Raw genomic sequence first — 55,122 nt, 5'->3', positions numbered from 1 at the left:
TGATTTTCATTTCGAAAACTTCAAACGCCAAGCAAAAGGGTATTCGGGTGCGCTAAAGTGGGGCAAAAAGAGCGTAAAGTTTAAGACGGAACTGGTGGGTGAGCACAGCCTGCGAATAGTAGCCGCCGCCGCCGCCGTAGCCAAGTTGCTGGGCCTAACCGAAAAACAACTGGCTGAAGGTATTGCTAAAATAACTCCGGTACCTGGCCGCATGCAGCTCTTGCCCGGCAAGCGAGGCTCGGTGATTATTGATGATACCTACAATTCCAGCCCCAAAGCCGTCCTTTGCGCCCTTGAAACCTTAAAGCAATCAAACGGCGGCCGTAAAATCGCCATACTCGGTTCAATGAACGAACTTGGCAGCTACGCTGAAGCCGGCCACCAGGAGGTCGGCAAGGCTTGCAGTAGTATTGATATGCTTTTAACGATTGGCGAAAACGCTAACAAGCATCTAGCATCGGCCGCTAGGGGTGCGGGCTTAGACGAGAGCAAAATCCACCGGTTCAATTCCCCTTATGAAGCCGGCCGCTTCTTAGCCCGTAAGCTTAAAGGTGGCGATACGGTGCTAGCTAAAGGCTCGCAGAACGGTGTGTTTGCCGAGGAGGCAGTTGCACTGCTGCTCTCTGACCAGGCCGACAAGGCCAAGCTAGTTCGCCAAGGTGAAGCTTGGCAGGCTCGAAAGCAAGACCAGTTTCCGCTAAAATAGCCCAATGACAATAGACCCTATTACACTTCAATCTTTGAACGGCCAACTGGGCGAACACCGTGCTATGCGCAGCTGCGCGCCGATCGATTTTTATATGTTGCTGGCCGCCGCCGGTTATTTAGATAAAACCATACAGCCCAGCCAATTTTGCCTGGACTTAGATGGCCGCTTACTGAAAACCCAGGGCCAGGACTGGAAGCGCCCGCTTCTTTCCAAGGTTCTGCGCCACAAATACCATGCGCCGATAGTTTCCTGGCAGATCAACGGGCCGCAGCCAACCGATTTCTCCAAAATGAAAGCGGCCGGCTACATTGAAACCACCGAGGAGGTAGATTTTTACAATAAAAACGTGCTTGGAAAATCTGTGGAGCAAATAGTGCGTCAGGGCTTTCCGGTAATTGTAACCATGAAGCCCGGCTTTGGTAGCCCGGAAAATAAAAACATTCATGCCATTATCATTGCAGAGTGGGAGGACGAGAAGGTAACGGTAATTGACCCTGATGCCCGTAATCCTAAATCGGTATTTAAGCCGGATTATGTTAATTCATTTATCAGCCCCGAGGGTGCTGGCTCTATCATTCCGCCCAAGGTTTGACATACTAGCAAAAAGATACTAAAGTTACCGCAATTACAGCCGCATAAAGTGGCTATTGTTCTTTACAGCTCGATCTGAGGAGAGAGTATGGGCAAACTCAAAGTTTTCGTGGTTATAGCTGTCGTGGTGCTTGGCGGCTGGCAGATCAAGAAGTACATAGACAGCCGTACGGATGTTACCGTACAGGTCAAAGTAAAGCTCGCTCAAAAGCAGGTAACGGCCTACTACCAGATGCAGAGCACGGGCAAGCAGCCAGGTGCCATCAAAAAAAGCATCAGCTTTTACCGCTGCCTGAAAGATGGAGGCTTTCAAAAACGGGGCGAGACCTACTCGCATACCCGTAATCTGCCTCAGGCCGGAGAAAGCAGAAACGCCTATTACAAAAGCTGGTATCGCATCAGGGCGCCCAGGCTCAGCCAGGTGCGCATAAGGGCGGTGCATACAGTGGCTGTCTACGACAAAGATGGCAAGCGCATCGGCAAGCCGCACCAGGCTCGCAGCGAGTGCCGTACGGTCAACCGTTAATAGCCCCGGAGAACACCTCGTTTTCCGGGGTGTTCTTTTTTCAGATGACACTAGGCGGCTATCAGGTTACAATAAGCATTAATGAACAGCTATAATCCAAAAACGGTCGAGTCCAAATGGCAGAAGATTTGGGAAGAAACCGGCTTGTACAAAACCGAAACCGATAAGTCTAGGCATAAATTCTACTGCCTGGTAATGTTCCCATACCCTTCGGGCGATCTGCACTCCGGTCATTGGTACTGCTTCGGCCCGAGCGATACATTTGCCCGCTTTAACCGTATGCAGGGCAAGAAAGTACTGCACCCGATTGGGTTCGACGCCTTCGGGCTGCCGGCCGAAAACGCGGCCATTAAGCGCGATATAGCTCCGGCCAAATGGACCGCCGGGAACGTTAAAACTATGACCGCCCAGCTGAAATCGATGGGTGCTATGTACGATTGGAGTAAGTCCATAGATACATCCAGGCCAGAGTACTACCGCTGGACCCAATGGCTGTTTTTAAAATTATACGAGCAAAAGCTAGCTTACCGCGCCAAGGGCTGGCAGAACTGGTGCCCCTCCTGTCAGACCGTGCTAGCAAACGAGCAGGTTATAGGGCCGAATAATGAGTGTGAGCGCTGCGGCACGCCGGTTACCAAGAAAGAGCTCGAGCAGTGGTTTTTTAAGATTACTGAGTACGCCGACAGGCTATTAGAAGGCTTGGAAGAGATTGAATGGCCCGAGAAGATCAAGCAGATGCAGCGCAACTGGATAGGCCGCAGCGTGGGGGCGGAGCTGGAATTTAAGATTGAAGGTTCCAAATCGGCCATTAAAGTCTTTACCACCCGCGCCGATACGATTTACGGTGCTACCTATATGGTGCTAGCGCCAGAGCACGAGTTGGTGGGTAGAGTTACGACTAGCGAGCATCAGCATGAGGTAGAAAAGTACACCCGCCAAGCGGCTTCAAAATCTGAAGTGGAACGGATGGATACCGAGCGTGCTAAAACCGGCGTGTTTACCGGCGCTTACGCCATTAACCCTGCTACAAAGGAAAAGATTCCAGTATGGGTGGCCGATTACGTACTGGCTGGCTACGGTACAGGCGCTATTATGGCGGTGCCGGCTCATGATGAGCGTGATTATGAGTTTGCCAAAAAATTCGATTTGACCGTTACAGAAGTAATTAAGGCCGGCGAGCTGCCTTACTCAGGTGAGGGGGAAATAACAAACTCGGGGGAGTTTGATGGCCAGAATTCGGCTGAAGCTCGTGAAAAAATGACCAAACAGTTTGGCCGTGAGAAGGTGAACTATAAAATGCGCGACTGGCTGATAAGCCGCCAGCGCTACTGGGGTGCGCCGATCCCGATTGTTTATTGTGACACGTGCGGCACCCAGCCGGTACCAGAGGATCAGCTGCCGGTGGAACTGCCGCTGGAGGTAAAGTTCAAGCCGACTGGTAAATCCCCTCTTTCAGAAAGCCCCGATTTTTACGAGGCTAAGTGCCCTAAATGCAAAGGCCCTGCCCGGCGCGAAACAGACACTATGGATACGTTTGTTGATTCCAGCTGGTACTTTTTGCGCTACCCTGACCCAAATAATAATAAGGCGGCTTTTGATAAAGAAAAAACCAAGCATTGGCTGCCGGTCGATCAGTACATAGGCGGAGTGGAGCATGCTATTCTGCACCTGCTTTACGCCCGGTTCATTACTAAGGTTTTGCACGACGCGAAAGAGATTGAGTTTAATGAGCCTTTTAAGCGCCTGTTTAATCAAGGGCTAATCTTGGGGCCGGACGGGCAGAAAATGAGCAAATCGCGCGGGAACGTGATTAACCCCGATGATTGGGTGGGCGATTACGGCGCCGATACCTTCCGCATTTATCTAATGTTTATGGGTCCATACGAGCAGGGTGGGCCGTTTAACCCCAGTGGCATAGATGGCACTAAGCGCTTTTTGAACCGAGTTTGGGTGCTTACACAGGAGTACTTGTCCTCTAAGGATACACTGGAAGATAAAGGCACAGATCAAGCCCTAGAAGCAGCCCTGGCCAGTGCTACCCATAAGACACTCAAAAAGGTAACCGAAGATTTGCAGGTATTCGGCTTTAATACCGCCATTGCCGCCCAGATGGAGCTGGTGAACGAGATGTATAAGCTCAAGAAAGATTTGCCGCTGAGAGGTGATGTGTGGCAGGAAAGCCTAGAGATATTGCTTAAAATACTGGCACCGTTCGCGCCGCATATTACAGAAGAGCTGTGGCAGCAGTTGGGCCATAAAGAGAGTATTCACATTACCAGCTGGCCGGTTTTTGACGAAAAGCTGACACAAGATGAACTGATAGAGGTGGTGGTACAGATAAATGGCAAGGTGCGGGCTGCGCTTTCGGCTGCTCCGGGCGCAAGTCAGGCAGATATAGTGGAGCTAGCCAAAGCCCATGAGGCGGTGCAGCGTCACACCGAGGACAAGAAAATCATTAAAGAGATTTACGTACCAGATAAGCTGGTGAACTTCGTAGTAAAGGAATGAAATTCAGGGCCAGCGGGGCAATGGCATTACTTTGTATAATGTTTGCCTGAAGGGGCAAAAGCTGTTATAATTTCCCTCAAGAGCGCGCATATGCACGTAGATGTAAGTGACATTTTAGCTTCAGACGAAGGCACAACCGCCGAATTTAATATTGCAGGCGAACAGCCTGAGCTTGAAGATGTCACTCTTGCTTCGCCGGTTAACGGCCAGCTTAAATTTGCCCGAACCAAAACTGGATTGGAGCTGGCTGGCAGGTTGCAAACTAGTGTAGAGCTGGAATGTCATCGCTGTTTGCGTTCTTTTGTCCACGAGCTAGACTTCCCCTTTACGGCGGAATTCAGTTTAGAGCCGGCCGACGATCAGTTTCCCATTACCTCTTCCGGTAGGGTGGATCTAGATGAAGCGGCCCGGCAGGAAATAGTGGTACACTTGCCGCCGAAGCAACTCTGCGCGGCTGATTGTGCCGGAATAAAAATGAAAAAAAGTGAAAGTTAAAAGGAGCACCTAGTGGCAGTACCCAAGAAACGCACATCAAAATCTCGCATCCGTAACCGCCGCAGCCATCACGCGCTGGCAGCGCCGCAGTTGCAGCCGGCCTCAGATGGCAGGAATGTAGCCCGCCGCCTGCATAAGGCGATTAAGCTGGGACTGGTAAAGATTAAGCGGACCTAAATGGCATCAAACCGACATCTTGGCCGAATAGTCGCAATGCAGACTCTTTACGAATATGATTTTCGTGAAGGCGCTGGCATTGATACCGACAAAAAAACGATTATGGCCCGCAATCTGGGCGAGTTCTCAAACGCGATTGAAGATAAAGAGTTTGTGCGCGATTTGATCCAAGGCGTTCAGGAAAATTACGAAAAGATAGACGGCATCATAGGTCCGGCCGCCCCGGAGTGGCCAGTGGAGCAGATTGCAAAAATAGATAAGGTAATTCTTAGGATGGGTGTTTACGAGCTACTAATAAAGCGCGAAGTTCCACCCAAAGTCGTAATTAACGAAGCCGTAGAACTGGCCAAGGCCTTTGGCGGCGAAAACTCCAGCAAATTTGTGAACGGTGTGCTGGGTACAATTTATCGTGAAAGTGATGTATACGAACCAGAAGAAGAAAAAGCGAAAGAGTAACAAGCCCCAGTCCAAACCCAGGACTAGGGCTGTCCGTGAATACACGGCCGGAGGAATGGTGTTTCGCCATAGCCAGTCGGGTAAGGACATCGATATTCTGATGATCCAAGACCGCCTGGGCCGCTGGACGATCCCAAAGGGTCATGTGGAAGCAGGGGAGAACCTGCAACAGACGGCTTTGCGGGAGGTTTCTGAGGAGACCGGCCTAAAAGAGCTGGCGATTCGCGATAAGCTCGATAAAATCCACTTTTTTTACCGGCGCGAAGGGCGGTTGATTTTTATGACTACCCATGTGTTCCTAATAGAAGCCTTAGGTGATACCAATGCTCTGGTTTTAGAGAACAGCGAGGGGATCGTAGATGTTAAGTGGTTCTCGCGCGAGAAGGCGCTGGAACTGATTGAATATAAAGACACAGAACATCTTTTCAGGCTGGGCCTGGCTAAGCTGCAAAAGGTATAATATAGACACATGGAAAAAACCAAAAAATCATTAAGTGAACTGCAGCAAGATTTAAACACCCATTTTAAGGATCAAAGCTTGCTAGAGCGCGCTTTTATACATCGCTCGTATTTAAATGAGCACCCTAAGGCCGGCCTGGAGCATAATGAAAGGCTAGAGTTTCTGGGCGACGCGGTACTAGAGCTGGTGGTTACCGATTATCTGTACCGTAACTACCCCAATCCAGAAGGAGATCTGACTAACTGGCGTAGTGCTTTGGTTAAGACCGAATCACTAAGCGCGGTAGCCGACAAACTAGAACTAGACCAGTACCTTAAGCTCAGCCGGGGTGAATCCAAGGGTAATGCCCGCAGCCGAGCCCTTATACTTGCTAACTGCGTAGAGGCCGTTATTGGAGCGATTTACATAGATCAAGGATATGCCGCCGCCGGGAAGTTTATAGATGAGTGCATTATTAGTACTCTGCCTAGTATTCTTGCGGAAGGCAGTTGGGTGGACCCAAAAAGCAAGTTTCAGGAAATGGCCCAAGACAAAGAAGGTCACACTCCGCGCTATAAGGTGCTAGATGAATCGGGACCGGACCACGATAAGACATTTACGGTTGGCGTCTATGTCGGTAAACGCCTGCTGGGCAAAGGCCAAGGTTCGAGCAAGCAGGCTGCGCAACAGCAAGCCGCCGCTGCCGCTCTCAAAAAGTATTAATAACACTTTATCCTTGTATTTTCATTACGCTTATGCTATTACAGATATAGTTTAGTCCTTCGACATAGCGGGGTGGAACGTGACCGGTCTGACATGGAAAGTCAGCTCCGGTACGGGGGTACTGGGGCATTTTGGACCGCTTCATTTTGAACGATTTGGTCTAGGCCGTGCATATCGTCAGCTTCAGGGCATATTTGGTGAGGCTCCGATGCAATGCATGCAAATGGCCGGCATTCTCCGAATGGAGCACACCTACCAGTGGTTTAAGAGGGAGACAGAGAAGCTCAAGGGGCCTATTGGTTTCGTGGGCCATTCTCAGCCCCCCAGCCATTTCTTGAGGCTGGCATGCAATAACCCAGAAAAGTTCCCGGTAGTGTTTTCGGTAGCAGGAGCTCATTTTGGTTCACAGCTTGCAACCAGGCGTATTCTGAGCCAGTTTCCATGCTCACATGATCTGGCTCCAAATAGCGCTTACTTGCTGGAGGTACAGGCCGAGTTTGCAGAGATGCGGGCCAGTCTGCCGCAGCAAGATCAGCCCAGGGTCGTATGCATTGTGGCTTACCGCGACGGCATAGTACTGCCATGGCATTCGGGCCTTATACCGGGGGCCGAGAACTACGTTTTAGCCCGCCAGCAACCCGACAAGCTGCCGCATGATGCGGTTTGGATCCCAACCCGGCACGAGCTGAATCACTTCAGCATCATCCGTGATTCCGAGGCATTGGGCATTATGTCCCAACTGCTCGAGGGTCCATACCCGCGTCAATTGGAGACCGACCAAGATCTGGCTCTCCAAGCGGCTTAATATAGCCCCCGCCCTTTAAAAGGGGCGGGGGAAAGCTTTTATTACTAACAGAGAATTGACTTTTCAGGTTAAAACAGATAACATTAATCCGTTATTTTTAAGGAAATATGCTAGTTATCCGCTTGGCCCGAACGGGCCGTAAAAATTATGCTACCTACCGTATAGTTGCAGCCGAATCATCCCGGGCTGCGACTGGTAAGTTTGTGGAGATTTTGGGCAACTACAACCCACACACCAAGGAGCTCACAATAAAAAAGGAAGAGACCTTAAAGCGGATCAGCAATGGCGCCCAGCCCTCAAACTCAGTAGTTAGACTGCTGCAGAAAGAAAAGTTTGAACTGCCTGAGTGGGTAGAGCTTAAAACCAAGAATCGTAAGCCAAAAAAGGAACCGGTTGTAAAGGAGCCTGCATCAGAGGCTAAGGCGGAGGCTGCACCAGAAGAGGCTCCAGCCGCGGAAGCAGACGAAACTAAGGACGCTCAACAAGAGGCACCAACCGAAGCTCAGCTAGAAGCTCCGGCCGAAGAGCCAAAAGCCGAAGAGACTCAAGATGCTGAATCTGAGCCAGCTCCTGAAGAAACCGTTGAGGAGCCCGTAGCGGAAGAGGCCAAGCCGGCCGAACCAGAAGCTGAAGGCGAGCGCGTAGCAGTTGCAGCTAGCGAAAACGAGCAGAAGATAGAAGAGAATGCCCCTTCGGAAGAAAAGACCGAAACAGCTGAAGATACCGAAGACGTAATAGAAGACGCCGAAAAAGCAGAAGAAACGGCCGCCGACAATGCGGCTGAAGCAGCCGAAGAAGCTGATTCAAAATAGTAAAAAGGTAGTGCTTAGCTTAAGTTTTGCGTTACAATAAAGGCGTAAAACCATAAAGAGGGCCAAATGGCAGACTTACGGGAACAGTTCATCGATTACGTAGTTAAATCTCTGGTAGCTACTCCAGAGGCGGTGAGAATTGAAAGAAAGCAAGACGACAAAGGGGAGTTTATAGAACTAACCGTGGACGCGGCCGATATGGGTAAGGTCATCGGTAAGGCCGGTGCTACCGCCAAAAGTATTCGCACGTTACTCAGAGTAGTGGGTGCCAAAGACGACCTGCCGCCTCTGCCGCTTAAGATCGTGGAGCCAGATGGTACAACCGATGCTGTAGTACCGGCCGACGAGGCAGAAGAGGTTCAAGAGATTGCAGAACCAAAGCTAGAGGACGACCACAGGGATTTGCATGAGCAGACTAAGAGGGAAGCCCAAGAACTAGCCGACTTAGAACTGTAAATTTTGCACATTGCTTTGTCAAAACCTGCAGTACGCATTCGGCGTAGGCCAACTACGCCTCGTTTGCGGGCTTCGGTTTTTTCGCGCACTGCACTAAAATTTACTAGTTCTAATTAAGCAAATCCGGGCGGTTACGCTTGGTTTTTTCTACTGATTTCTCTTTGCGCCATTTTTTAATTTCACCATGATTACCGGCCTGCAAAATGTCTGGCACCTTATGTCCGCGGAACTCAACCGGCCGCGTGTACTGCGGATACTCAAGCAAACCCTCATTAAAGGTCTCATCGGCCAAGCTGTACTCTCCGCCAAGCACCCCGGGCAGTAGTCTTACAACCGCATCGGTTACTACCATGGCTGGCAACTCGCCGCCGGTTAGAACGTAATCGCCTACAGAAAGCTCTGCATCAGCAAACTCCATAATGCGCTCATCAAAGCCTTCGTACCGGCCGGCTACTAAAATTAAGCCTGTTTCAATTGATAGTTTTTGGGCTTCTGCCTGATCAAACCTCTTGCCTTGCGGGGAGAGAATGATTACTTTGGCCTTAGGATTATCTTTTTTGGCAGCCTCAATCGCATTTACTACCGGCTCCGGTTTAAGCAGCATACCGTCTCCACCGCCATAGGGCGTATCGTCCACTGTTCTGCGTTCACCGATTCCGTACTCGCGCAGATTGTGGATTTTAATTTCGGCTAAGCCGTCTTTTTGAGCTTTCCAGAGCATACTGGTGTCAAACGGCCCTTTGAACATCTCTGGGAATAAAGTAATAATATCGATTTTCATGAAATATAGTTTACAGGGAAGCTATCTGTTAGCCAAACCGTAAACAGTGACTGAGAGCTGGGCAATGCTTGTGGCGGCTTGGCCCATATTCGACCAAGGGCCGCTCATAACGGCAATCACGTAATCGCCTTTGGGTCCGTAAACTATACCGGCATCGTGGCTGAGGCCATCTAGATCGCCGGTTTTGTGAGCCACTACCGTGCCGGCAGGCAAACTGGCAGGCAGGCGGTTGTTAATCTTCTGGGCTTTCAGCAAATCCAAAAAGTGCTGGGTGCTATTGGGGCTAAGCAGCGTGCCATCGTAGAGCCGCTTTAGCAAAAGGGCGGTATCGCCGGCGGTGGTTTTAAGCGGATTGGTGCGGTGGAGGGTAGTACCGGTGTAACCAGCCGCAGCCAGAGTAGTATTTTGCTTTTCCCAGCCGATTACTGAGCCCAGAGCCATAGCACAGGGGTTGTCAGATACGGTTATCATACGGTTTAGGCATTGTTCCACACTCAGCCCTGTACCCTTAACGGCTGAACTCAACGTGAGGCTACCGGAATCTACCATTTTGTAAACGGCTTGGGCCACAAAAAGTTTGTACAGGCTGGCGCTGGTAAACACTTTTTCGGCCCCGGTGCCGGCTTGGGCGCCGGTTTTCAGATCTATCATCATTGCGCTAATTGGTACGGCGCTGCCGGCAGAATACTCATTCAGTGCGTTCTGAATGTCTGTCAGCGGAGCAACCGCGTGTTGGGTCGGCTGAACCGGAGCAGGCTGGGCGGTTAAGACTGGCGGTGCTTCCCGCAATATTATCTTTGGGTAAACCAGGGGCGTAATAGCGGCTGTGGCAGCCAGCAGTGCTAGCGGCAGAACATCAACGGCCGTTCTGGCCCAATCCCTGGGCGGCTTTACTGCAGCAGCGGCACTGGTCGCAGTTTCTGGCTGGAACACCTTTCTATGAACTCCGTCCATCGCCCCTTGCGGCGCCGCAGGTGACATAGCCTCTACCGGCCTGGCAGGCGGCCGGTAGACCGACAGATCCAATACATTCCCACGGCGGCTTATTCCATCCACGTACACGCTCATATCTATATTCTAAACCAGCGTAAGCAGTTTGCAAACGAACCGCGTTTGTAAGTATGCTCAAGCACACGCCTGCCCATGTGATGTACAATATAAAAAAGCCCTTAAGAAAGGATAAATATGTTTGAGTTGCCTAAACTGCCATACGATTACGATGCCCTGGAGCCGCATATAGACGCGCGTACGATGGAAATCCACCACACCAAGCACCATCAGACCTATGTAGATAAGCTGAACGATGCTTTAAAAGGAAATGACGAACTGCTGGCGTTGGATATTAATGAACTCATCCAGAATATTGATGAAGTTCCGGAAGATAAAAGGACGGCAGTACGCAATAATGGTGGCGGCCACGCCAACCACAGCTTTTTCTGGACTATTATGTCGCCTGATGGTGGTGGCGAACCAGGCGGAGAATTGGCGGAGGCTATTAAATCCGCATTCGGCGGCTTTGAGGAGTTTAAGGCTAAGTTTAAGGAGGCCGCCATCGGCCGGTTCGGCAGCGGCTGGGCTTGGCTTTGCAAAGACGCGGATGGCCTACACATTTGCTCCACGGCTAATCAAGACAGCCCGCTAAGTGATGGCCATATACCAATCTTGGGCTTGGATATCTGGGAGCATGCTTACTACCTGAAATATCAGAACAAACGCCCTGATTATACCGATGCCTGGTGGAATGTGGTCAATTGGCCGGAAGTAGAAAGGCGTTATTCAGCATGAATGATTTTTCCGCACGCAAATTAGGAGAAGTACTGGCTTTTGCCGAAACATTTAACGATACGCTTGAGCGGGGCGCCGAAGCTTTTAGTAGCGAAAGTTTGGACACCAAGCAATTTAGTGAGCTAAGCCATAACCACACACAGGCTATAAAAGCCGCGGCCGATGCGGCTGGTAAGCTAGATGTTACTTTGGCGAAAGCCGAGGCCACGAATAAGAAACTGAGAGTAATGCGCGATACCTACATAGGCGACAGCTGGGATGACATTACCGAACTATATGAGTGGATGGGCTTCTTTTGCGGCGCCGCCATTGTGCACTGGGAGCTGATAGAAGGAGTAGCCGAGGGCAGCGACAATGACGGGTTGGGTAAGATAGCAATCGATGCCAAGGGTTTTTATGAGAGTTTTTTTGAGCGCAGCCGCAAGCACTTGCATGCACTCGGCTCCCGCCGCCAGGCAGAATAATAATTAGTAAGGAGTAAAATTATGCAAAAAGTCATACCATGCATCTGGTTCGAAAGTAACGCTGAGGAGGCAATGAACTTTTATACCTCAGCTTTTCCCAACTCTAAAATAATAGAGATCGAACGCTATGCCGGCGATCAGGGCATACCGGGAGAGAAGGAACTAAAGGGTAAGGTGCTAACGGGAATTTTTGAGGTCTATGGCTTAAAGTTGATGTGCCTGGACGGCGGACCGTTGTTTAAGCCTGGCGGCAATATATCATTGTTGGTGGAATTCGACACTCAGGAGGAGATAGACGCTGTCTGGGAGAAGCTGCTAGAAGGCGGCAAGCCTCAGCAGTGCGGCTGGATAGTCGATAAATTCGGTACCACCTGGCAGATTACTCCCCGTGAGTTTGGGGAAATGATGGAGAAGGGCACCCCGGCCCAAAAGAAGGCCTTAATGGCGGCTATGATGCCGATGGTTAAGCTGGATCTGCCCAAGCTCAAAGAGGCATTCGAATCAGCTAAGTAAAAAGAGCTTAATTCGCGTGGTAAAATTAGACCATGAGTAAAAACCCAATTATTAATGCCTTGGCAGCTTTGGCTTATATAACCATTGTAGCCTTGGTAATGTTTTATGGATCAAAGTCGGCCCCGGAAGAAGACAACATTCTTGCCCCGATTGTCTTCATGTCTCTATTCACTTTATCGGCTGCTGTTATGGGCTACCTGTTCGTGTACCAGCCGCTCACCCTCTATCTGGATGGCAAAAAGAAAGTGGCTGCTAGCTTCTTTCTGCGCACAATCGCCGCCTTTGGCGCCATTACCGCAATTCTGCTTTCTGTTCTGTTTTCTAAAACTCTATTCTGACCACGCACAGATTGTAGAAAACTTCCCAAACTGCTAAAATCTCTTGAAGTAGCCTAGCGAAATTGTAAACCAAGGCTTTGCCTGTTTGCGATTTCGGGAGGAGAAACCGCAGTGTAAATTGGAAGACGTTGCAGGCAATGTCTGAAAATTGAAGCTCGGTTTAGACGATGGGATGTGGCCAAATGGTAAGGCGCCTCGCTCTGGACGAGGAGATTCTAGGTTCGAGTCCTAGCATCCCAGCCAAAAGGGTCTGACCACGGTCGGGTCTTTTTTAAATTTTATAGACAAAGTCAGGGTTTAATTTTATAATTACCCGAGTTCTTTAAAAGGCCTACATCGGAGCGAGAAATGAGTGTTTCGGAGGGAATTCAGGCAGAGCCTTGTGAGGTTTCGGTTTCACGCCAAAACGGTTGGGTGGTTTTACGCGTCGTAGAAGAAGAAATCGACCTGTATATGGCCGAGAACTTCAAAGCTGCCATACAGGGCGAAATGAAGGATGCTGTACCGATGGTGATAGATCTCAGCCAGGTGAAATACCTTGATTCTATGACTTTGGGCGCTCTAGTCACTGCGCACAAACAAGTACGGCATCTAGGCGGCTTGCTGCACATTGTATCTTCATACGAAGGTATTGCAAGAATGTTCGAGATCACTGGGCTGCATAGGGTTTTTGAGCTTTTCGACACTCTCGAATCCGCCACAGCCAGTAAGCCCGGGGTTTAACCACCCCGGGCTTTTCATATACATACATCTATACCGGGTCTATAATCAAATTATGAAGAAATGGCTTAAATGGATAGTTGCAGGCTTAATATCAGGCGCGCTGGTGCTTGGCGCCATACAATATTTTGCTTACTACCAAAGACCGCAGCCGAAAACCGACATTCCCCAAAAAGAAAATAAAGCTGCTCCACGCATAGCGGTGCTGGCAGAAAATCTGGAAATCCCTTGGGCCATAGCTTTTCTGCCTGATAAAAGTCTATTGGTAACGGAGCGGCCCGGCAAGGTAAGGCTGGTGGGCGCCGACGGCAAGCTTAAGTCCGAGCCTCTCTTGGTGCTAGATGATGTCTGGGCACAGAGTGAGGGCGGCCTACTAGGTATTGCAGTACACCCGGAATTTTCAAAAAACCGCCTTGTTTACTTGTATTACACATACGGCGGGGTGGGGGAGAATACTTTTAACCGAGTTGTACGGTACAGACTTGAGGGAGATAAACTTACAAGCCGGAGCATGGTGGTAGATGGCATACCGGGCGCGAACAATCATAATGGCGGCCGCATTAAGTTCGGTCCGGACAGGTTCTTATATATTGCAACCGGCGACGCGCAAGAACCTTCCCTGGCCCAAGATAAGAATGCTTTAGCCGGCAAAATATTACGGGTGACCGATGACGGCAAGCCGGCGCCAGGAAATCCCTTCGGCAGCCGCGTCTATTCCTATGGCCACCGTAACCCGCAGGGTTTAGCTTGGGATAGCCGCGGCCAGCTATGGGCAACGGAGCATGGCCAGATTACCCAAGATGAGGTGAATAAAATAACTGCGGGCGGCAATTATGGCTGGCCGACTGTACGGGGTGAGCAACAGAGAGAGGGGATGGCGGCGCCGGTGGTGCAAAGCGGGGCCGATACTTGGGCGCCTTCCGGTACGGCAACGCTTAAGCAGAAGCTGTACTTCGGCGGGCTGCGCGGGCAAGCGCTGTTTATGGTCACTCTAGGCGAACCAACCGCGCCGGTTAAACACTTTGCCGGTGAGCTAGGGCGAGTGCGCGAGGTGGTAGTGGGGCCGGATGGCCTGCTATATATTACCGTCAGCAATCGCGACGGGCGCGGCAACCCCCTAGCCGGCGACGATAAGATTTATGTTGTTAATCCAACCAAGCTATAAATTCTTGGCTTACTCCGCTGATGCCTAAAAAACGGCTTTAATATTTCTCTTAATCTGATAAAGTTGTCTTGAAGTAGCGGTAACGCTCATTTTGTTCCTAGGAGGCAAAAGATGACAGCTGTAGAGATTGTTGACCTGACCCCGCTTATTGGCAAACCTGGCGGGCCAATAAATCATGAGGAGGCTGAAAGGTACGGGCGCCACGAGATGGCAATGAAGGCTTATGACCATCTCGGCGCAAGAAAAGGAGACGATCGGCCTCGGTCAGACGTAAAGCCTGATTGCTTCTGTCGTTACTGTCGGTTCTACCGGGGAGAAGATGGCGTTCGCCTGGTTATGTGTGAGCAAGATTGGGGTGCTCTCTCGCAAAAAAGCCGGATGGAAATCAGCGAATCGTGTGCCGACTGAATAATGTGTGTAGACGGACAGATCGTTGCCGATTGCGATGAGCATTGCAGGGGTGGTATTAATTGCAGGTGGATGCGCAACGCGCGCCGAGCACGGCAGTCCCAACCCGATGAAACCTCGGCCCTTCTGCAGGTGGCAGGTGCGGCTAGAGTGCTTGTGAAAGGACTACTGCCTGAAAAAGATGGCATCGCCAATCTCAAGCAGGCTGTGGAAAACTTGGACGAGGCCCAAGCCATAAAATAAAGCCCCAATCTTATGATTGGGGCTTTAAAGCGCTCATGCTTGCATCGCAAATTAAGCAGGACTAAAATTGTAATTGCCATCGTGAGGTGGCACGGTAGCATTAGCAATAGTGCTACCACTAGAGGAGCCCCTTAAAAGGCTCCTCTTTTTGTTGCTGTCTCTTTCACCTTAATAGATGCTCTGAATTGATGTAGAATATAAGCATAAGAAGCATAGTAATTGGATACACCTCAGAAAATAGAGCCGCAGGAGATTCTGGCTAGCCGCACCAGCTTTTATGAGCAGGCCACGCGCTTTGTACGCTGGCTGGTGATAGCAATTGTAATTCTCACCTACGCCTTTATCGCCCCTAACGAGTTTTGGGAGCTGAGCTGGCTGATCGTTTCGGCTTTGGTCTACAACATCGGCATGCATATCCCGGTGATGCTGAAGCAAAAATGGTTTGTTTCTAAGCCACTGATGATTGGAATAGACAATGTATTTACCCTTTCGCTGCTTTATCTGACAGGCGGCGCCGACAGCCCGTATTACAGTATTCTGGTATTCATGCTGATTTCGGCCGGCTTCTGGTGGGGTACCCCGGCAGTATTTATTGTGAGCGCTGGCCAGACGGCCGGTATCTTGGCGGTTTCGGCACTGCTCGGGCAGTTTAACCCCATACACTTAACCGGTATTGCTCTGAGATGTCTGATCTTTACCTGCGTCGGCCTATATGCTGCCCGGCTTACAAGGGCCGAGCGCAATGAGAGGGTGAATCTCTCTAAGATAAGCGTGCAGATTGATCAGGAGCGTCAAAGACTGTTGGCGCTGATTAATAACATGGTAGACGCTGTGCTAGTGGTAAGTAAGGAGGGACGGATTATCTTGCATAACCAAATGGCTCTGCATATGATGGGCAACCAGAAGATTGCAGACCAAAGCATAAATGAACTCCTGCGGCTGACTGATGCCAAAAACCGGCCGGTAGAGTTCAACCAGATTCAGAAATCTGCCACCGGCAGCGTAAAGCGACGTGATTTGGGGCTGAAAATGCCCGACGGTAGCTTGATTAATATCGAGGTCAACCTTACCCCATACATCGTGGCGCAAGGGGATAAAGAGGATAATAAAGGTTTTGTGATGGTGGTACGGGACATTACCAGAGAAAAAACACTTGAGCAGCAGCAGGAGGAGTTCATTTCCGTGGCCTCACATGAGCTGCGAACTCCGGTTGCGATTGCCGAAGCCAATATTTCTACAGCTTTACTACCGGCTTATGCATCCGACAATAAGGATACCTTGAGGATGATGAACCAAGCCCACCGCAACATTAAATTTTTGGGCGATATCATCACCGATCTCACTACACTCTCCAAGGCTGAGCAGGACATTCTGGATGTGGATCTCGACCCGATAGATGCAGGGGCATTTATTGAGCAGATTAAGAGCGATCATAAAGAAGAAGCGGCAGCTAAGAATTTGGAGATTAAAACAGAATATCCGGCTGTGCTTGCGCCGGTACTTTCAAGCGAGTATCGGGTTAAGGAGATTTTGCACAACTTTGTGACAAACGCCATTAAATACACCAAAAAAGGCTCGGTGACTATTAGCGCGAAGTATGCCGAGAACCCCAAGGATGGCATTATATTCGGCGTAACCGATACCGGCATTGGCATTGCTTCCGCTGACCAGAAGAAGATATTCACCAAATTCTTTCGCTCCGAAGATTTCCGTACCCGGGAAACGGGCGGAACCGGGCTGGGCCTCTACATCGTTAAAAAACTGGCCGACCGTTTGAATGGAGAGGTTTGGTTTGAAAGTGAATTAAACCAGGGATCTACATTTTACCTGCGGGTGCCACCATACAGCCAGCTCAAGAAAGACCATAGCAAAGTGGTCGTGGCCGAGACTAAGAGCTTCTTTGGTTCGTTGTAGTATCCGGAGGGGTAGCAGCAGCAGTGAGTAGCTTTTTTCTGGGCAGAGTGTTAATTATGAGGAACAACAGAAATACGAAAAAGTTAGAAATGGCGCTTTCATGCGTATCACTGCCTTGCTGAAGCAGACTGCTGGAGATCGCAGCGGCACTTACCAGAATAAAAGCCACACCGGTTATAATCGATTTTGCCTTGGCACGGGTTTCAGGGTTAAGAGCGCCCTGATGAATGAAGAAGTACCCGATAGGGAAGCAGATGAGGAGGTAAAGGAGTGATTTTGCATATAGAACAGGCTCAATATCGGTATACAGCGTCAGGTTGTTCCCAAAGGCCGCCTTGGAGGTGCCGAATTCCAGCAGTAAAATCGTTAGGGTCAGCATTATAGTAGGCAATGCAACCCAGGCGTACCGGATACGGTTTTTAAGCCCGATAAACCACATCAGCCGGGATTGGGCTATCATACTGATCATTACAAACATATCGGCTAAGTAGTAGGTCTGTATTACGACGTCGGGGTCCTTCGAGAGCATCGGCGGAATGCCGTATAAAAAGAAAGCCACCGCAATGGGAGCTCCCAATAAAAAATACATCCAGGCTACCGGGTTTTTTGTTTCCTGGTGGTTGCGGTAACTTCTAAGCGCGAAAAAGAATAGGGCAATTCCGCCCATGGTCCAGGCGTAGGCATTCAGGGGAATTTGATCAAAAGCCATTGTGCTTACTGCTTAACATACTGCCCGCCTATCTCGGCGTGCTTTATTATTTTGTCTTTCATGGCTTCCTCTAATTCAGATTTTGAGGCCGAAGGTGGCAGGTTGAGTTTGGTTTTTAAGGCATAGAGCCTAAAGCAGTATCGGTGGGTACCGGAGTGCGGGCAGGGGCCGCCGTAATTCTGTCGGCCAAAGTCGTTACGGCCCTGCACGGCATGTTCGGGTACACTGTTTTCGCCTATTCCAGGAGTAGCCGGGTCTATATCCCATACCAGCCAATGCACAAAATTTCCGCTAGGAGCATCGGGATCATCTACCACCAGCGCCAGGCTTTGGGCATCCTCTGGCACATCTACATAGTTCAAAGGCGGATTAATATTTTCGCCCTGGCAGGTGTACTTGGGGGGTATAGCTGAATTGTTTTCGAAAACTGGACTAATAAGCTTCATTACTAATTATTATACAAAATCTTAGACGTCCGCGCTGTTTAAAACCGCGAGCAGCCATTTGGCATCTTGCTCACTGACTGGCAAAACCTGTTTGCCATAAGTTTCTATAACGGTTTGTTCACTAGTTAAAAGGAAGTGGCGAAATGGCTTACCATCAAGAGTAATTTCGGCCAGCCACTCGAACGGCGGCCGCGCGTAGTCGCGGGTTAAATTGATTTCAATCGGCCCTTCGGGGCTAGTCGCCTTGCATGAATCGTAGATTATCTTGCCATCTAACTCCAAACCGAAATCTTCATTGGCGGCAACCTCTCTGCTGTCTGCTTTTTCTGCAAGGGCCACAACCGTTTGCAGAAGATCGTCGTAAATCATTTGGGTTTGTTTTCCTGTGGGTCGGTTTTGGCTTTGGTTTTCTGCATTGGCTGGGTGATCCTTCTTAATTTCTGCTTGGAGGAATCAAGAGCCGATTTTGCCCATGTGTATTCCAGCCCTAGAATGGCAAAGCCGGCGATCATTAGAAGTAGGCCGGGGCCGGGTATGCCAGGCAGGGCCAAGCCTAGGCCGGCCGCCAGTACCGCAAAGCCGATTAAAGTTATTACGAATTTACGAGTCCAATTTAGTACAACCATAGGTTATTGATTATATCAAAGACTGCTGCTCAGTGGTGTGGCATAATTGAATAGAGTTAATTAGAGGGTAAGTGAAAGATTCAGACCTTAAAAAAACGCCAGATGAGTACTGGCGTCGGAAGCTGACACCCGAGCAGTATCAGATTATTCGCGGCAAGGGCACCGAGCCGGCTTTTAGCGGTGTGTATTTGGATAATAAAGACAACGGGATGTATAAATGTGTGGCCTGCGGGCAGTCGCTGTTTTCATCTAATACCAAGTTCGATTCCAGCACCGGCTGGCCTAGTTTTTACCAGGCTGCTAGCGAAGGCGCGGTAGAGCTGCATTCGGATACCAGCCTCGGTATGGAGCGCACGGAAGTGATTTGTGCCCATTGCGGGGCGCACCTGGGTCATGTTTTTAATGACGGGCCGAAGCCTTCCGGCAAGCGTTACTGCATTAATTCGTTAGCACTGGAATTTGAGTCAGTGAAACCAGGTGGAGACACCAAGTGACGCAGAAGGCGACCTTAGCTGGCGGCTGCTTTTGGTGCTTGGAGGCGGCCTACCAGCAGGTAAAGGGAGTTCACACTGTAACCAACGGATATGTCGGAGGCAGCGTTCCTAATCCGACATACGAGCAAGTATGCGGCGGGTCTACCGGCCACGCCGAGGCTGTTCAAATAGAATTCAACCCGAATATGGTAAGCTTTGGCGAACTACTGGATATCTTTTGGGCGATACACGACCCGACCACCCGAAATAGGCAGGGGAATGACATCGGCTCTCAGTACCGTTCGGTGATTTTCTATCATAATCACGAGCAAAAAGCCTCAGCCAGTGCCTCTATACGCAAGGCGGCTAGTTTATGGAAGGATCCGATTACTACCGAACTTCTGCCGCTTACGGAGTTTTATCCGGCAGAGGAATACCACCGCGATTACTTTGCCCGCCACCCAGAGGAGGCCTACTGCCGGGTAGTCATTAATCCCAAACTACAGAAATTAAAGCACCAGTTTGCCTCCAAGCTTAAAATTTAGTTGATACTGTTTGACAACGTCTAAGTAAGAGGTTTAAAGTTAGGGCAAAGTAAAGGGAGGGTATGATATGCCCGAAGCAGATGTAAATTATGTGGCGGTGGTAGTAGCAGCAATACTTAATATGGCAGCCGGAGCGGCCTGGTATTCCCGGCCGGCGTTTGGCGACGCCTGGGCTAAGGCAGTTGGTAAGAAGATGGAGGATATGGGTGGCGCCACAACCGGCTACGCCCTAACTACTATCGGTTCGCTCATTATGGCGTTCGTATTGGCGGTATTCATCGATTATACCGGAGCGGCTACTTTCTACCAGGGAGCTCAGACCGGCCTGTGGGCCTGGCTTGGCTTTGTACTGCCGACTATGGGCGCCAATGCCGTCTTTGAAGAAAAGGGCAGGAAGCTGTTTGCCATTAATGCCGGCTACCCGCTGCTAGCCCTTATTCTAATGGGCGGCCTGCTCGCCGTTTGGTAGCTTCTTGCAAGGAGCCCCCTTGCAATAGAAGGCGAAGCGAGAACTGCAAGCTGAAAACTGTAATCTGTAAACTTTGGCAACAAACCTGTTGCCAGCCTTAACCATAACCATTATAATAATATTCAGATTTAAGGTTTGTGAGTGAGAGGGAAGTCAGCTGAAACTAAGATTGCTTAATCTTTCTAAATCCATACAACTCCACCCCCGACTAGGAGGGGGTGGTAGTGATTTATTCCCGCTCCGAAACCAATCTGGCCACCTCCTTTTAAATAAACTCTTCTTATTAACTACAGTTGTCATCATCGGAGCTTCGGCTGGCCTTATAGCCGACCGGTTCATTACCTACCCAGGTGAGCGTGGCCAAACCGGAACAGCCGGGATTAACGGTGCTAATGGCATAGATGGGCAAGATGGCACCATAGGTCTAGCAGGCGAGATTGGCCCACAGGGTTTGCAAGGTGCCATTGGCGACCAAGGCCCCGAAGGCCCTAGTGGCAGCATTGGCGACTCCCAATTATCTTCTAACGTCGCCTTACTCGACCGCAACTCCCAGACTTTCACTGGTAATAATCAGCTGTTTAGGAATAATACCGATTCTACTACTGCTTTCGGCGTACAGAATACGGCAGGGGGTACGATTCTAAATGTCGATACCAGCAATGGCTATGTGGGCATTGGCACTGCTACGCCGAGCCGGAACTTGCATGTAATGGGTAGCTTGGGGGTTGGAGCGGGGTTAATTACAGATGGGTTTGTAAATTTCTTTGGCACCCTTAGTAATACTGCGCCTGGTGCTACTGCTGGTGTACATAGTTCAATCATGGTCAACCCAGCTTCAAGCTCCTCGACTGAGTTTCGATCGTTCGTAATGTCAGCGGAAGTTCCAACCACCAATACCCAAACACTTACTGGTAATGTCATGGGCGGACATTTCGAAACCCGATGGCAGGGTAGTGGCAGCGCGACATCACTTATAGGCGGCCGGTTGGCTACCTGGATTCCAGGTGCTGGCCAAAGCTTTGGTACTATTACCAATACATACGGTGCTCAAGTCCAGGGGTTGGCCGAGTTTGCTGCGACAGCCATCACTGGCACTGTTACTAGGGCAACCGGCTTGTTGGTGCAGAATAGTAGCTCAAACAATAACTTACTGCAAAATTCTGTTGGGATTGATGTTGCCGGCCAGACTGCGGGTATTATCTCGGATATCGGAGTCAGGATCGCCAAGGCTGATACCTATACCTTGCAGCTGTCTGATACTGGGGGAACCGCTGCTGGGGGTATAACTTTTGGCACCGACACTAACCTCTATCGCCAAGGAGTAGGAGTATTACAAACTGACGGCTCATTACGATCTCTTAGGGCATCGGCTAGCGATCTTGCATATTTGTCAGCTGTTACTAGCGATAGCATCAATCGCTTTGCCATCAGGGCGGACGGGTCTATGGAATGGGGTCCAGGTGGAGCCAGTGTCCGCGACACCAGTCTTTACAGATCTACCAGTGCGGGGCTCCCGGTGCTTCGTACCGATCAAACTGGCGGTTTTATTGTAGGAGGAACAGGAGTCACGGGTGGGCGAATCGGTTCAATTAACCAGACTACTGCTGGTAATTCTTTCACTACCTTTGTCAGCGGAGAAACACAAAATCGCTTTGTAATTAATGCTACTGGCAAGCATGACTGGAGCGATGGTACCAATGTCGCCGATACCAACCTCTACCGCGGGGCGGCTAATGAACTTAGAACCGATGATGATCTGAGGGTTGGAACTGGTACCACCGGCTGTGTGAAGGATGCCGATGCCACAGTCATAGCCGGCAGCTGTTCCTCAGATGAAAGGTTAAAAAAGAACATTACGAATGTATCAGATATACTCTCTAGCTTCGGCCAGCTAAAGGTCGTGAATTATGATTGGCGCAGTGATGAGTTCCCAGAGTACAACTTTGGCACGGCTACTCAAACCGGTCTAATTGCCCAAGACGTAGAACTACTATTCCCAAGCTTAGTCTCAACCGACAGCAATGGTTATAAAACCCTAGACTACACCGGCCTGGGCATCCTGAACATTAAAGCCACTACAGAACTTGATGCAAAAACCAAAGGCCTTGAACAAAGAATTGCGACTCTAGAGCAAGTGCAGGGTCAGGGCAGTGACTTCGCAAACCTAAACGTATCCGGTACAGCTACCATTAATAACTTAGTAGTAACCGGTACTGCCACCTTCGAAGGGGGCATAACGATTGCCGGCCACATAAAAGGCAACGAAGACACTAGAGGAGAAGTTGTAATTCCAGCGGGGCAGACATCTGTCCATAAAGCTTTCCTAAAACCATACAGCACCAAACCATTCATTGTTGCCAGCCCAGTAGGCACGCCTATAATTTACTCTATAGAAAGCGATAAAATCGGCTTTACCATAAAAATAGCCGAACCGGATACAATCGAGAGAGTCTTCTATTATATGGTTCAAGAATAACTACACTTGCCTTGAAGGTGAACAGATAGCAAACAGTAAGCTATAGCTCCCGGCGGGGGAGTACCACCTCAATACCAGGATCGTACTTAGTTGGTTCCGGATCAATACAAGCCTCAATTTGCGCGAGTGTCTTGGCTTTATCGAACCCTTTGCCTATAAACACCAGAGCAGTCTGGGGCTTTTCCTCGCCCCAGTCTGTCCAGGTAATGTCGGCTCGTTTGCCTACCAACTGAAAGAGATATTTGCGTCGGTGGCCTTTATTACCTAAGTTCACGAAGCCTTTAGCCCGGTAAACTTCATTTGGTATTTGCTTGTTCACGAAGTTCTGGAACTTCAGCGGGTCTAAGGCCTTATCTGTCTCAAAGCTGACACTGGAATAATCATCATGCGCGTGCTTGTGTTTATGCCCTGGTTCCTTGTGCTCAGCCCGCTCCGGTTCCTGACCCAGGAGCAAACGCACATCCACCTGGGCGTGCTTGGCCGTAAAAATGCGCACCCGTTCGTTCATGCCTTTAATCAGTTTGGTTATATCATCGACTTTGCTCTTCGGCACCAGATCGGTCTTATTAATAATCACAAAGTCGCTGTATTCTATCTGACGTATAGCCGAATCGTGTTCTGCGGCATTCTTCTCTAAATTGTAGGCATCAATAATCGCAATGATGCTGTCTAGCCGGGTGTAGCGGCCCATGGCAGCGCGCAGGGTGGCGGCCAGGTCTGAAGGCTCGGCCAGTCCACTTGCTTCTATAATAATGTAATCTATCTGGCTGCCGGGGTGGGCGAACTGGCTAATGGCTTCATCTAGCTCTAGCGAACTCAAACTGCAGCACATACAGCCGTTGGTCAGCTCTAGCGTTTTATCTGTGCGGGCGGCAATCAGCTTGGAATCGATATTAATCTGCCCGTAATCATTCACGACCACGCCGATTTTTAAACCCTGGTTGTTTTCCAGAATATGGTTGAGCAGGGTGGTCTTGCCTGAGCCCAAAAAGCCGGTAATGGCAGTAATCGGAATCTTCTTCATATCACCATTATATAGGAAGCTGGTTCCAATGGGTTTATGCTTTTAAATAACAGATAGAACTTACGTTTTTAATGTTTTTAAAGCCTAATGGTGATATTACTTGATATAATTTAACTATGAGGGTATTAAAAGATTTCAGTGTAGAGAGCGATCAAACTGTTCTATTATCTTTCGGGGATGGTGCAACTAGCCGTGTCTGCCCGACTGAGCTGGAAAAATACTTGAGCGGGCAGGATTTAGAAAAAGTGCGCCGAGCTATTAGGCTCCGCCATAAGTTTTTAAGAGGAATCCTCCCACCAATGCTAATGACTGTCTTAATTGTCGCTAATGCGGCCTTGCTCTTATATGACACCAAACAGTTTACCCGTATCTTAGGCGAGAGACAGAAAACAGCCCCCATTACAGAGTCCGATACTAAGATAATGCGCGGGATATGGAGCCAGGTACCCGGTACTGTGCCCGCTGCGCCTAATGCTGCCCAGAAAATTCCAGGTACCCAGCCGGCATCAATTATTCTTCCGGCTCCTGCTGCACCGACCACGCCAGGCAGGCCAGAGGCTGTACCAGGTAATGGCCTGGGTCTTCAAAAAAACAGCCCGGCTGGCGGCAAACACGAAGATCAAAAAGCCAAGACTAATGAGGTGAAGGCTAGTCCCGGCAATAGAGGCAATCCCAACAACAAACCAAATTAAATTAAACTGCTTGTGCTTAACTGGTATAATGTGTAAGAACAAAGGATGGTTATGCCAAAAGTTAAGATTTACACCACGGCTACCTGTAAATTTTGCGGGGCCGAAAAAGAGTTTCTTGCCGAACACAATATAGCTTTTGAAGAAGTTGCGGTGGATACCGACCAAAAAGCGGCCGAAGAGATGGTAAAAGCCAGCGGTCAGCTGGCAGTGCCTTTTACTGTCATTCAAAAAAACGACGGTAGTGAAGAGCATATTCTGGGATTCGATCAGCAGCGATTAAGCCAAGCACTGGGGATTTAACGTGGAGGAATATGATGTAGTCATAGTCGGTGCTGGTCCCACCGGCCTAGCTGCCGCCATCTACACTACGCGTGAAGATTTAAAGACGATGGTTTTGGAAGCTGAGGTGGTAGGTGGAATGATAGCCACCACCGAGCATGTCGATAACTACCCGGGGTTCCCAGAGGGCATCGGCGGTATTGAGCTGGCCGATAATTTATGTAAGCAGGCTAAGCGCTTCGGCGCCGAGATAAAAACCGGCATTCGGGTGCAATCGATTGCAAGCCATGAAGAAGGTGTAGCAGTTACGACTTCAGGCGGGGAATTTAAAGCCAAGGCCATCTTGCTCGCCATGGGTACGGCATACCGAAAGCTGGGTGTACTGGGAGAGAAGGAGCTGACCGGCAAGGGGGTGCATTACTGTGCTACTTGCGACGGCGCTTTTTACCGCGGTAAGCATTTGCTGGCTATAGGAGGCGGTAACTCGGCTCTGCAAGAAGGTCAGTTTTTAACCAAGTTTGCTGATAAAGTGACAATGCTGGTGCGCGGACCGGCCCTAAAAGGCACACAAATCCTGGCTGAGCAGGCGGTGCAGAACCCCAAGATCGACATTCAGTTTAATACCGCGGTTGATAGCTTTGATAGTGAGGAAGGGAAGTTTACCGGTGCTGCCATTCGTAATACCAAAACCGGTGAAGTGAGCCACATTCAGGCCGACGGCGCTTTTGTATTCATCGGTCTTATTCCGAATACCGGTTGGGTGAAGGGTGCTGTGGCGTTGGACGAACGAGGGTTTGTAAAAGTCGATAAGAACTTTGCTGCCAGTCAGCCTGGCGTATTTGCGGCCGGCGACATTCGTGGGGGCTCTACCGGCCAGATCGCAAGCGCCGTGGGGGAGGGGGTTACAGCTGCTATTGCCATACGCCATCACATAGATTCCATGAACCGTCGTCCTGCCAAATCGCCTCAGTATTAAAGCGCTTATGCTAAAATAAGTAAGAATCATGGAACCAGATAAAACATCAAGTCTGACGGTAGCCTTAATATCTGTGTTACTGGGCATAGGTGCAGGTTTTGGTGGTAGTGTGCTAATCGCAAACCAACTTATTCCAACTACACCAGTCGCTAGCCAGGCGGATGCCTACACAAAGGCTGCCAATTTACGGGTGGAGTTAAACACTGTCTTTAGCGCACATGCCGGCCTTTCAGCAAGATTAACTCGGGCGACACTAGACGGAGCGCCTTATCTTGATTTGGCTTCAGCCAGCCTGGATGAGAATTCCAGTGATCTCCAGAAACTGCTGGCCGATGACTATGGGGAAGATAAAGCAAAGCAAGTTAGAGTTGCCTGGGACACTTACACCAAATCTATTCGGACCTATGCAGAAGCGATTAAAGGAGGAGACCAGACTGCAATTACCGCCAAAGCCTCTGAGCTGAATACAAACATAGAAAAAGTCATCGGCTCGCTCGCCGAGCTTAACCCCCAGCTCTCTAAAGCTAACCTGAAGAAGCATCTAGATGAACATATCGGTTTGGTTAAATCTGTAGCAGACGCTTACCGGGCGGGGGAGTATGCTAAATCGTTCGAGCGGGAAAAGGCCGATGTAGGCAAACTAGGCCAGCTAGCCGACCAGCTGGCTCAGGGTGCGATCAGCCAATTTAACGATAAATACAAGGAGAAATAGTGAAGAAGTTTACTATTATCGTTCTAGTAATTCTGCTAGCTGCCGCCGGAGTCGGCACCTATATGTACCTAGGTGGTGGCAGACAACCACAAACATTGGAGCAGCCAGCTTCTTCATCTGAAAACCCTGTGGCCACAAATGAGGTTATCATGCAAAATACTGCCTTTAACCCCAAGACCATCACCATTAAAAAGGGCACCCTAGTCACATGGACCAACCAAGATGCAGACTTGCATGATGTAATCAGTGATCAGACCGATGGCCCAAGGAGCGCACTTTTGGGTAAGGGTGAAAGCTACAGCTTTACTTTTACCAAAGCCGGTACTTATACCTATCTTTGCCAGCCGCATGCAGGGATGACAGGTACCGTCATTGTCACTGAGTAGCCTGAGGGATTGACAACCGAGGCTACCAGGAGTAGTTTATTCTTCGTGAAGACTTACACGCACAACGCAATTATTCGCGCCTTTGTTGTGCTGCTGCCGATACGGCAACAGTGAGGCTTCATGTACGCTAACTAAAAGCAGTAAGTTACAGAGGCCTCAACAGAGGCCGTTTTTAATAGTGACATTATTGCGACGGAAAACTTCAGGGTGTAGCTCAATTGGTAGAGCGGATGGCACAGCTGTCGGTTGTTGGTTCGAGTCCAGCCACCCTGATCTTGTACAGTACAACCGCTAGTGAGGTGGGAGATGGACGGAACGTGGGAGTTGGTTCACTTTGAACCCGACTACAACCGACTTCAAGCCGTAGCTCTGATGCTTGCCTGGAATGGCTTTCGGAGCGTGCATACGGAAACCGGAGAGGTTATGGATCGGTTGACTGAGCGCGATCGTAATCGGGTTCTGAGAGACAAATTCCGCAGCGTCAAGGTGATGGTACGGCGTGAACGGCTTTTGGAGGCCCTGATCCACTGCGAAGAACATCTTAAGGCCGGCCATCTGAGGCTGTCATACAGATCAGTTGATGTTTCCAGAAGCATGATCAGGGGTAAAGGCTTGCCGGTTACATCGGGCAAGCAACAGCAAACGGTCATTGCAGCATAGCGGTAACAATAAGCCCCGGACGCATAACGCGTCCGGGGTTCGGCTTTTTATTAAAGCTTGTTATACTATTTATTGTTTTATTAAGCGGTACGCAAAGGAAGTAATATGTGGTTAGGTGTAGCTGTCGCTGCAGTCGCAGCAGTTATGATCGGTGTTTTTTACTTAGGCGGGGGCAACAAGCCGCCGGCCGAGACTCCGAGCACGAAGACAAATGCCGGTACCAAGCATGCCGATCAGGGCCAGGAACACATTACAAACGGCGCTGCCCATGAGCCTTATAATTCCGATCTGCCCAGCTCTGGGCCGCATTACACAAGCCCTGCTCCCTGGGGGGTAAAAGAGCAGGAGCTGGCCGACGAGACATTAATACATAATATGGAGCACGGTGGTATTGTAATCGCTTACAAGCCGGATCTGCCGAAGGCCCAGATAGATAAGCTAAAGAACTTGTTTAATACTTTGCCCCGCAGCCAACAGTTTGGCAGCATCAAAGCGATTGTGGTGCCAAGAGCCAAAAACAGCAACGCCGTCCAATTGGCGGCCTGGACATACACCCTAAATCTCGATAATGTCGATGAAAAGCAGATTATTGAATTTTACAAAAGCCATCTCGATAAAGGACCAGAGCTGGTACCCTAGTTATTACCTTGTAGTAAAGCGCTAATGCTTATATAATTACTCCTGTAAACAGGCAAAAACAGACATATGGCTATTCGAGTCGCTATTAATGGGTTTGGCCGCATTGGCCGCAATACCTTCAAGATCGCCTTCGATAATCCGGAGCTGGAGGTGGTAGCTGTCAACGACCTAACTGATACCAAGACCCTGGCTCATCTCTTAAAACACGATTCGAACTACGGCCTTTACCATCAAGAAGTCGATTGCGACGAACAGCATATTATTGTCGGTAAGCATAAAGTCCAGGTACTGGCCGAAAAAGATCCGGCCGCTCTGCCGTGGAAAGAGCTGGCCATTGATGTGGTGGTAGAGAGTACCGGCCGTTTTACCCATTATGAAGATGCCAAAAAGCACCTGACTGCTGGCGCTAAGCGCGTAATTATTTCTGCTCCGGCCAAAGAAGAAACTATTCCCACCTACGTCATTGGTGTAAATGAAGATCAGATTAGTGCCAAAGACACCGTGGTTTCCAATGCCTCCTGCACCACCAATAGCATTACCCCGGTAGCGGCTGTAATAGAGGCCGAATTCGGTATAGAAAAGGCCATGATGACCACTATTCACTCCTATACCGCCAGCCAAGCCTTGCAGGACGGGCCGGCCAAGGATCTGCGCGAGGCGCGCAATGCTGCTGAGAACATTGTGCCGACTACAACCGGCGCCTCTAAGGCGGCCGCCCGGGCCTTCCCCGCGCTTAAGGGTATTTTTGAGGGCCTGAGCATTCGGGTGCCAACACCGGTTGTCAGCCTGAGCGATTTTACCTTTGTGACCAAAAAGGATACGACGATAGAGGAGGTAAACGCAGCCCTAATACATGCATCTCAAAGCCCGCGCCTCAAGCATATTTTGGCCGTGACCGAAGAGGAGCTTGTTTCCAGTGATTTCATTGGTAATACTTTTTCAGCCATTGCCGACCTGAAGCTTACAAACGTAGTCGGCGGTAATTTGGTAAAGGTCGTAGCTTGGTACGATAACGAATGGGGTTACTGCAATCGCATGGTGGAAGAGATCGTACTAGTAGGCAGAACTATTTGAGTAAGGAGCAATCATGAAAGTTTTTCTGGGAACTGATCACAACGGATTTGAGATGAAGAATGCGATTCGCGAGCATCTGCAGCATTCGAATTATGAGGTGGAAGACAAGGGGGCAATAACTTTGGATGCGGCTGATGATTATCCTAAGTATGCCTACTCTGTAGCCACCGAGGTACTGGGGGAAGAAAAGGCATTTGGTATTCTGGTCTGCGGCAGCGGCCAGGGTATGGCGATTGCGGCTAACCGTGTACGCGGCATACGTGCAGCGCTTATTTGGAGCCCGGCTGAGGCTAGGGCCGCCCGGCACGACGACGACGCCAACATTCTAGTACTTCCCGCCCATATGATAGATATGGACACGGCGCTTGCGATTGTGGATAACTTTCTGGAGCAGGCGTTCTCTGGCGAAGAGAGATATGTGAGAAGGATCCAGCAGATAGAACAATTATATGGTTGAGCCATGATAGAAATCGTACCGACAATTTTAGCTACCTCCAAAGAGGAGTTTGCGCTAAAGATAGAAAAGCTTAAACCTTTTGCCAGGCGCATTCATATTGATATCTCAGACGGCAAGTTTACCGATAATCCTACCATCGGCCTGGCCCAGGCCTATGGCTTGCCCGAGGTAAAGCTAGATCTGCATTTGATGGTCGGTACCCCGGCCGAGCACTTCGAAACCGCCGCTAGCCTTAAGCCCGACCTAATAATTTTTCATTTTGAGTCAGAGGGAGATAAAGCTGCCTTATTGCAAAAGTGCCGCGATCTGCATATTCGTACTGGTCTGGCCCTGCTACCGAGCTCCACACCTGAAATGGTTCAGTCTTTGCTGCCTAGCATCGATCACGTATTGGTATTTACCGGACATCTCGGCTATAACGGCGGGAAGTTCCAGGCCGACCAGCTGGCAAAAATCGCAAAGCTCCGCCAGCTTAAGCCTGAGCTGGAGATTAGCGTAGACGGGGGAATTAATGATTCTACCGCGCGCGAGGCGGCCCTGGCCGGCGCCGACGTGCTTTATGCCGGTGGGTATATTCATTCTGCTCAGGATCCGCAAGCTGCTTATAAGACTTTGGTAAACGCAGCTGAGTCTGCGAGGAAATCGGGATGATGACGATACCCCAGCTAGAGAAGCAGGCTAACGAGATCCGGCAGGACATAATTAAGATGCTGGTACAAGCCGGCAGCGGGCACTCGGCCGGCCCGCTTGGCATGGCCGATATTTTTACGGCCCTGTACTTTAGAATTCTGCGCCACGACCCAAAGGACCCCGATTGGCCGGAGCGCGATAGGCTAGTGCTTTCGAATGGCCACATTGTGCCGGTGCGTTATGCCACTATGGCTAGGGCCGGGTATTTTCCCGTTAGTGAGCTTGCGACTCTGCGCAAATTCAGCTCCCGACTGCAGGGCCATCCGGAGCGCAAACGCCTGCCGGGTATGGAAACCACTAGCGGCCCCTTGGGCAGCGGGCTTTCTCAGGCCTGTGGTATGGCAATGGCACTGAAAATAGATGGCGTAAAAGATAGACGTATATACTGCTTGATGAGCGACGGCGAGCTGGAGGAGGGGAACATTTGGGAGGCCGCTCTGTTCGGCGCCAAATACAATCTGCATAATCTTACCGCCATTATCGACCGCAATAATATTCAGATCGATGGCCCAACCGAGACCGTAATGCCGCTGGAAGACCTGCCGGCCAAGTGGCGGGCATTCGGCTGGCACGTAGTTGAAATCGACGGCCATAATATGCAGCAAGTTATTGATGCCTGCAATATGGCTAAATCAGTCAGCGAACAACCGACCGTAATAATCGCCTACACCACACCGGGCAAGGGAGTGGACTTTATGGAGCATGATTTCCGCTGGCACGGCAAACCGCCGAATAAAGAGGAGGCCAAAAAAGCTTTGCATGAATTGAGAACGCTTAAAGGGCGTATTCGTGGAGAGCACGAATGAAGCTCAACCCAGACTTGCATAAGAAGGAGGTTGAGCAGGAGGCGATTCGCGTCGGCTTCGGTCGTGGGCTAGTGACGGCCGGGGAGCGCAATGGGCAGATTGTGGCTCTGTGCGCGGACCTGACCGAATCGACCAAAATGGACGGATTCGCCAAGGCTTTCCCCGAACGTTTCGTGGAAGTCGGCGTGGCCGAGCAGAACTTAGTGACGGTTGCGGCCGGAATGGCCCTTGTGGGCAAGGTACCGTTCGTTTCCTCTTACGCGGCATTCTCCCCCGGGCGCAACTGGGAGCAGATTCGCACCACCATCTGCCTGAATGATACTAACGTTAAAATTGCCGGCTCCCATGCTGGAGTATCGGTGGGCCCAGACGGCGCCACCCACCAGATGCTGGAAGACATCGCCCTAATGCGCGCGCTGCCGAATATGATGGTAGTAGTGCCCTGCGACAGCCTGGAGGCCGAAAAGGCTACCATGGCCATTGCCGCCCACACCGGCCCGGCCTATATCCGCCTGGCGCGCGAAAAGTCTCCGATTGTAACAACGGCCGAGACGCCTTTTGCACTGGGCAAAGCCCAGGTATTCCGCGAGGGCAGCGATGTCACAATAGCGGCCTGCGGGCCGATGGTCTACCAAGCGCTTGAGGCAGCGGAGATGCTCGCTAAAAAGAAGATTAAGGCCGAGGTCATAAACGTGCCGGTTGTAAAGCCGCTTGATACAATGACCTTGCTGGCTTCCATCCGCAAGACCGGCCGAGTGGTTACGGTTGAAGAAGCTCAGATTAACGGCGGCCTGGGCGGAGCGATTGCCGAACTAGTCGGCGAAAACCACCCCGTGCCGCTAAGAAGGATTGGAATGAAAGATAGGTTCGGTGAATCGGGCAAGCCAGATGAGCTGCTTGAGCATTTCGGTCTGACCGCCCCGCATATTGTTAAAATTGTCGAGGAACTTGTTAAATGAGAATTTTCATCGTTTGCAGTAAGGCGTTTTATGACAAAGTTTTAGAAATTAAAAAACCACTCGAGGAAGCTGGTCACACCATAACCCTTCCAAACAGTTTTGATAATCCTGCTCGCGAAGATGAAATGCGTGTCAAAGGCGAACTTACTCATGCTGAGTGGAAGGCAGAGATGATTAAGGAGCAAAATAAAAAGATTGCTTTGAACGATGCGATCTTAGTGATTAATTATAAGAAAGACGATCAAGAAAATTATATTGGCGGAGCGACTTTTTTAGAAATTTACAAAGCGTTTGAGCTAGGTAAGAAAATATTTTTTTATAATCCAGTACCAAATGGCATCTTGCGTGATGAGTTACTGGGAATGCAGCCGACCATCATTAATGGTAACCTAGCTTTAATTGAGGCCTGATATGCGTAGTGAGCAATTAGAAAAAATCAAACAAGGTAAAGGGTTCATTGCGGCCCTAGATCAAAGTGGCGGCAGCACACCTGGCGCCTTGGCTAGCTACGGCATACCAGAGAGCGCGTACTCCAGTGAGGCCGAAATGTTTGAGCTGGTCCACAAAATGCGCACTAGAATAGTCACCAGCCCAGCCTTTAGCGGCGAGTGTATATTAGGCGCGATTCTATTCAAGGCTACCGCGGAGAGCCAGATAGACGGTCTGGATAGCGCTGATTACTTGTGGCAGCGTAAACAGATTGTGCCATTCCTGAAGACCGATAATGGTTTAGCCGAGGAATCAAATGGGGTGCAGCTAATGAAGCCGGTGCCAGGACTGCCAGAGCTGCTCGCGTTTGCCGCTGGGAAGAACATCTTCGGCACCAAGATGCGCTCGCTTATCAAAAGCTACTCCAAGGCCGGTATCGCCGAGGCAGTCAGCCAGCAGTTTGAGTTTGCGCGCCAAGTGACAGCTGCCGGGTTGGTACCGATCGTAGAACCCGAAGTAGACATTCATGCCGCGGATAAGGCTGAGTGCGAGCAGGAGCTGCGCAGCCAACTGCAGTCAGAGCTGGATGCCCTAAACCCAGGTCAGGAAGTCATGCTTAAGCTGACCTTGCCGGAGGAGGATGATTTTTACCGCCCGCTTACCGAGCATCCTCGGGTCATCAGAGTTCTGGCGCTATCAGGGGGCTATGGAACCCGCGAAGCTTGCGTTCGCTTAAAGCGCAATCATAATGTTATAGCCAGCTTTAACAGAGCACTCTCGGAGGGCTTAAGTGCCAGCCAGACCGATGAAGAGTTTAATAAGATGCTAGAGGATACTATTGCAGCCGTATACGATGCCTCTACAAATAAACAGTAGAGAATTTGACTTTTTGGCCGTAAAAAGGCATTATTAAGCATAAGAAGAATCAAGGAAGTGAGCATGAAAAACTTAATTAAGAACCAACGCGGAACGCTTTTATTCGAGATAATCTTAATAGTGATTATTCTGGCTCTGGCTGGGTTTGCGTACTGGCAGGCTACTCAGATTCGCACCGTGCAGGAAAACAGCGCAAAAGAGCAAAAGACCGAAAAGAAGAAAGAAAGCAGCATTAGTATAAAAGAGCTCGGCATTAAGATGACTCTGCCCGAAGGGCTTGATGACTTAATCTACTACACCAAGGCCGACCAGCAGGAAACAGACGCAAACGGCAAGGCCTACACTGCCACCTATGTTTACTTCAGCACTAAGTCGCTTCTCAAGCTTGATACCGGCTGCGCTGCCGCGCAAGGACCCATCGGCGCCATGACTAAATTCGGCAGCGACCCTTCGGTGCTGAGCCTGCCCAATTCGGGGGCTGCCAAGAAGGTTGGCAGCGTGCATGTGGAATTTTCTGAACCTCAGGCCTACTGCTCAGATATTGCTGAGGCCAAAGGCCTGGCCGACAAGCAGAAAAAGCTTCTGAAGCAAGCCTTTGAAACCGCCAAGCCACTGCAGTAAATATTTACAAGCTTTAATCTGAAAACTTTGCAAAAAACGATATATTTTTTAAACCATAACCGGTATAATTAAGGCAAATGGATCATTCGCATATCAGAGTAATTTCTATCGGTTCGGCCACTCAAGATGTGTTTTTAATGGGCAAGAACTTGGCAGCTAAGCGTGATGTACGCACCCATAGCTATGTGGAGCAGTTTCCGCTGGGCGCCAAGCTCGATATTGAGGCTGTGCATTACGATACTGGCGGCGGAGCGGCTAATGCGGCCGTGACCTTTGCCCGCCAAGGCCTCACTAGTTCATATTCTGGCAAAATCGGCCGCGATCCGGCCGGCGCCGAGATTATGAGGGTACTCAAGAAAGAGGGCATTATTACCAGTCATGTAAAAATAGACCACAAGCATGGCACCGGATACTCCACTATTCTGCTGGCCCCCAATGGTGAGCGTACTATTCTCTCTTATCGTGGAGCCTCCAGTTATTTGCGCCCTGAGGATTTTTATAATCAAGTTCTGGATGCCGATTGGTTCTACATCTCTTCGCTTAGCGGTAATCTGGAATTACTCAAGCGCTTATTGCTGCATGCAAGTAAGTACAACATAAAAGTAGCACTCAACCCCGGCGGGGGAGAACTGGCCAATGCCGCTAAGCTGCGCAAACTGCTCAGCCAAGTGCATATACTAATGGCCAACCGCCAAGAGATGCAGCTGCTGTTCGGCGGCGAAACGCCGGTAGAAACTATGGTAAACGCGATGCCGGAATGCCATTACGTGGTGATGACAGACGGCCCTCGCGGCAGCTATGCTACCGTCGGTAATATCATTTACTACACCGGTCAGTATAAGAAGGTGAAGGTGGTGGATAGGCTGGGCGCGGGTGACGCCTTTTGCTCTGGGTTCGTAGCCGCGATTGCCAAAGGCATGCCGATAGAAGACGCCATGAGCCTAGGCAGCGCTAATTCGACCTCTGTAGTGGAGCAGATCGGAGCCAAAGCCGGAATTTTACGGGAAGGGCATAAAGTTAAGCGGATGAAAGTAAAAAGAGCCTCCATATGAGCCGCTTGGGGGAATTTTTACAGGCCAAACAGCCGCTCTTTGATACAGCACTAAAACAACTAGAGGATCGCAGCGGGCGCAAGGGTGTAGATGTGGCGCTGACGGCGGAAGTAGCTACAAAATCGGCCGAGTTTATTAAGCGTTTAAAGCTAGATCCGGAATGTACCGGTCCCGAGCTGTATCAGGCATTAATAGATCAAGTAGCCAAGCACGATCATCAACTAGCTGAGGCTATCGGGGGCAGTGATCCAGCCGATGTAGCGCAGATGATTCCACTGATTCTTAAGCATGTCCAGCAGGTAGATATGCCGCGCTCCGGCTGCTTCCTGAAGGTGAAGGTCGCTGAAGCACTGCTGAAGAAAATGCCGCCTAAGGAGGTTATAAAGCATCTGGGCTATAAGAACCTGGCCGAAATGCTGCGGAACGAAAACGTTTTTGAAATCTACGGTGCACTACGCTTTGCCGAAACTGCCGATTGGCTGAACGAGTTTAATGCACAGTATGCTCAGCTGAAACACAGCGATTTTGAGCCGCGTGACATTCAGATAATCCGCTTTGATGCTAAAAAGTGGGGCGGCATTACCGAGCATTTTGTAGCCAAGAAGCTGCATAACATTACCAACCTCAAAGAGCTAGGCGCCATCTGTATTCTGCCGATTAAAATCAAACATATGCCGGGTGTCACGCTTAAAATTATGCCGCTAATCTTCCACTATTTTAATGAAATCCGCTTGTACAGCTCTTTCTTTAAACTGATTAAGAACAAGCAGAACTTTGGTGAAATTGTCGCCACTACCCTAATTGCCGATACCCCGAATATTCCGATTACCCAAGGGCAGAACATCCACTGGCGGGTTATACAGCGCTACTTTGGTAAGCTAAAAAATGAGCCGCATCCCGAGATTTTTGAACCCCACGTTCAGCCAGAGGATTTACATTGGCGCAAGGCTGAGGAACTTCTGTATGAAGTCGATCCGTACCTTACTGCCTGGCGCGATATGGATTATGTGGCGGTTATGAAGCCAGACGGTCCCGTTACTTTCAATCTCATGGATATTTCGCTTAGTTATTCTAACGGACTCAAATACCAAGACCGGTACTTATATCATTTCCGGGAATCGCTGTGGAATGAGATCTTTGCCCGCTATATGGGGCAGAAAGTGCTAGAAGAGCAGTTACTGGTTAAGCTGAATAATGATCTAATTGCCCCGGAAAAGCTTTGATGATAGGAGAAGCATGAGCAAAAAGTACCCCTATCAAATATGCGTCTCCGGTGCTGCTCGCGGCAGCAGCGTTAAAAAATCTTACCTGCTGGCCGAGCGAGCCGGTGTATGTGTTGCTAAGCGCGGGCATGTGCTTCTAACCGGCGCCACCACCGGGCTGCCCGATTTTGCGGCTATGGGTGCCAAAAAGGCCGGCGGGGTTTCAATTGGTTTCTCCCCGGCCATCAGCCGCCGTGAACACATTAATACCTATAAGCTTCCATATAAATCGTACGACAGTATAGTATGTACCGGGTTCGGCTATACCGGGCGCGACTTGTTGCTGGTCCGGGCCAGCGATGCGCTGGTGACTATTGGCGGGCGAATCGGCACCATGCAGGAGTTCTCTATCGCTTTTGAGGAGAAGACGCCGATTGGGGTAATAATTGGCTCGGGTGGGATAAGTGACGCGATTGCCGAGGTGCTTAAGGCCGCCAGGCGCCGCCGCCACACCGTGCTGTTCGATGATAACCCCGAAGCTTTAATAGACCGTTTAATTGAGATTTTAGATATTAAAAACAAAAAAGTTTAAGGGGCGCTTTCGTTCATCTGGCGGCTGCCGGAAGAACTACTCACGCCCCTTTGGGCATCATGATTTACTTTTTTTGGCTGGCTGCAGTACGACTCCAGCTACCAAGAGCAGAGTGGCGATACACAGCAGGCCAAGCGAAAGTTCATGAATACCATTACGCCCCAAAGCTGCCAGTAATATTGCTATTCCGAAAACCAGCAGCACGCCGATTATCGCGCGGTGTTCGCGCCGGCGGTTAGTATCTGACTTCTGCCAAAGGCCGTTGTCTGTACAGCGGTGGGCGATTATGGGAATGGCTACGACTGCCGACGCGCAAAGCAGAATGGCAATCGTCAGCCAAACGTTCTCCCAGGCAACCGCCATCACTAGAGCCGGAACTGCCACTATTGCTGCGAGAGTAAACAGTCTATTTGCCATTTACTCCCCCAGCTGCTTCGGGTTTTACTACCTTGAGACTGATTGACCCCGTGCACTTGGCTCGGTCAAAGACCGCCTCGCGCAGCTTCTTGGTCTCGGCTTTTACGTCTTGCCCAGGGTATTGGTACACGGTGCCTTCTATGACACAGCGCTTGCTGAGGTTGGACAGGACGCTGTCCTTGGCCGAATTTTCTGTAGACTCCACCATCATCCATATGCCTGTCCACACTACTACTCCAAGAAATAGCCCTATCCCCACGTTGCGACCATGCAACAGAAAAGCGAAAGCTGTAAATGTGATAATAAACCCAATGAAAAACTGGATTTCCATTTGTACTCCTTCCGAGATCTTCTGACAGCAGAAAGTTATACGACAGTATAATGTTTAATATACTTTGTCAATTAGTCATAATCTGTTGCATCAGGTAAGCATAAGCAATATAATGAGAATATGTTGGAGTATATATCCGTGCATATTTCTGGTGGGAACTATTGCCTATGAAGCTTACTTTCGGCAAGCTCGCAGTAATATCTGTAATCACCACCATTATAGGTGCCACCTCGGGCTTCTTGGCAGACCGACATCTTGTCTACCCCGGTGAACGTGGTCCCAAAGGCGAGCAGGGGATGACGGGTGCAGTTGGATCACAAGGCACTGTTGGTTTGATTGGCGAGGCAGGGCCTCAAGGCCCCCAGGGCTCAGCCGGTACCCCAGGCCCCACCGGCCTCCAAGGCTCAGCCGGCCCGCAAGGAGAACAAGGTCTTCAAGGCTCAACTGGCCCCACTGGTGCAACAGGTGCAACTGGTGCCCAGGGCCCTTCTGGCACTGCCACCTGCCCTAATGGCACTTGTGTATCGTTGCAAGCCACATCTCCCGGAGTCCAAGAGACCGGCAACATCAATGTTTCAGGCACTATCATCGCCTCTACTTTCAGCGGCTCAGGTGCTTCACTAACCTCCCTTAATGCCACTAATATATCTTCCGGCACCCTAGCCGATGGGAGACTGTCTGCCAATGTATCTCTACTGGGCCAAACCATAGAGAATGCAGAACTGGCCGGTAGTATTTCTGATAGTAAACTGCTGACAATCTCCACTGCCGGCAAGGTGGCAGATAGTGCACTAAGCTCCAACGTCACCATCCAGGGCAACACCTTCAATGGGGTTTCTCAGTTGGTACAGCTAAACGCCTCCACCCAACTGCCAGCTGTTTCCGGAGTCTTACTTACCTCCCTTAATGCCACTCAACTAACCTCTGGCACAGTAGATAACGCCAGACTAAACTCCTCGGTCTCACTCTTAGGCCAGCTGATAGAGAATGCTGAACTAGCCGGCTCTATAGCTGACTCTAAACTTAATACTATCTCGACAGCTGGCAAGGTAGCAGACAGTGCCTTAAGTAGTAATGTAGCCCTCTTAAGTGCAGCCAATACCTTCTCTAATACTAACTCTATCCAAAAGACCTCAACCACTGCCTTTAGAGTCCAGAACGATGCCGGAGCTACTACCTACCTAGGGGTAGACACTTCAGCCGGCATACTGTTCTCAAGCGTAGCCGATGGAGCCAGTGCTGTTGGGTTCAAGTTTAATACCTCAGTAACATACTCTACCGCAGGAGCTAAACTACTATCCGTCAGTAACAACGGAGCAGAGAAGTTCGCGATAGATAAGGATGGACGCATAACTACAGCTAGTGTTAACAGCGCTTCAATTGTGGATGGCTCAGTTACTTCAGCCGACTTAGCCGCCCAAGAAGCCTGGCATGAGGTGGGAGCTGGAGGTGAGCCAGCTTTCTTAAACACATGGACAAATTACGGAGGAAATTATGCTACAGTGGCATTTCGCAAGGATCACTTTGGCATCGTTCACCTTAGAGGCGTGACTAAGAGTGGAACAATGAACACTGGAGTATTTGCGCTGCCGGTAGGATATCGCCCGGCGGCATGGGAGCAGTTTCAATTATCCTACGGCGGGAATACTTCGATCGAAGTCCAAGCCAGTAATGGGCAGGTAGTTGCATATGGTACGTACAACGGGTTTATTAGCCTTTCCGGCATTACCTTCCAGGCGGCACCGTAGACAATATAGTTTATACCTCTATCTGTTGATATAATGATTGGATGACCAAATTCCAGATTCAAAGCGAATACAAACCGGCGGGGGATCAGCCCAAAGCTATTGAGGCCCTGACAGAGGGTATCGAGCGAGGCGACCGGGAGCAGACGCTTTTGGGTGTGACAGGCTCGGGCAAGACCTTTACTATGGCAAATGTAGTGCAGAATGTGCAGAAGCCAACGCTCGTCTTGTGCCACAATAAAACCCTGGCGGCCCAACTGTATGGCGAATTCAAACAGTTTTTTCCTAATAACTCCGTGCAGTATTTTGTAAGCTACTACGATTACTACCAGCCAGAGGCCTACATACCCCGCAGCGATACATATATAGAAAAAGACTCCTCGATTAATGAGGAAATAGACAGGTTGCGTCACGCCGCCACCATGAGCCTGCTGACGCGCAAAGACGTGCTGATTGTGGCTTCTGTAAGCTGTATTTACGGCTTGGGCAGTGTGGAAGATTACACCAGTATGACGGTAGACGTGAAGGTGGGGGAGGTGCGCAAACGCGATAAACTGCTGCGGCTTTTGACCGACGTTCAGTATTCGCGTAATGACATAAGCTTTACCCGAGGCACGTTCCGGGTGCGGGGCGATACGGTAGAAGTATTCCCGGTCGGTGGCGACACAGCTTACAGGATTCAATTCTTTGGCGATGAAGTAGAGCGCATCCGCCAGGTAGATCCGCTAACGGGCGAGGTGTTGGCAGACAGGCAAGAGCTTAAGATATTCCCGGCCAAGCACTTTGTAACCCCACATCAGAAGCTGGTGCGCGCTATAGTGCAGATTAGGGCCGAAATGGAGCAGCGGGTAAAGCAGCTGGAATCCCAGAATAAACTGCTGGAGGCCCAGCGCTTAAAACAGCGCACCAACTTCGATATGGAAATGCTAGAGCAGACCGGCTATGTGGCTGGGATCGAAAACTACTCTAGGTATCTGACCAACCGTGAGCCGGGGGAGCAGCCGGCAACACTGCTCGATTACTTCCCCGATGATTTTCTAATGTTTGTAGACGAAAGCCATATGACTATTCCGCAGGTGCGCGGTATGTATAACGGCGATAGGGCGCGTAAAACAACTTTGATAGAGTACGGTTTCCGTCTGCCCAGTGCGCTCGATAACCGTCCGCTGAAATTCGACGAGTTCGAGCGGCACCTGCACCAGGCGGTGTACGTTTCTGCTACCCCCGCCGAATGGGAGGTTAAGCGCTCAGCTCAGGTGGCAGAGCAGGTGGTGCGGCCTACGGGGCTGCTCGATCCAGCCATCAGCGTGCGGCCGGTAAGACACCAGATAGATGACCTTATCAACGAAATCCGTGAAACTGTTAAAAAGAAAGAGAGGGTACTAGTAACCACGTTAACCAAACGGATGGCGGAGGATCTCACCGAGTACCTGCAGGAAGCCGGCATAAAGGTGCAGTACTTGCACTCAGAGGTCCATACTTTAGATAGGCTGGATGTGCTGCATGGTCTGCGCTCAGGTAAGTACGACGTGGTGGTGGGGATTAACCTGCTGCGAGAGGGCCTGGACCTGCCCGAGGTCAGCTTGGTGGCTATTCTAGATGCCGATAAGGAAGGGTTTCTGCGCAGCGATCAGGCATTAATACAGACCATCGGCCGGGCTGCCCGCCATGTGGATGGGCGGGTAATAATGTATGCCGATAATATGACCGGTTCTATGAAGCGGGCAATTGGGATAACAGATAAGCGCCGTAAGCTGCAGGCTGAGTATAACCAGAAGCACAACATTACCCCGGCTGGCATAAAGAAGGCGCTGGCTGAGAGCATGCGGGCCGAAGAGGAGGCCGAAGTAGGTGACATTAAGCCGCTGGAGATTAAAGGGATACCAAAAGACGAGCGTAAACATTTGGTTAGCGAGCTGACCCAGCAGATGATGCTGGCTGCCGAAAATCTGCAGTTTGAGCGGGCTGCCGCCCTGCGCGACCAGATAGAGGAGCTGAAAGCGGCCCTTAAAACTAAGCGAAAATAACTTTACAAATTAAACCTTTTATGCTATAGTGTCAGGCAGCATCCGGTGAGGATGAGTATGCGGGCAAATAACCCGTTTTACAGATTGGGGAGGATTCATGGATGGTCACGACCCATACGCCAGGAAGATGCAGGATCGTTACGAGGAGCTGGATATGATCATTAAGATCATTGCTTTTCCATTCAACTTCTTACGGTTCGTGCTCTTCCAAATACGCCCGACCGGTTCACCGACTAGCTCCAAGGCTTAGAGAGGGAGGAAGCAGTATGCTGTACCGTTCCGGAAACACCCGCCAGCTTCCTTCGGTAGACTGGAGGGTAGTAAGAGCACAGCTGCCGATGGTGGCTATTGTAGCCGCATTTGCGGTCTACACGTTTTCGCCGTTCGTGGCCGCCGTTCTGGCAATTGGAGCCATGGCCATGGTGCCAAAGCTCCTGTCTAGCAATGGCAGCAGCCTCATGAAGTAAGCAAGCCCCGGTTAACACCGGGGCTTTTCATATCCACACCCACTACTCTTGATAACCGGGCGTTTTTTGCGTATAATCAAGACTTGTTTTTAGAGGGCAGTAGGAGTGATTACTTGAGTATGCAAGATAAGATTGTGGTGCGCGGAGCCCGCGAACACAACTTGAAAAACATCAATGTCGAAATCCCCCGCGATAAACTAGTGGTAATTACAGGGCTTTCCGGTTCGGGTAAATCCTCACTGGCATTTGATACAATTTACGCTGAAGGCCAGCGCCGTTATGTAGAATCGCTCAGTGCTTACGCCAGGCAGTTTCTGGGTTTAATGGAAAAGCCGGACGTGGACCAGATAGATGGTTTGAGTCCCGCTATTTCAATTGACCAAAAATCGAGCTCTCGCAACCCCCGCTCCACAGTCGGTACTGTGACAGAAGTGTACGACTACCTGCGCCTGCTGTACGCCCGCATTGGCGTTCCGCACTGTCCGATCTGCGGCCATGAGGTGGCCCGGCAGACAAGCCAGCAGATAGTAGACCAGATTATGAACCGCCCGCAAGGCGAGCGCATTATGGTGTTGGCTCCGGTAGTGGAAGATAAAAAGGGCGAACATCGACACCTGGCTCCAGAGCTAAAAAAGGCCGGCTTTTCGCGTGTGCGCATAGACGGCACAATCTACGACTTAGATGAGTTTCCGAATCTGGATAAGCACAAAAAACACACTATCGAAGCGGTGGTAGACCGGTTGGTAGTTGAAGAGGAATCAAAAAAGCGCCTAAGCGAATCAGTGGAGCAATCGCTGAACTTAGGCGAGGGTATGGTAAAGATTTTAGAAGCTGACTCAGGTAAGCTCGATGTATTCAGTGAGCACTACGCCTGCCCCGACCACCCAGAGCTTAGTATGCCCGAGATCGCTCCGCGTAACTTTTCTTTCAACTCCCCGCACGGCGCCTGCCCCCACTGTACCGGCCTCGGTATGCGGCTGGAGGTTGACCCAGAGGTGGTCATTCCCAACCGACGGCTGACTATTTCAGAGGGCGCTATTCGCCCTTGGGCACGAACCACCTCGCGTATTACCTGGTATACCAAGCTGTTGGCGGGTGTGGCTAAGAAGTTTCGTTTTTCACTAGATACTCCAGTAGCCCAAATGCGCCCTGACGACCTGCGCACTATTCTCTATGGCGCAGGCGACACTACGATTGACGTTAAGGGCCCCGGCGGCCGCACCTACCACACTACTTACGAGGGTGTAATTCCTAATTTGGAGCGCCGCTATCAAGAGACCGATTCCGATTTTGTGCGTCGGGAAATCTCTAAATATATGACTGAATGCGAATGTCCGGTATGTAAGGGACAGCGGCTTAAGCCGGAAATGCTGGCTGTTACCGTCCAGCAAAAATCGATAGTAGACATCACCAAGCTTTCGATCGCCGATGCCACTAAGTTTTTTGAAGAATTAAAGCTGAGTGGCAAAGAATTGGAGATCGCCAACCAGATATTAAAAGAAGTGCGTTCGCGCTTACAGTTCTTAAACGATGTTGGACTCTCATACCTCACGCTCGATCGCAGCGCAAACACCCTGGCCGGCGGCGAGGCACAGCGCATTCGCCTAGCTACCCAAATCGGCTCTAGTTTAATGGGTGTGCTATACATTCTAGATGAGCCATCCATTGGCCTGCATCAGCGCGACAATGACCGTTTAATTTCTACCCTTGTGCGCCTACGCGATCTTGGTAACACGGTGATCGTGGTAGAACACGATGAAGACACCATTTGGGCAGCCGACCACTTGATTGATATCGGCCCCGCGGCCGGCGAGCATGGCGGCGAGGTAGTGGCGGCCGGCTCCCCGCAAGAAGTGGCCAAGCACCCCACCAGCCTGACCGGCCAGTACTTAGCCGGGCTGCAGTCTATTCCGATTCCAGAAAAGCGACGCGCTGGAACGGGGCAGAGCCTGGTAATTAAGAATGCCCGCGAGCACAACCTGAAAGAGATCGATGTAGAGGTGCCTCTAGGTAAATTTGTGACTGTTACAGGTGTATCTGGCTCGGGTAAGTCGAGCCTCATAAATGACATTCTAGCCAAGCGCCTAGCTCAGGTTTTCCACAGGTCATCGGACGTGGCCGGTAAGCACGATGACATTGAAGGTTTAAAGAATCTCGATAAGGTGATAAGTGTGGATCAATCACCCATCGGCCGCACACCCCGCAGCAACCCGGCTACATATACCGGGGTGTTCGGCGATATCCGCGATTTATTTGCGGCTACGCCCGAGTCTAAGATCCGCGGCTACAAAGCCGGCCGGTTTTCATTTAACGTCAAGGGGGGGCGTTGTGAGGCTTGCCGAGGCGATGGCATTATTAAGATAGAAATGCACTTTTTACCCGATGTGTATGTGACTTGCGAGGTCTGCAAGGGCCGGCGCTATAACCGTGAAGCACTGGAAGTCCACTACAAAGGCAAGAATATATCCGAGGTGCTAGAAATGACGGTGGAGGAAGCCCATGAGTTTTTCCAGAATATCCCTGCCATTAAGCGTAAACTAGATACCTTGAACGAAGTCGGTCTTGGTTACATCCGCCTTGGCCAGCCAGCTACGACGCTTTCTGGCGGTGAGGCCCAGCGTATTAAACTGGCTACTGAGCTGGCCAGACGTTCGACTGGTAAAACGCTCTATATTTTGGACGAGCCGACCACCGGCCTGCACTTTGAAGATGTTAAAAAGCTTTTGCATGTGCTGAACGCGCTAGTTGATACCGGGAACTCGGTGCTGGTAATTGAACACAACCTGGATGTAGTTAAATGCGCCGATTGGGTGATAGATATGGGACCGGAGGGCGGTAATGGTGGGGGGCAGGTGATCGGTACTGGTACACCCGAGCGCATAGCGGATATTAAGGGTTCGCATACGGGGCATTATTTAGCTAAAATGTTTAGTGATGGCAGAAAACCAACCGCAGCCAAACCACGGCGAATTCCAGCAGCCAAACGCTGAAATTCTACCTGACTTAGAAGACAAAAAATCTCTTTTTCGTGATGCAGAAGCATCTATGGCCAGTTATATTGGCGGTGCCCAGTCGGCGATACGAGCAGAAACCGATGGTGACCACAGGGCTATAAGGGATGAGCAGGAGCCAGAGAATGTCGCTGCCGTAAACTGGAAGTTAAGCTTGGGCGAGCTAAAAAATCAGTATGAACGCCGCGGGCAGCACCCGGATGAAGACGAGTTTCGCCGCAAGCTACTGAAGGTAGTGTTGTCTGCCACCAGAAAAGTCCAGGATGAACTGGCCTTAATGGAGGCTCCAGAAGAAAAGCTGACTCCGCCCAAGCAGTTTGAGCAGTTCACTCAGGAAGAGTGGCGTGAACTGGAACCGTATTACTACCCTCTGCCGGAAGAAAATGAAAAAGCGGCCGCATAAAGCGGCCGCTTAAAACTTGGCCTAGGGCATTCGTCCGACGCTAAGAGCTCCTATTGAGCCATAAAACATCAGGAGGGTTAAGAGAATCAGGGCAGATATTACTACCGGCCAAAGGCTTAGCGACAGCCCCGCGCCTATTGCCACCATTAGGCATGCCACGGCTATGTTCCATAATATTTTACGGCGCCGACATTCTTCGTGCTTATCACTAAGCAATCGACCAGCATTCTCGTTTATTACGGCACCGAACAGTCTGCCGGTACAAAGAGCTGCTATTCCAGTAAGAAAGCTAAGCCCCGCAGTGGCTAGCGTAATAAGCATCTTGGCCGTCCTCTCTTCAAATCCAAGGTACAATAAAATACTTTTACCATAAGCAGGTGATAAAATAAAGCAATGAAAAAAGCGGCCGCATAAAGCGGCCGCTAGAAGTCTGACTTCTTTCTTGAAGCGAGAAGTGAGACTTGGGAGGATTGGTACTAGGCAGGAGGGTTTGCCGGAGTGACAGACCTGATTTTTTGCAGGGGGCTTAAGTCAGGCCCATACAACACGGAAGTTTGCCCTGGGATGTCTGTTAGCCACCCTGGACAGCCATACCAATACCAGTAATCCAAAACTCGCGCCTGGGCTTGCTGCATGACGCTCGACAGATCGCCTCAAATAGGCTGAGCAGATACCACATGAGCGGCCGTCAATCTTGTGCAGATCGAAACCGAATGTTTCTTTCAGCAGGACTTCGGTCTTCTGATCGATCACCAGATTTGAACCCAGTACCCCTACCGGCTCTTCGCCACCGGTGTCGATGACTACGTTGACGTGGGCCTCCATTGCCATTATGTCTCCTTATTGTCGAAGGTCTGAGAGACTTATACCATCAATTGGTGATAAAATAAAGCAATGAAAAAGCGGCCGCATAAAGCGGCCGCTTAAATGTACAGAGGAGCTACTCGTACCCCTAGGTTTTGTAGTAGGCTCTGTACTTTGGTACGAAGAAACGGTCGGTTTCAAGAATCCACACCGCACAGCCTACGGCGATACCGCCCATGACCAATCCGGCAATATTCCCCCACAGCTCGCTGTCGAAGAATTCCTTCGGCAAGATGAGGTTGTATGCCAGGAAAACCACAGCTAGTCCGGGAATGACTATTGCCAGGCATAGCGCGAGCCAGATTAGGCCTATAGCCCAGAATGAATCTAAAATCACGCGTTTGCCATCCATGTCATATGCCCGCTTGTGTTCTTTCGGGTAAGCGAAAAATCTCAAAGCTGTCATTTCTCTCCCTCGGTAGGGCTGAAAGTACTCTTATATCTTGCGATATAATCATACTTACAATAACATAACAGCTTTAAAAAGTCAATAGTGAGGTATAATTAAGCAATGGCGCAATCTGAAAAACTTGCTCAAAAACTTAAGCAACTGCCGAAGCAGCCCGGTATTTATTTATTTAAGAATGCCAAAGGCAAGATTATTTACATTGGCAAAGCCGCGGTGCTGAAAAACCGGGTCGGTTCGTATTTCCAAAAGACTCGTGACCGTGATTATAAAACCAGACTACTTATTGGCGAAATCACTAACCTAGATTGGATAGAGGTTGATAGCGAGGTAGAGGCGCTGTTTCTAGAAAGCGAGTTTATTAAGCGCTACAAGCCGAAGTACAACATCAACCTGCGTGACGACAAGCATTGGATCTACATTCGCATTCCCATAAAAGATGAGTTTCCAGTGGTCACTTACGTTCGTCGGCCAATGGATGATAAGGCTGAGTATTTCGGTCCCTACACCCAGGGCGACGCTGTGCGTAAGGCGATGCGCCACCTGCGAAAGATATTCCCATACGTCACCCACCAGACGATGCCCAAGCGGGGCTGCCTGCATTACCATATTGGTTTATGCCCGGGGCCTGAGGAAGGGGCAACTACTTCTGCCGAATATAAGCGCAGCCTGCGTAAGCTGATGATGTATCTTAGAGGCCAAAAGGCTAAGTTGATCGCTCAACTTGAAAAAGAGATGGCGCGAGCGGCCAGAAGAAAAGATTACGAAGGGGCGGCAGGACGGCGGGACCAACTGTATAACCTATACTCACTCTCTAAGCAGATGATTTTTAAAGACAAAGAGATGTTCGATCTAACGCTCGATCAAGCCCTTGTGGGGCTGGCCGACCGGCTGCAGATGCAAGGGTTGCCTAAGCGGATTGAAGCCTATGACATTTCACATTTGCAGGGGACGGACAACGTAGCAAGTATGATCGTATTTCAGGACGGTATACCCAACAGGCAGGAGTACAAACGTTTTAAAATGCGCCTAAAGGGTAACGACGATTTTGCTCATATGCGCGAGGTCATACGTCGCCGTTTCAGCGGCACTAATTTAGAGAATTGGGCCAAACCAGACCTGATTATTATAGACGGTGGCAAGGGACAGCTTTCAGCGGCTTTAGGTGTAATGGAGGAAAGCGGGATTACTATTCCTGCGATTGGGCTAGCTAAAAGGGAAGAGGAGATTATTCGCCAGGCCGACAACCTCTTTGAATCGATTCTTTTACCACGCGATTCGCATGTACTGCACCTGCTGCAGCGCATTAGAGATGAGGCCCATCGCTTTGCCGTTACTTATCATAGCCTGCTGAGGAGCCGCCGTCAGACCGGCTCGCAGTTAGACACTGTGCCTGGGGTGGGGCCGGCAACTCGTAAGAAACTGGTAAAAAGTTTCGGTAGTGTGGCCGGCGTAAAACAAGCCAGCGTGGAAGAGCTGACTACTATTATTGGCGCTGCTAAAGCCAAAACCGTTAAGCAGTATCTCATCTAGCTGGGCTGCTTGAGGGGCAGACTGGTTTACAGATTACTTAAACCTGCTATGCTTATGGTAATAAATAATCGTAATGTCAGATAAGAAACTTGTATACATAATAGATGACGATGCTGGTCTGCTTGCGGCTTATTCGGCAGCCGTAACCAAACTTGGCTACCAAGTAGCTACAGCCAGTGACGGCATTAAGGCTTTAGCTCTAGTAAAAGCAGCCAAGCCAGATCTGATGCTATTAGACCTTTTAATGCCGAATATGGATGGTATCGGCATGCTGAAAGAGATTCGCAAAGATAAAAACAACCAGGATATTAAGGTTATAACGGTCAGTAATTTTGAGCAGCATCAGGAAGGCGCTGGGCTCGGTGTAGTAAAGCACATTACCAAAATGAACTCCGGTCCAGATGAAGTAGCCGCCACTGTAGACGCCGTTATACGGCAGGGAGCATAGCCGAAGTCAGCTTAAAATGGTATAGTTAGCCGCAATGATTAGACAATTCCTTCTTCGTTGGTTAATAAACTTTCTGGGGCTTTGGACGGCCGCCAGTCTGCTTTCTGGTATCGATTACGATGAGCGGGTAAGGGTACTTATAGTCGCGGCTCTGCTGTTCTCTGTCGTGAATGCGCTCATCCGCCCATTAGTGGTGGTACTGGCCCTGCCGGCTATAGTACTGACACTCGGCTTGTTTACGTTTGTAATTAACGCTCTCATGCTCTATCTAGTAACTGTGTTTTACAGCAACTTCCATATTGATTCATTCAGCCAAGCCATTTTAGCTGCCATTATTATTTGGGCCGTTAACTATCTACTGACAGACGTGGTAGAAAATTCCAGGCGGCCAGCATGAAGGCATTCTTTAATTATCTAACCATAATCTCTGCCATTATTATGATTACCAGTATTCTGCTCCAGGCGCGGGGCTCAAGTCTTGGTGCGGCTTTTGGCGGCGCCGGCGATTTTCATGGCAGTCGGCGTGGTTCAGAGAAAGTTCTGTATAACGCTACGATTATTGCGGCAACGGTGTTTGTGCTCTCCGTTATCTTAAGCATACTTGCCAGTAGTTAGCAGTGTGGTCTTACTTTAATTTTCGCTTTCATCGGCAGTTGCGCAAAGTGCGCCGCCAGTTGATGCGCTTTAGGATTATATTTCGTGAATATGCCGGTCTGCACTTAGTCGGTAAGTGGAAACAGTTGGCCATGATTCGCCGGTTTGTGATCCTCTGGTGGGGGCTGGTTATAGGACTGTTTATAGGTCTGGTCTGGCAGACCAGTATGGTGGTTGGGCGCTACCTGCAGCCAACACCGATTGCGGGAGGCACTTACAGCGAGGCGGTGGTGGGTGCTGTGAAGAACATTAACCCCATACTGCCCGAAAGTGGCGCGGCCAATGATCTTAATCGTCTGATATTCAGCGGTCTAACCAAATACAACGCTCAGGGTGAGATTGAAGGCGATCTGGCAACGCACTGGGAGGTCAGCGCTGATGGCAAAACTTATGTTTTCCATCTGCGTAAAGATGTGCGCTGGCATGACGATGTGCCGTTTACGGCCCAAGACGTCGTATTTACCCTAATAGCTATTCAAAATCCTGACTCGCGCTCGCCGCTGGCTGGTACTTGGCAGGGGGTAAAAGTCGAGGCAAGGGATGACCGGACGGTAGTTTATACCCTACCCAAGCCCTTTACGCCTTTTATTCACACCACTGGAATCGGTGTTTTACCCAGGCATTTACTTGAGGGGGTCGATCCATCGGCTATGAGGGTGGCCGAGTTTAACCAGCGGCCAATCGGCACCGGGCCGTTTAAAATAGATCGCTTCGAACCGGCCGAAAACAAGGCTGCCTTAAAGGCTTACAAGAAATACCATAATGGTGCGCCGTTGCTAGATGAAGTCGTGCTGCATTTCTACCCCACCATAGCCGAAGCCCTGCAGGCGTACGAGCGCCGAGTAGTTAAAGGGGTGGGTCGAGTGCAGGCTGGTCAGATTAAGCAGGCCGAGCGCTTAAGTAATTTGAAACTTCAGGAACTGAGCGTGCCCGACGAGGTGGGGGTATTTTTTAAAACCGGCGGCCCGCTGACCGGCCACAAATCGGTGCGGATGGCCATAGCCCTTGCCACTAACCGCGAATCTATTATCAGTCAAATATTGGGAGGATACGCCCTGCCGCTATCTGGGCCGCTCTTACCAGGGAGACAGGGGATAAACGAAGTGCAGCCTAAGGCCGATATTAAGAAGGCGATTGCCACTCTAGAGGGTGATGGCTGGCAGAGAGATGCAGACGGCATTCGTAAAAAGGGCGAGCAGAAGCTGCGGCTCAAGTTGGTGACCCAAAAAGACAGCCAGTATGTGGCTGTGGCCGAGGCACTTAAGTTGCAGTGGCAGAAAATCGGTGTGGAGACGGAGGTTATTTTGCTAGATAACACTACTTTGCAGCAGAGCTACATTCGCCCGCGCCAGTACGATGTACTGCTCTATGGCATTAATACCGGGGCCGATCCGGATGTTTACGCCTACTGGCACTCTTCGCAGGCTAAAGACCCGGGCCTGAATGTTTCTGCTTACAGTTCGCCAGCGGCCGACAAGGCCTTGGAGGCCGGGCGGACGATTACCGATGAAGCCACTAGAACTGCCAAGTACAAGGCCTTTCTTTCGGCCTGGAATAGCGATATACCGGCGGTAATGCTCTATAGCCCGTATTACATCTACGGTGTACCCAAGGACCTGTATGGCATGAAGGCTGAAAAAATAATCACCCCTCCAGATAGGTTTTATGGCATAGAGGGGTGGGCGGTTAAAACCGACAAAATTAATTTTTAATGGTGGGCGAGAGAGGACTTGAACCTCCACGAGCTTGCGCTCACTAGCTCCTGAAGCTAGCGTGTCTACCATTTCACCACTCGCCCTTAACCTGGGAATATTAGCATAAAACGGCTAACGGTCTCAATCAGCACCAAAGAAACCTCGGGCCCTAATCTATTTCAACAACCTGAGCCTGGCCGTCTGTGTAGTATTTGGCGCCTGTGGCATTTCTATCGGGGTGAGATTTACGGATAACCGGAATCATTTGGACGGCCTCGCCCATGGAATGCCCCTGCTCTAATAGCTCTCTGGCAATGTAATCACGCTCGGTATCTAGATCGGCGCTGATGTGGTGGTGCACAAACGGCGGCAGTACATCTACCCGCAGGGCACAATCGTAACTGGCAGCCGCCACCCATACCTGCTTACCGCCTGAAAGATGGTGTTTAGTGCGCCAGATGCGAATATGGTGCCGCTGGCGGAAGCTGTTCTTACGCGTGCCCTTCTGAAAGGCTATGTCTTGCAGGCCGACACTAATGAAGTGGGGGGTAAAGGGGCCGGTTTTATAGGGCCGGTTTAGCGCCCCGCTTAAGAAGCCTAAAAAGAGGTGAATGGGGGAGGAGGGGTGAGCCGAATGCCAGCCGGCCTTCTCGAAAGCATGCTTAATGCCATTTTCTGTACCGATGAATATGAGATTAATCGGGTCCATTTTCTGCCCGGTAATGAACTGGCTGTATTTGGGGAGCTGGCTGATAATTTCGGGGTTAAGCTTGCGGTGGTTCTCCCTGCCCCAGCCCCTGGGCTTATATATCTTCTCCAGAGTGGTCATATGCATTAGGGTAGAGATAAGTCGCAAGGAGAAGAGGGCTGTAAAGCCTACTGTTATTCTCACTAGCCAATTTTTATACACGCGTTTCACTTAGGGCATATTATGGCGGGGCAATCGCCCTATGTCGAGAGCTGCTGGCTTATGGTAGAATTAACATAAGAGTTTTAAAACAAAAAATGACATCTAAACAACTTAAAGATTTACAGCAACAGACCAAAGGCCAAGTTACTACAGACGAGGCCGTACGTAAGTATTTTTCTACCGACGGCAGTATATTTACGATTACCCCCGAAGCTGTAGCCTACCCCCGCAATACCCACGATGTGCAGGCCGTGGTCAGCTATGTTTACCAACAAAACCTCAGAGGAAAAAACTTAAATGTAGTGGCCCGCGGCAAAGGCACCGATCAAGCCGGTGGCGCGCTGGGCGATGGCATCATACTTGCTCTACCGGCTCATATGAATAAAATTCTGCGGGTAGGTAAAGATTCAGCCACAGTGCAGCCTGGGGTTTTGTACAGCAGTCTGCAGCGTATTCTGCATATGCACGAAAGATTCCTGCCGCCATACCCATCCTCTATAGATTACTCAACCATCGGCGGGGCCGCGGCTAATAACGCCTGCGGAGAGAAGACCCTAAAGTACGGCTCGACCCGCGAGTGGGTTAAGAGCCTTAAGGTGGTACTGGCAGATGGCTCAGAGATAGAGACCAAAAAGCTGACCGGCCGCGAACTGAACCGCAAAAAGGGTTTAATGACCTTAGAGGGCGAAATTTACCGCCGGGTAGACAGCCTGATTCGAGATAATTCAGCTCTTATTCACCAGTCCCAGCCTAAGACCACAAAGAATTCCGCCGGTTACGCGTTGGGCCGTGTACGGCAGAATGGTTACTTTGACCTTTCCCAACTGTTTATAGGCGCTCAGGGTACACTGGGGGTGATTACCGAAGTTACACTGAAGACGGCTCCTTATAACCCCCGCACTACTCTAGTGGTCGGTTACTTTGACGATCTGGAAAAGGCCGGGGAGGCGGTGCTGCGCTTGCAGAAGCTGAAACCGAGTGCTATGGAGGTGGTAGATTATCACTTGCTGAAATTCCTGCAACAGTACAAGCCGGAAACCCTAAAGGGCTTAGTGCCCGATCCGCTACCGAAGATTATTGTGCTGATTGAGTTCGATAATACCTCACAGCTCAAGCAGAACATTCTTAGCCGCCGGGCCGCCCGCATCGTATCCAAAATGTCCGGTACTCATACAATCGCCAAAAAGCCGAAAGAGCAGGAGGCCTTGTGGCAGGTGCGGCACTCGGCCGCGGCTGTAATATGGATGGCCGCTGGTAAAAAGAAATCCCTGCCGATTATAGAAGACGGCGTAGTGCCGGTAGAAAAGTTCCCCGAGTTTTTGGAGGCCACCTACAAACTGCTGAATAAGTTTAAGCTAGATATTGCCGTTTGGGGGCATGCTGGCGATGCCAATCTGCACTTGCAGCCGATTATGGATCTTTCCAAAATCGCTGACCGTAAGAAGATTATTAAGCTGATGAACGAGTTTTACACCATGGTTATTAAAATGGGCGGCTCCACCTGCGGCGAGCATAATGACGGCCTGCTACGGGCGCCGTATCTGGAGAAATTATATGGCCCTGCAATGTATAGGCTGTTTGAGGAGGTTAAGGATATTTGTGACCCGCATAATGTCTTTAACCCGCGTATTAAGCTGGGCGTGCAGCAGAAAGATTTGGAGCCACTAATGCGCCGTGAATATTCTATGGAGCATTTGTACGATCACATGCCGCATACGTAATGGATATGACTACACTCATCGGAATAGCCGGAGCCTCTACAGTCTTAGGCGCTTTTGCAAAAACCCAGCTTAACCATTGGACGGCCAATTCGCGTAATTACCTGATTGCCAATCTGGTTGGTGCCATTTTACTGCTGGTTTATTCATACCTACTGAAGAGTTACCCTTTTATAATTTTGAATCTGGTGTGGGGCCTTGTTGCCCTGAGTGGCTTGATTAGGAAAAAGACTGTAAAATAAATCAGTTGCGCGGACGTGGCGGAATGGTAGACGCGCCAGCTTGAGGGGCTGGTGACCGCTTTAGGTCGTGGAGGTTCAAGTCCTCTCGTCCGCACCAAATTGAAAATAAGATATAAAGCAGATATCATTAAGTACTGTCCAGTACCGTTATGGGTGATTAGCTCAGTTGGCTAGAGCATCTCGTTTACACCGAGAGGGTCGGGGGTTCGAGTCCCTCATCACCCACCATGGCGCCTTAGCTCAGTTGGTAGAGCAGTGGCTTGAAGAGCCTCGTGTCGCTGGTTCGAGTCCAGCAGGCGCCACCAGTTCATTTTGTACTCCAGCTTACATTTGGCCCTAGTCAAATTTCAGCTTACGTACAAAGCCTCACTATCAAATTTTCAAACAGCGCGGCTTGGTTTGAAAATCTGTATTAGACAAAGATTTCGCGCTACGCGCGGGTGTAGCTCAGCTGTTAGAGCGCTTCCTTGCCAAGGAAGAGGCCCGGGGTTAGAGTCCCCGTACCCGCACCAAATTAAACGTTTAACCGCCCTCTATCGTTATGACAGAGGGCGGTTTTTGTTAGGCCATGGCTTTCAGCCTGTAATTGGGTTTGGGCTTGTGTCTGCTCCGGAGGTTTCTGCGAGCCCTTTCGAGCTCATAGAAGATTTCTTGCACAACCTCGTCCTCGCTCAAAGGCATGTTCGAGCGAAATACGAGCCTTTCGGTGCCACAGGCAGATATACAAACATCAACCGGGGATGTCTGTATGGTTACCTCTACGGCGTCAGTGCTGGTAAGTTCCAGCCTGAGTCGATCCGTTTCCGGAGTAAGGAGTGCTTCACTGGGCTTCAGGCAAGTGCGGTACGTCCTTCGAAAAGTCCTGACAGCTTCGTTGGTGAGCTCAATGAGGCGCTCTCTACCTTGATTAGTGATTCCCCGCATAGGATACCCTCCTACTATCGTGAGTTCACTACATTAATATTCTATAATAAAATTCCTGTTTTTCAAGCAATACAATAAAGTTGTATAATCGTATAGTTAGATAATCATAAATTAATGATTATCTGGCGCGGCACCGTGGCGGAGTGGTTACGCAGAGGTCTGCAAAACCTTTTACACCGGTTCAATTCCGGTCGGTGCCTCCAATTACAGATGACAGACTAACAGAGGCCAGAGGACAGATTTGGTTCGTCTGGCCTCCGTCTTCTGGATTCTGGCTTCTGTGTTAGCCCGGGTGGTGGAACGGTATACACGACGGACTTAAAATCCGTTGCCACAAGGCTTGTGGGTTCGAATCCCACTCCGGGCACCAGGGTCAGATGACAGATGACAGATGACAGAGACCAGATGACAGCTTAATTTCGTCCGGCTT

The 55,122-nt window shown here is 50.2% G+C and carries 68 protein-coding genes and 9 tRNA genes (1 of these 77 only partly in view); 63 read left to right on the top strand and 14 right to left on the bottom strand.

Annotated features, from left to right (window positions below):
- The 12 genes from murF to VNA68_03065 form a co-directional block, all read left to right on the top strand.
- Positions 1-706: the 3' portion of a UDP-N-acetylmuramoyl-tripeptide--D-alanyl-D-alanine ligase gene (gene murF / locus VNA68_03120; protein HVE81097.1), read on the top strand. It extends 572 nt beyond the left edge of the window; 706 of the gene's 1,278 nt are visible here — the last part of the coding sequence; its start codon lies beyond the left edge, outside the window; its stop codon occupies positions 704-706.
- Between the two features lie 4 nt (positions 707-710).
- Positions 711-1,301 carry a hypothetical protein gene (locus tag VNA68_03115; GenBank protein ID HVE81096.1) on the top strand — a complete coding sequence of 197 codons (591 nt, stop codon included), beginning with the start codon at positions 711-713 and terminating at the stop codon, positions 1,299-1,301.
- Between the two features lie 87 nt (positions 1,302-1,388).
- Entirely contained in the window at positions 1,389-1,826 is a 438-nt protein-coding gene (locus VNA68_03110) for a hypothetical protein (GenBank protein HVE81095.1), read from the top strand.
- Between the two features lie 81 nt (positions 1,827-1,907).
- Positions 1,908-4,334, top strand: coding sequence for a leucine--tRNA ligase (gene leuS / locus VNA68_03105; protein HVE81094.1), 2,427 nt, complete (start codon positions 1,908-1,910; stop codon positions 4,332-4,334).
- Between the two features lie 90 nt (positions 4,335-4,424).
- The gene (locus VNA68_03100; protein HVE81093.1) at positions 4,425-4,829 is read left to right on the top strand and encodes a DUF177 domain-containing protein; all 405 of its coding nucleotides are present in this window, start codon (positions 4,425-4,427) and stop codon (positions 4,827-4,829) included.
- Positions 4,830-4,841: 12 nt separating this feature from the next.
- The gene (gene rpmF / locus VNA68_03095) at positions 4,842-5,006 is read left to right on the top strand and encodes a 50S ribosomal protein L32 (GenBank protein HVE81092.1); all 165 of its coding nucleotides are present in this window, start codon (positions 4,842-4,844) and stop codon (positions 5,004-5,006) included.
- On the top strand, positions 5,007-5,462 hold the full coding sequence (gene nusB / locus VNA68_03090) for a transcription antitermination factor NusB (GenBank protein HVE81091.1): 456 nt from the start codon (positions 5,007-5,009) through the stop codon (positions 5,460-5,462).
- Entirely contained in the window at positions 5,425-5,922 is a 498-nt protein-coding gene (locus tag VNA68_03085) for an NUDIX domain-containing protein (protein HVE81090.1), read from the top strand. Before nusB ends, VNA68_03085 begins: the two co-directional genes overlap by 38 nt.
- Positions 5,923-5,931: 9 nt before the next feature.
- On the top strand, positions 5,932-6,624 hold the full coding sequence (gene rnc / locus VNA68_03080; GenBank protein ID HVE81089.1) for a ribonuclease III: 693 nt from the start codon (positions 5,932-5,934) through the stop codon (positions 6,622-6,624).
- A 79-nt stretch (positions 6,625-6,703) separates the two neighbouring features.
- Positions 6,704-7,429, top strand: a complete 726-nt coding sequence (locus tag VNA68_03075; protein HVE81088.1) for a hypothetical protein — start codon at positions 6,704-6,706, stop codon at positions 7,427-7,429.
- Positions 7,430-7,536: 107 nt separating this feature from the next.
- The gene (gene rpsP, locus VNA68_03070; protein ID HVE81087.1) at positions 7,537-8,241 is read left to right on the top strand and encodes a 30S ribosomal protein S16; all 705 of its coding nucleotides are present in this window, start codon (positions 7,537-7,539) and stop codon (positions 8,239-8,241) included.
- Between the two features lie 66 nt (positions 8,242-8,307).
- Positions 8,308-8,697, top strand: a complete 390-nt coding sequence (locus VNA68_03065) for a KH domain-containing protein (GenBank protein HVE81086.1) — start codon at positions 8,308-8,310, stop codon at positions 8,695-8,697.
- Between the two features lie 109 nt (positions 8,698-8,806).
- Here the strand turns inward: VNA68_03065 and trmD are convergent, their stop codons facing one another.
- Positions 8,807-9,478 carry a tRNA (guanosine(37)-N1)-methyltransferase TrmD gene (gene trmD / locus VNA68_03060; protein ID HVE81085.1) on the bottom strand — a complete coding sequence of 224 codons (672 nt, stop codon included), beginning with the start codon at positions 9,476-9,478 and terminating at the stop codon, positions 8,807-8,809.
- Between the two features lie 21 nt (positions 9,479-9,499).
- The gene (locus tag VNA68_03055; protein ID HVE81084.1) at positions 9,500-10,546 is read right to left on the bottom strand and encodes a serine hydrolase; all 1,047 of its coding nucleotides are present in this window, start codon (positions 10,544-10,546) and stop codon (positions 9,500-9,502) included.
- Positions 10,547-10,663: 117 nt separating this feature from the next.
- Here VNA68_03055 and VNA68_03050 point away from each other — a divergent pair, with 117 nt between their 5' ends.
- The 10 genes from VNA68_03050 (at position 10,664) to VNA68_03005 (ending at position 17,028) form a co-directional block, all read left to right on the top strand.
- The gene (locus VNA68_03050) at positions 10,664-11,263 is read left to right on the top strand and encodes a superoxide dismutase (GenBank protein HVE81083.1); all 600 of its coding nucleotides are present in this window, start codon (positions 10,664-10,666) and stop codon (positions 11,261-11,263) included.
- Positions 11,260-11,727, top strand: coding sequence for a hypothetical protein (locus VNA68_03045; GenBank protein ID HVE81082.1), 468 nt, complete (start codon positions 11,260-11,262; stop codon positions 11,725-11,727). Before VNA68_03050 ends, VNA68_03045 begins: the two co-directional genes overlap by 4 nt.
- 21 nt (positions 11,728-11,748) lie before the next feature.
- Complete coding sequence (locus VNA68_03040) at positions 11,749-12,240, top strand: VOC family protein (protein ID HVE81081.1); 492 nt, start codon at positions 11,749-11,751, stop codon at positions 12,238-12,240.
- 32 nt (positions 12,241-12,272) lie between these two features.
- Positions 12,273-12,578, top strand: a complete 306-nt coding sequence (locus VNA68_03035) for a hypothetical protein (GenBank protein HVE81080.1) — start codon at positions 12,273-12,275, stop codon at positions 12,576-12,578.
- A 168-nt stretch (positions 12,579-12,746) separates the two neighbouring features.
- Positions 12,747-12,821: transfer RNA gene (locus VNA68_03030), tRNA-Gln, on the top strand.
- A gap of 105 nt (positions 12,822-12,926) precedes the next feature.
- Positions 12,927-13,301 (top strand): STAS domain-containing protein, encoded by a 375-nt coding sequence (locus VNA68_03025; protein HVE81079.1) that lies wholly within the window; start codon positions 12,927-12,929, stop codon positions 13,299-13,301.
- A gap of 52 nt (positions 13,302-13,353) precedes the next feature.
- Positions 13,354-14,463 carry a PQQ-dependent sugar dehydrogenase gene (locus VNA68_03020; GenBank protein HVE81078.1) on the top strand — a complete coding sequence of 370 codons (1,110 nt, stop codon included), beginning with the start codon at positions 13,354-13,356 and terminating at the stop codon, positions 14,461-14,463.
- Between the two features lie 111 nt (positions 14,464-14,574).
- The gene (locus VNA68_03015) at positions 14,575-14,871 is read left to right on the top strand and encodes a hypothetical protein (GenBank protein ID HVE81077.1); all 297 of its coding nucleotides are present in this window, start codon (positions 14,575-14,577) and stop codon (positions 14,869-14,871) included.
- A gap of 3 nt (positions 14,872-14,874) precedes the next feature.
- On the top strand, positions 14,875-15,114 hold the full coding sequence (locus tag VNA68_03010; GenBank protein ID HVE81076.1) for a hypothetical protein: 240 nt from the start codon (positions 14,875-14,877) through the stop codon (positions 15,112-15,114).
- Between the two features lie 219 nt (positions 15,115-15,333).
- Positions 15,334-17,028: an ATP-binding protein gene (locus tag VNA68_03005; protein ID HVE81075.1), complete on the top strand. Its 1,695-nt coding sequence runs from the start codon at positions 15,334-15,336 to the stop codon at positions 17,026-17,028.
- Here the strand turns inward: VNA68_03005 and VNA68_03000 are convergent.
- The 4 genes from VNA68_03000 to VNA68_02985 are packed head-to-tail and all read right to left on the bottom strand — an operon-like array spanning position 17,003 to position 18,809.
- A complete protein-coding gene (locus tag VNA68_03000) occupies positions 17,003-17,737 on the bottom strand; it encodes a hypothetical protein (protein ID HVE81074.1) in 735 nt (244 codons plus the stop codon). The two genes, VNA68_03005 and VNA68_03000, sit on opposite strands and share 26 nt — an antisense overlap.
- Before the next feature lie 5 nt (positions 17,738-17,742).
- Positions 17,743-18,183 (bottom strand): YbhB/YbcL family Raf kinase inhibitor-like protein, encoded by a 441-nt coding sequence (locus tag VNA68_02995; GenBank protein ID HVE81073.1) that lies wholly within the window; start codon positions 18,181-18,183, stop codon positions 17,743-17,745.
- 21 nt (positions 18,184-18,204) lie between these two features.
- Positions 18,205-18,552 (bottom strand): hypothetical protein, encoded by a 348-nt coding sequence (locus tag VNA68_02990; protein HVE81072.1) that lies wholly within the window; start codon positions 18,550-18,552, stop codon positions 18,205-18,207.
- Complete coding sequence (locus VNA68_02985; GenBank protein HVE81071.1) at positions 18,549-18,809, bottom strand: PGPGW domain-containing protein; 261 nt, start codon at positions 18,807-18,809, stop codon at positions 18,549-18,551. Before VNA68_02985 ends, VNA68_02990 begins: the two co-directional genes overlap by 4 nt.
- A gap of 71 nt (positions 18,810-18,880) precedes the next feature.
- Between VNA68_02985 and msrB the strand changes: the two genes are divergently transcribed.
- From msrB to VNA68_02965, 4 genes are all read left to right on the top strand, one after another.
- Entirely contained in the window at positions 18,881-19,303 is a 423-nt protein-coding gene (msrB, locus tag VNA68_02980; protein ID HVE81070.1) for a peptide-methionine (R)-S-oxide reductase MsrB, read from the top strand.
- Entirely contained in the window at positions 19,300-19,827 is a 528-nt protein-coding gene (msrA, locus tag VNA68_02975; protein HVE81069.1) for a peptide-methionine (S)-S-oxide reductase MsrA, read from the top strand. Before msrB ends, msrA begins: the two co-directional genes overlap by 4 nt.
- 67 nt (positions 19,828-19,894) lie before the next feature.
- Positions 19,895-20,296: a DUF1761 domain-containing protein gene (locus VNA68_02970; GenBank protein HVE81068.1), complete on the top strand. Its 402-nt coding sequence runs from the start codon at positions 19,895-19,897 to the stop codon at positions 20,294-20,296.
- A gap of 169 nt (positions 20,297-20,465) precedes the next feature.
- Positions 20,466-22,772 carry a tail fiber domain-containing protein gene (locus tag VNA68_02965; protein HVE81067.1) on the top strand — a complete coding sequence of 769 codons (2,307 nt, stop codon included), beginning with the start codon at positions 20,466-20,468 and terminating at the stop codon, positions 22,770-22,772.
- Positions 22,773-22,812: 40 nt separating this feature from the next.
- On the opposite strand, the gene VNA68_02960 is transcribed toward VNA68_02965, so the two are convergent.
- A complete protein-coding gene (locus VNA68_02960) occupies positions 22,813-23,796 on the bottom strand; it encodes a GTP-binding protein (GenBank protein ID HVE81066.1) in 984 nt (327 codons plus the stop codon).
- 116 nt (positions 23,797-23,912) lie between these two features.
- Here VNA68_02960 and VNA68_02955 point away from each other — a divergent pair, with 116 nt between their 5' ends.
- The 19 genes from VNA68_02955 to VNA68_02865 all read left to right on the top strand — a co-directional run bounded on the left by VNA68_02955 (position 23,913) and on the right by VNA68_02865 (position 36,898).
- Positions 23,913-24,488, top strand: coding sequence for a hypothetical protein (locus tag VNA68_02955; protein ID HVE81065.1), 576 nt, complete (start codon positions 23,913-23,915; stop codon positions 24,486-24,488).
- Between the two features lie 51 nt (positions 24,489-24,539).
- Positions 24,540-24,788: a glutaredoxin family protein gene (locus VNA68_02950; protein ID HVE81064.1), complete on the top strand. Its 249-nt coding sequence runs from the start codon at positions 24,540-24,542 to the stop codon at positions 24,786-24,788.
- A gap of 1 nt (position 24,789) precedes the next feature.
- The gene (locus VNA68_02945; protein ID HVE81063.1) at positions 24,790-25,743 is read left to right on the top strand and encodes an FAD-dependent oxidoreductase; all 954 of its coding nucleotides are present in this window, start codon (positions 24,790-24,792) and stop codon (positions 25,741-25,743) included.
- A 28-nt stretch (positions 25,744-25,771) separates the two neighbouring features.
- Positions 25,772-26,455 carry a hypothetical protein gene (locus tag VNA68_02940; protein HVE81062.1) on the top strand — a complete coding sequence of 228 codons (684 nt, stop codon included), beginning with the start codon at positions 25,772-25,774 and terminating at the stop codon, positions 26,453-26,455.
- On the top strand, positions 26,455-26,841 hold the full coding sequence (locus VNA68_02935) for a plastocyanin/azurin family copper-binding protein (protein HVE81061.1): 387 nt from the start codon (positions 26,455-26,457) through the stop codon (positions 26,839-26,841). Before VNA68_02940 ends, VNA68_02935 begins: the two co-directional genes overlap by 1 nt.
- 203 nt (positions 26,842-27,044) lie before the next feature.
- Positions 27,045-27,114: transfer RNA gene (locus VNA68_02930), tRNA-OTHER, on the top strand.
- A 21-nt stretch (positions 27,115-27,135) separates the two neighbouring features.
- The gene (locus VNA68_02925) at positions 27,136-27,501 is read left to right on the top strand and encodes a hypothetical protein (protein HVE81060.1); all 366 of its coding nucleotides are present in this window, start codon (positions 27,136-27,138) and stop codon (positions 27,499-27,501) included.
- A 105-nt stretch (positions 27,502-27,606) separates the two neighbouring features.
- Positions 27,607-28,140: a DUF3105 domain-containing protein gene (locus VNA68_02920; protein ID HVE81059.1), complete on the top strand. Its 534-nt coding sequence runs from the start codon at positions 27,607-27,609 to the stop codon at positions 28,138-28,140.
- A 66-nt stretch (positions 28,141-28,206) separates the two neighbouring features.
- Complete coding sequence (gene gap, locus VNA68_02915; protein ID HVE81058.1) at positions 28,207-29,214, top strand: type I glyceraldehyde-3-phosphate dehydrogenase; 1,008 nt, start codon at positions 28,207-28,209, stop codon at positions 29,212-29,214.
- A gap of 13 nt (positions 29,215-29,227) precedes the next feature.
- On the top strand, positions 29,228-29,671 hold the full coding sequence (locus VNA68_02910) for an RpiB/LacA/LacB family sugar-phosphate isomerase (GenBank protein ID HVE81057.1): 444 nt from the start codon (positions 29,228-29,230) through the stop codon (positions 29,669-29,671).
- 3 nt (positions 29,672-29,674) lie between these two features.
- A complete protein-coding gene (locus VNA68_02905) occupies positions 29,675-30,322 on the top strand; it encodes a hypothetical protein (protein HVE81056.1) in 648 nt (215 codons plus the stop codon).
- On the top strand, positions 30,319-31,167 hold the full coding sequence (locus tag VNA68_02900) for a transketolase (protein ID HVE81055.1): 849 nt from the start codon (positions 30,319-30,321) through the stop codon (positions 31,165-31,167). The genes VNA68_02905 and VNA68_02900 overlap by 4 nt, the downstream gene beginning before the upstream one ends.
- Positions 31,164-32,126 (top strand): transketolase family protein, encoded by a 963-nt coding sequence (locus VNA68_02895; protein HVE81054.1) that lies wholly within the window; start codon positions 31,164-31,166, stop codon positions 32,124-32,126. Before VNA68_02900 ends, VNA68_02895 begins: the two co-directional genes overlap by 4 nt.
- A complete protein-coding gene (locus tag VNA68_02890; protein HVE81053.1) occupies positions 32,123-32,536 on the top strand; it encodes a hypothetical protein in 414 nt (137 codons plus the stop codon). Before VNA68_02895 ends, VNA68_02890 begins: the two co-directional genes overlap by 4 nt.
- 1 nt (position 32,537) lies before the next feature.
- Entirely contained in the window at positions 32,538-33,431 is an 894-nt protein-coding gene (locus VNA68_02885) for a fructose bisphosphate aldolase (GenBank protein ID HVE81052.1), read from the top strand.
- 63 nt (positions 33,432-33,494) lie between these two features.
- Positions 33,495-34,052: a hypothetical protein gene (locus VNA68_02880; GenBank protein HVE81051.1), complete on the top strand. Its 558-nt coding sequence runs from the start codon at positions 33,495-33,497 to the stop codon at positions 34,050-34,052.
- 77 nt (positions 34,053-34,129) lie between these two features.
- A complete protein-coding gene (locus tag VNA68_02875) occupies positions 34,130-35,104 on the top strand; it encodes a carbohydrate kinase family protein (protein ID HVE81050.1) in 975 nt (324 codons plus the stop codon).
- Positions 35,101-36,327, top strand: coding sequence for a hypothetical protein (locus VNA68_02870; GenBank protein ID HVE81049.1), 1,227 nt, complete (start codon positions 35,101-35,103; stop codon positions 36,325-36,327). Before VNA68_02875 ends, VNA68_02870 begins: the two co-directional genes overlap by 4 nt.
- Before the next feature lie 13 nt (positions 36,328-36,340).
- Positions 36,341-36,898 (top strand): hypothetical protein, encoded by a 558-nt coding sequence (locus VNA68_02865; protein ID HVE81048.1) that lies wholly within the window; start codon positions 36,341-36,343, stop codon positions 36,896-36,898.
- A gap of 57 nt (positions 36,899-36,955) precedes the next feature.
- On the opposite strand, the gene VNA68_02860 is transcribed toward VNA68_02865, so the two are convergent.
- Positions 36,956-37,315 carry a hypothetical protein gene (locus VNA68_02860; GenBank protein HVE81047.1) on the bottom strand — a complete coding sequence of 120 codons (360 nt, stop codon included), beginning with the start codon at positions 37,313-37,315 and terminating at the stop codon, positions 36,956-36,958.
- Complete coding sequence (locus tag VNA68_02855) at positions 37,305-37,646, bottom strand: hypothetical protein (GenBank protein ID HVE81046.1); 342 nt, start codon at positions 37,644-37,646, stop codon at positions 37,305-37,307. Before VNA68_02855 ends, VNA68_02860 begins: the two co-directional genes overlap by 11 nt.
- 167 nt (positions 37,647-37,813) lie before the next feature.
- Between VNA68_02855 and VNA68_02850 the strand changes: the two genes are divergently transcribed.
- The 6 genes from VNA68_02850 (at position 37,814) to VNA68_02825 (ending at position 45,299) form a co-directional block, all read left to right on the top strand.
- Positions 37,814-39,394: a hypothetical protein gene (locus tag VNA68_02850; GenBank protein HVE81045.1), complete on the top strand. Its 1,581-nt coding sequence runs from the start codon at positions 37,814-37,816 to the stop codon at positions 39,392-39,394.
- A gap of 41 nt (positions 39,395-39,435) precedes the next feature.
- Positions 39,436-41,418 carry an excinuclease ABC subunit UvrB gene (gene uvrB, locus VNA68_02845; GenBank protein ID HVE81044.1) on the top strand — a complete coding sequence of 661 codons (1,983 nt, stop codon included), beginning with the start codon at positions 39,436-39,438 and terminating at the stop codon, positions 41,416-41,418.
- 97 nt (positions 41,419-41,515) lie between these two features.
- On the top strand, positions 41,516-41,668 hold the full coding sequence (locus VNA68_02840; GenBank protein HVE81043.1) for a hypothetical protein: 153 nt from the start codon (positions 41,516-41,518) through the stop codon (positions 41,666-41,668).
- 16 nt (positions 41,669-41,684) lie between these two features.
- Positions 41,685-41,885, top strand: coding sequence for a hypothetical protein (locus tag VNA68_02835; protein HVE81042.1), 201 nt, complete (start codon positions 41,685-41,687; stop codon positions 41,883-41,885).
- A gap of 119 nt (positions 41,886-42,004) precedes the next feature.
- Complete coding sequence (uvrA, locus tag VNA68_02830) at positions 42,005-44,875, top strand: excinuclease ABC subunit UvrA (protein ID HVE81041.1); 2,871 nt, start codon at positions 42,005-42,007, stop codon at positions 44,873-44,875.
- The gene (locus VNA68_02825; GenBank protein HVE81040.1) at positions 44,820-45,299 is read left to right on the top strand and encodes a hypothetical protein; all 480 of its coding nucleotides are present in this window, start codon (positions 44,820-44,822) and stop codon (positions 45,297-45,299) included. Before uvrA ends, VNA68_02825 begins: the two co-directional genes overlap by 56 nt.
- A gap of 21 nt (positions 45,300-45,320) precedes the next feature.
- Here VNA68_02825 and VNA68_02820 read toward each other — a convergent pair whose 3' ends face one another.
- The 3 genes from VNA68_02820 to VNA68_02810 form a co-directional block, all read right to left on the bottom strand.
- Positions 45,321-45,620, bottom strand: coding sequence for a hypothetical protein (locus VNA68_02820; protein ID HVE81039.1), 300 nt, complete (start codon positions 45,618-45,620; stop codon positions 45,321-45,323).
- Between the two features lie 210 nt (positions 45,621-45,830).
- Complete coding sequence (locus VNA68_02815) at positions 45,831-46,130, bottom strand: hypothetical protein (protein HVE81038.1); 300 nt, start codon at positions 46,128-46,130, stop codon at positions 45,831-45,833.
- Positions 46,131-46,251: 121 nt separating this feature from the next.
- Positions 46,252-46,569: a hypothetical protein gene (locus tag VNA68_02810; protein HVE81037.1), complete on the bottom strand. Its 318-nt coding sequence runs from the start codon at positions 46,567-46,569 to the stop codon at positions 46,252-46,254.
- Between the two features lie 105 nt (positions 46,570-46,674).
- Here VNA68_02810 and VNA68_02805 point away from each other — a divergent pair, with 105 nt between their 5' ends.
- The 5 genes from VNA68_02805 to VNA68_02785 all read left to right on the top strand — a co-directional run bounded on the left by VNA68_02805 (position 46,675) and on the right by VNA68_02785 (position 50,916).
- Positions 46,675-48,102, top strand: coding sequence for an excinuclease ABC subunit UvrC (locus VNA68_02805; protein ID HVE81036.1), 1,428 nt, complete (start codon positions 46,675-46,677; stop codon positions 48,100-48,102).
- A gap of 73 nt (positions 48,103-48,175) precedes the next feature.
- Positions 48,176-48,550, top strand: coding sequence for a response regulator (locus VNA68_02800; protein HVE81035.1), 375 nt, complete (start codon positions 48,176-48,178; stop codon positions 48,548-48,550).
- Between the two features lie 34 nt (positions 48,551-48,584).
- Positions 48,585-48,947 (top strand): phage holin family protein, encoded by a 363-nt coding sequence (locus tag VNA68_02795; GenBank protein ID HVE81034.1) that lies wholly within the window; start codon positions 48,585-48,587, stop codon positions 48,945-48,947.
- Positions 48,944-49,165 (top strand): preprotein translocase subunit SecG, encoded by a 222-nt coding sequence (secG, locus tag VNA68_02790; GenBank protein ID HVE81033.1) that lies wholly within the window; start codon positions 48,944-48,946, stop codon positions 49,163-49,165. The genes VNA68_02795 and secG overlap by 4 nt, the downstream gene beginning before the upstream one ends.
- Before the next feature lie 2 nt (positions 49,166-49,167).
- Positions 49,168-50,916 carry a peptide ABC transporter substrate-binding protein gene (locus VNA68_02785; GenBank protein ID HVE81032.1) on the top strand — a complete coding sequence of 583 codons (1,749 nt, stop codon included), beginning with the start codon at positions 49,168-49,170 and terminating at the stop codon, positions 50,914-50,916.
- Here the strand turns inward: VNA68_02785 and VNA68_02780 are convergent.
- Positions 50,917-51,002, bottom strand: a tRNA-Leu gene (locus VNA68_02780). It abuts the gene before it with no gap.
- Between the two features lie 65 nt (positions 51,003-51,067).
- Positions 51,068-51,790, bottom strand: coding sequence for an LssY C-terminal domain-containing protein (locus VNA68_02775; GenBank protein ID HVE81031.1), 723 nt, complete (start codon positions 51,788-51,790; stop codon positions 51,068-51,070).
- Between the two features lie 113 nt (positions 51,791-51,903).
- Between VNA68_02775 and VNA68_02770 the strand changes: the two genes are divergently transcribed.
- The 7 genes from VNA68_02770 to VNA68_02740 all read left to right on the top strand — a co-directional run bounded on the left by VNA68_02770 (position 51,904) and on the right by VNA68_02740 (position 55,062).
- Complete coding sequence (locus VNA68_02770; protein HVE81030.1) at positions 51,904-53,529, top strand: FAD-binding oxidoreductase; 1,626 nt, start codon at positions 51,904-51,906, stop codon at positions 53,527-53,529.
- Between the two features lie 248 nt (positions 53,530-53,777).
- Positions 53,778-53,865, top strand: a tRNA-Leu gene (locus VNA68_02765).
- A gap of 54 nt (positions 53,866-53,919) precedes the next feature.
- Positions 53,920-53,996: transfer RNA gene (locus VNA68_02760), tRNA-Val, on the top strand.
- A 1-nt stretch (position 53,997) separates the two neighbouring features.
- Positions 53,998-54,073: transfer RNA gene (locus tag VNA68_02755), tRNA-Phe, on the top strand.
- 131 nt (positions 54,074-54,204) lie between these two features.
- Positions 54,205-54,280, top strand: a tRNA-Gly gene (locus VNA68_02750).
- A 541-nt stretch (positions 54,281-54,821) separates the two neighbouring features.
- Positions 54,822-54,895 (top strand) — tRNA-Cys (locus VNA68_02745).
- Positions 54,896-54,978: 83 nt separating this feature from the next.
- Positions 54,979-55,062: transfer RNA gene (locus tag VNA68_02740), tRNA-Leu, on the top strand.
- Positions 55,063-55,122 lie beyond the last annotated feature (60 nt).

Source organism: Candidatus Dormiibacterota bacterium (assembly GCA_035536395.1).
Classification (GTDB): Bacteria; Patescibacteriota; Saccharimonadia; order UBA4664; family DATLOE01; genus DATLOE01.
This window is presented reverse-complemented; position numbering and strand designations above follow the sequence as displayed.

Coding starts and splice junctions, on each gene's coding strand:
- VNA68_03115 (HVE81096.1), top strand. CDS start 711: ATGACAATAGACCCTATTACACTTCAATCTTTGAACGGCCAACTGGGC.
- VNA68_03110 (HVE81095.1), top strand. CDS start 1,389: ATGGGCAAACTCAAAGTTTTCGTGGTTATAGCTGTCGTGGTGCTTGGC.
- leuS (HVE81094.1), top strand. CDS start 1,908: ATGAACAGCTATAATCCAAAAACGGTCGAGTCCAAATGGCAGAAGATT.
- VNA68_03100 (HVE81093.1), top strand. CDS start 4,425: ATGCACGTAGATGTAAGTGACATTTTAGCTTCAGACGAAGGCACAACC.
- nusB (HVE81091.1), top strand. CDS start 5,007: ATGGCATCAAACCGACATCTTGGCCGAATAGTCGCAATGCAGACTCTT.
- VNA68_03085 (HVE81090.1), top strand. CDS start 5,425: ATGTATACGAACCAGAAGAAGAAAAAGCGAAAGAGTAACAAGCCCCAG.
- rnc (HVE81089.1), top strand. CDS start 5,932: ATGGAAAAAACCAAAAAATCATTAAGTGAACTGCAGCAAGATTTAAAC.
- rpsP (HVE81087.1), top strand. CDS start 7,537: ATGCTAGTTATCCGCTTGGCCCGAACGGGCCGTAAAAATTATGCTACC.
- VNA68_03065 (HVE81086.1), top strand. CDS start 8,308: ATGGCAGACTTACGGGAACAGTTCATCGATTACGTAGTTAAATCTCTG.
- trmD (HVE81085.1), bottom strand. CDS start 9,478: ATGAAAATCGATATTATTACTTTATTCCCAGAGATGTTCAAAGGGCCG.
- VNA68_03055 (HVE81084.1), bottom strand. CDS start 10,546: ATGAGCGTGTACGTGGATGGAATAAGCCGCCGTGGGAATGTATTGGAT.
- VNA68_03050 (HVE81083.1), top strand. CDS start 10,664: ATGTTTGAGTTGCCTAAACTGCCATACGATTACGATGCCCTGGAGCCG.
- VNA68_03045 (HVE81082.1), top strand. CDS start 11,260: ATGAATGATTTTTCCGCACGCAAATTAGGAGAAGTACTGGCTTTTGCC.
- VNA68_03040 (HVE81081.1), top strand. CDS start 11,749: ATGCAAAAAGTCATACCATGCATCTGGTTCGAAAGTAACGCTGAGGAG.
- VNA68_03035 (HVE81080.1), top strand. CDS start 12,273: ATGAGTAAAAACCCAATTATTAATGCCTTGGCAGCTTTGGCTTATATA.
- VNA68_03025 (HVE81079.1), top strand. CDS start 12,927: ATGAGTGTTTCGGAGGGAATTCAGGCAGAGCCTTGTGAGGTTTCGGTT.
- VNA68_03020 (HVE81078.1), top strand. CDS start 13,354: ATGAAGAAATGGCTTAAATGGATAGTTGCAGGCTTAATATCAGGCGCG.
- VNA68_03015 (HVE81077.1), top strand. CDS start 14,575: ATGACAGCTGTAGAGATTGTTGACCTGACCCCGCTTATTGGCAAACCT.
- VNA68_03010 (HVE81076.1), top strand. CDS start 14,875: ATGTGTGTAGACGGACAGATCGTTGCCGATTGCGATGAGCATTGCAGG.
- VNA68_03000 (HVE81074.1), bottom strand. CDS start 17,737: ATGGCTTTTGATCAAATTCCCCTGAATGCCTACGCCTGGACCATGGGC.
- VNA68_02995 (HVE81073.1), bottom strand. CDS start 18,183: ATGAAGCTTATTAGTCCAGTTTTCGAAAACAATTCAGCTATACCCCCC.
- VNA68_02990 (HVE81072.1), bottom strand. CDS start 18,552: ATGATTTACGACGATCTTCTGCAAACGGTTGTGGCCCTTGCAGAAAAA.
- VNA68_02985 (HVE81071.1), bottom strand. CDS start 18,809: ATGGTTGTACTAAATTGGACTCGTAAATTCGTAATAACTTTAATCGGC.
- VNA68_02970 (HVE81068.1), top strand. CDS start 19,895: ATGCCCGAAGCAGATGTAAATTATGTGGCGGTGGTAGTAGCAGCAATA.
- VNA68_02960 (HVE81066.1), bottom strand. CDS start 23,796: ATGAAGAAGATTCCGATTACTGCCATTACCGGCTTTTTGGGCTCAGGC.
- VNA68_02955 (HVE81065.1), top strand. CDS start 23,913: ATGAGGGTATTAAAAGATTTCAGTGTAGAGAGCGATCAAACTGTTCTA.
- VNA68_02950 (HVE81064.1), top strand. CDS start 24,540: ATGCCAAAAGTTAAGATTTACACCACGGCTACCTGTAAATTTTGCGGG.
- VNA68_02940 (HVE81062.1), top strand. CDS start 25,772: ATGGAACCAGATAAAACATCAAGTCTGACGGTAGCCTTAATATCTGTG.
- VNA68_02920 (HVE81059.1), top strand. CDS start 27,607: ATGTGGTTAGGTGTAGCTGTCGCTGCAGTCGCAGCAGTTATGATCGGT.
- gap (HVE81058.1), top strand. CDS start 28,207: ATGGCTATTCGAGTCGCTATTAATGGGTTTGGCCGCATTGGCCGCAAT.
- VNA68_02910 (HVE81057.1), top strand. CDS start 29,228: ATGAAAGTTTTTCTGGGAACTGATCACAACGGATTTGAGATGAAGAAT.
- VNA68_02905 (HVE81056.1), top strand. CDS start 29,675: ATGATAGAAATCGTACCGACAATTTTAGCTACCTCCAAAGAGGAGTTT.
- VNA68_02900 (HVE81055.1), top strand. CDS start 30,319: ATGATGACGATACCCCAGCTAGAGAAGCAGGCTAACGAGATCCGGCAG.
- VNA68_02895 (HVE81054.1), top strand. CDS start 31,164: ATGAAGCTCAACCCAGACTTGCATAAGAAGGAGGTTGAGCAGGAGGCG.
- VNA68_02890 (HVE81053.1), top strand. CDS start 32,123: ATGAGAATTTTCATCGTTTGCAGTAAGGCGTTTTATGACAAAGTTTTA.
- VNA68_02885 (HVE81052.1), top strand. CDS start 32,538: ATGCGTAGTGAGCAATTAGAAAAAATCAAACAAGGTAAAGGGTTCATT.
- VNA68_02880 (HVE81051.1), top strand. CDS start 33,495: ATGAAAAACTTAATTAAGAACCAACGCGGAACGCTTTTATTCGAGATA.
- VNA68_02875 (HVE81050.1), top strand. CDS start 34,130: ATGGATCATTCGCATATCAGAGTAATTTCTATCGGTTCGGCCACTCAA.
- VNA68_02870 (HVE81049.1), top strand. CDS start 35,101: ATGAGCCGCTTGGGGGAATTTTTACAGGCCAAACAGCCGCTCTTTGAT.
- VNA68_02865 (HVE81048.1), top strand. CDS start 36,341: ATGAGCAAAAAGTACCCCTATCAAATATGCGTCTCCGGTGCTGCTCGC.
- VNA68_02860 (HVE81047.1), bottom strand. CDS start 37,315: ATGGCAAATAGACTGTTTACTCTCGCAGCAATAGTGGCAGTTCCGGCT.
- VNA68_02855 (HVE81046.1), bottom strand. CDS start 37,646: ATGGAAATCCAGTTTTTCATTGGGTTTATTATCACATTTACAGCTTTC.
- VNA68_02850 (HVE81045.1), top strand. CDS start 37,814: ATGAAGCTTACTTTCGGCAAGCTCGCAGTAATATCTGTAATCACCACC.
- uvrB (HVE81044.1), top strand. CDS start 39,436: ATGACCAAATTCCAGATTCAAAGCGAATACAAACCGGCGGGGGATCAG.
- VNA68_02840 (HVE81043.1), top strand. CDS start 41,516: ATGGATGGTCACGACCCATACGCCAGGAAGATGCAGGATCGTTACGAG.
- VNA68_02835 (HVE81042.1), top strand. CDS start 41,685: ATGCTGTACCGTTCCGGAAACACCCGCCAGCTTCCTTCGGTAGACTGG.
- uvrA (HVE81041.1), top strand. CDS start 42,005: ATGCAAGATAAGATTGTGGTGCGCGGAGCCCGCGAACACAACTTGAAA.
- VNA68_02825 (HVE81040.1), top strand. CDS start 44,820: ATGGCAGAAAACCAACCGCAGCCAAACCACGGCGAATTCCAGCAGCCA.
- VNA68_02820 (HVE81039.1), bottom strand. CDS start 45,620: ATGCTTATTACGCTAGCCACTGCGGGGCTTAGCTTTCTTACTGGAATA.
- VNA68_02815 (HVE81038.1), bottom strand. CDS start 46,130: ATGGCAATGGAGGCCCACGTCAACGTAGTCATCGACACCGGTGGCGAA.
- VNA68_02810 (HVE81037.1), bottom strand. CDS start 46,569: ATGACAGCTTTGAGATTTTTCGCTTACCCGAAAGAACACAAGCGGGCA.
- VNA68_02805 (HVE81036.1), top strand. CDS start 46,675: ATGGCGCAATCTGAAAAACTTGCTCAAAAACTTAAGCAACTGCCGAAG.
- VNA68_02800 (HVE81035.1), top strand. CDS start 48,176: ATGTCAGATAAGAAACTTGTATACATAATAGATGACGATGCTGGTCTG.
- VNA68_02795 (HVE81034.1), top strand. CDS start 48,585: ATGATTAGACAATTCCTTCTTCGTTGGTTAATAAACTTTCTGGGGCTT.
- secG (HVE81033.1), top strand. CDS start 48,944: ATGAAGGCATTCTTTAATTATCTAACCATAATCTCTGCCATTATTATG.
- VNA68_02770 (HVE81030.1), top strand. CDS start 51,904: ATGACATCTAAACAACTTAAAGATTTACAGCAACAGACCAAAGGCCAA.